At 31.7% G+C, this 57671-nt stretch carries 56 protein-coding genes (2 of these 56 cut by a window edge); 14 read left to right on the plus strand and 42 right to left on the minus strand.

The window, feature by feature from the left end; translation table 11 throughout:
• The 15 genes from rpoN to CLVI_RS00630 form a co-directional block, all read right to left on the minus strand.
• On the minus strand, positions 1–73 hold the 5' portion of the coding sequence (gene rpoN, locus CLVI_RS00560) for an RNA polymerase factor sigma-54 (protein WP_106058166.1). 1307 nt of this gene lie to the left of the window's left edge; only the first 73 of its 1380 coding nucleotides appear in the window; the start codon lies at positions 71–73; its stop codon lies off the left edge, out of view.
• Between the two features lie 128 nt (positions 74–201).
• Positions 202–1050: a DegV family protein gene (locus CLVI_RS00565; protein ID WP_106058167.1), complete on the minus strand. Its 849-nt coding sequence runs from the start codon at positions 1048–1050 to the stop codon at positions 202–204.
• Positions 1051–1071: 21 nt separating this feature from the next.
• Complete coding sequence (locus tag CLVI_RS00570) at positions 1072–1533, minus strand: tRNA (cytidine(34)-2'-O)-methyltransferase (RefSeq protein ID WP_106058168.1); 462 nt, start codon at positions 1531–1533, stop codon at positions 1072–1074.
• A gap of 14 nt (positions 1534–1547) precedes the next feature.
• The gene (locus tag CLVI_RS00575) at positions 1548–2381 is read right to left on the minus strand and encodes a Cof-type HAD-IIB family hydrolase (RefSeq protein WP_170065559.1); all 834 of its coding nucleotides are present in this window, start codon (positions 2379–2381) and stop codon (positions 1548–1550) included.
• A gap of 22 nt (positions 2382–2403) precedes the next feature.
• Positions 2404–3690 carry a VanW family protein gene (locus CLVI_RS00580; protein WP_106058170.1) on the minus strand — a complete coding sequence of 429 codons (1287 nt, stop codon included), beginning with the start codon at positions 3688–3690 and terminating at the stop codon, positions 2404–2406.
• 112 nt (positions 3691–3802) lie between these two features.
• On the minus strand, positions 3803–4744 hold the full coding sequence (locus CLVI_RS00585) for a glycoside hydrolase family 25 protein (protein ID WP_106058171.1): 942 nt from the start codon (positions 4742–4744) through the stop codon (positions 3803–3805).
• A gap of 66 nt (positions 4745–4810) precedes the next feature.
• On the minus strand, positions 4811–6334 hold the full coding sequence (locus tag CLVI_RS00590) for a sensor histidine kinase (protein WP_106058172.1): 1524 nt from the start codon (positions 6332–6334) through the stop codon (positions 4811–4813).
• Positions 6324–7031 carry a response regulator transcription factor gene (locus CLVI_RS00595; RefSeq protein ID WP_106058173.1) on the minus strand — a complete coding sequence of 236 codons (708 nt, stop codon included), beginning with the start codon at positions 7029–7031 and terminating at the stop codon, positions 6324–6326. The genes CLVI_RS00590 and CLVI_RS00595 overlap by 11 nt, the downstream gene beginning before the upstream one ends.
• Positions 7032–7246: 215 nt before the next feature.
• The gene (locus CLVI_RS00600; protein ID WP_106058174.1) at positions 7247–7852 is read right to left on the minus strand and encodes an NUDIX hydrolase; all 606 of its coding nucleotides are present in this window, start codon (positions 7850–7852) and stop codon (positions 7247–7249) included.
• Complete coding sequence (locus CLVI_RS00605) at positions 7849–8754, minus strand: D-alanine--D-alanine ligase (protein ID WP_106058175.1); 906 nt, start codon at positions 8752–8754, stop codon at positions 7849–7851. The genes CLVI_RS00600 and CLVI_RS00605 overlap by 4 nt, the downstream gene beginning before the upstream one ends.
• A gap of 41 nt (positions 8755–8795) precedes the next feature.
• The gene (gene nth, locus CLVI_RS00610; RefSeq protein WP_106058176.1) at positions 8796–9437 is read right to left on the minus strand and encodes an endonuclease III; all 642 of its coding nucleotides are present in this window, start codon (positions 9435–9437) and stop codon (positions 8796–8798) included.
• On the minus strand, positions 9437–10144 hold the full coding sequence (locus CLVI_RS00615) for a lysophospholipid acyltransferase family protein (RefSeq protein ID WP_106058177.1): 708 nt from the start codon (positions 10142–10144) through the stop codon (positions 9437–9439). The genes nth and CLVI_RS00615 overlap by 1 nt, the downstream gene beginning before the upstream one ends.
• A 243-nt stretch (positions 10145–10387) precedes the next feature.
• Positions 10388–10915, minus strand: a complete 528-nt coding sequence (gene epsC, locus CLVI_RS00620; protein WP_106058232.1) for a serine O-acetyltransferase EpsC — start codon at positions 10913–10915, stop codon at positions 10388–10390.
• A gap of 34 nt (positions 10916–10949) precedes the next feature.
• Positions 10950–11858, minus strand: a complete 909-nt coding sequence (cysK, locus tag CLVI_RS00625) for a cysteine synthase A (protein ID WP_106058178.1) — start codon at positions 11856–11858, stop codon at positions 10950–10952.
• Positions 11859–12041: 183 nt separating this feature from the next.
• Positions 12042–13307 carry a magnesium transporter gene (locus CLVI_RS00630; protein WP_106058179.1) on the minus strand — a complete coding sequence of 422 codons (1266 nt, stop codon included), beginning with the start codon at positions 13305–13307 and terminating at the stop codon, positions 12042–12044.
• Positions 13308–13617: 310 nt separating this feature from the next.
• On the opposite strand from CLVI_RS00630, the gene CLVI_RS00635 reads away from it, so the two are divergent.
• Positions 13618–15441 (plus strand): YgiQ family radical SAM protein, encoded by a 1824-nt coding sequence (locus tag CLVI_RS00635; RefSeq protein WP_106058180.1) that lies wholly within the window; start codon positions 13618–13620, stop codon positions 15439–15441.
• 41 nt (positions 15442–15482) lie between these two features.
• Here the strand turns inward: CLVI_RS00635 and CLVI_RS00640 are convergent, their stop codons facing one another.
• A complete protein-coding gene (locus CLVI_RS00640) occupies positions 15483–16142 on the minus strand; it encodes a hypothetical protein (protein ID WP_106058181.1) in 660 nt (219 codons plus the stop codon).
• 53 nt (positions 16143–16195) lie between these two features.
• Positions 16196–17074 carry a YegS/Rv2252/BmrU family lipid kinase gene (locus CLVI_RS00645; protein WP_106058182.1) on the minus strand — a complete coding sequence of 293 codons (879 nt, stop codon included), beginning with the start codon at positions 17072–17074 and terminating at the stop codon, positions 16196–16198.
• Between the two features lie 202 nt (positions 17075–17276).
• Between CLVI_RS00645 and pssA the strand changes: the two genes are divergently transcribed.
• A complete protein-coding gene (gene pssA / locus CLVI_RS00650; protein WP_106058183.1) occupies positions 17277–17798 on the plus strand; it encodes a CDP-diacylglycerol--serine O-phosphatidyltransferase in 522 nt (173 codons plus the stop codon).
• Between the two features lie 57 nt (positions 17799–17855).
• Here the strand turns inward: pssA and CLVI_RS00655 are convergent, their stop codons facing one another.
• The 19 genes from CLVI_RS00655 to CLVI_RS00745 all read right to left on the minus strand — a co-directional run bounded on the left by CLVI_RS00655 (position 17856) and on the right by CLVI_RS00745 (position 39139).
• The gene (locus CLVI_RS00655; RefSeq protein ID WP_106058184.1) at positions 17856–18185 is read right to left on the minus strand and encodes a hypothetical protein; all 330 of its coding nucleotides are present in this window, start codon (positions 18183–18185) and stop codon (positions 17856–17858) included.
• 90 nt (positions 18186–18275) lie between these two features.
• Positions 18276–18512 (minus strand): hypothetical protein, encoded by a 237-nt coding sequence (locus CLVI_RS00660; RefSeq protein ID WP_106058185.1) that lies wholly within the window; start codon positions 18510–18512, stop codon positions 18276–18278.
• Between the two features lie 16 nt (positions 18513–18528).
• Complete coding sequence (locus CLVI_RS00665; RefSeq protein WP_106058186.1) at positions 18529–19065, minus strand: rubrerythrin family protein; 537 nt, start codon at positions 19063–19065, stop codon at positions 18529–18531.
• 37 nt (positions 19066–19102) lie between these two features.
• Positions 19103–20497, minus strand: coding sequence for a SpoVR family protein (locus CLVI_RS00670; protein WP_106058187.1), 1395 nt, complete (start codon positions 20495–20497; stop codon positions 19103–19105).
• A gap of 2 nt (positions 20498–20499) precedes the next feature.
• Positions 20500–21672 (minus strand): sporulation protein YhbH, encoded by a 1173-nt coding sequence (yhbH, locus tag CLVI_RS00675; RefSeq protein ID WP_106058188.1) that lies wholly within the window; start codon positions 21670–21672, stop codon positions 20500–20502.
• Positions 21673–21675: 3 nt separating this feature from the next.
• Positions 21676–23598, minus strand: coding sequence for a PrkA family serine protein kinase (locus CLVI_RS00680; protein ID WP_106058189.1), 1923 nt, complete (start codon positions 23596–23598; stop codon positions 21676–21678).
• Between the two features lie 180 nt (positions 23599–23778).
• Positions 23779–25539, minus strand: a complete 1761-nt coding sequence (recQ, locus tag CLVI_RS00685; RefSeq protein ID WP_106058190.1) for a DNA helicase RecQ — start codon at positions 25537–25539, stop codon at positions 23779–23781.
• A 158-nt stretch (positions 25540–25697) separates the two neighbouring features.
• Positions 25698–26471 carry a beta/alpha barrel domain-containing protein gene (locus CLVI_RS00690; protein WP_106058191.1) on the minus strand — a complete coding sequence of 258 codons (774 nt, stop codon included), beginning with the start codon at positions 26469–26471 and terminating at the stop codon, positions 25698–25700.
• Entirely contained in the window at positions 26464–27387 is a 924-nt protein-coding gene (locus CLVI_RS00695; protein ID WP_106058192.1) for a homocitrate synthase/isopropylmalate synthase family protein, read from the minus strand. Before CLVI_RS00695 ends, CLVI_RS00690 begins: the two co-directional genes overlap by 8 nt.
• Before the next feature lie 45 nt (positions 27388–27432).
• Positions 27433–30117, minus strand: coding sequence for a nitrogenase cofactor biosynthesis protein NifB (gene nifB, locus CLVI_RS00700; protein WP_106058193.1), 2685 nt, complete (start codon positions 30115–30117; stop codon positions 27433–27435).
• Entirely contained in the window at positions 30107–31474 is a 1368-nt protein-coding gene (nifE, locus tag CLVI_RS00705) for a nitrogenase iron-molybdenum cofactor biosynthesis protein NifE (RefSeq protein ID WP_106058194.1), read from the minus strand. Before nifE ends, nifB begins: the two co-directional genes overlap by 11 nt.
• A 91-nt stretch (positions 31475–31565) precedes the next feature.
• On the minus strand, positions 31566–32930 hold the full coding sequence (locus CLVI_RS00710; RefSeq protein WP_106058195.1) for a nitrogenase component 1: 1365 nt from the start codon (positions 32928–32930) through the stop codon (positions 31566–31568).
• On the minus strand, positions 32930–34528 hold the full coding sequence (locus tag CLVI_RS00715; protein WP_423237123.1) for a nitrogenase component I subunit alpha: 1599 nt from the start codon (positions 34526–34528) through the stop codon (positions 32930–32932). The genes CLVI_RS00710 and CLVI_RS00715 overlap by 1 nt, the downstream gene beginning before the upstream one ends.
• Positions 34529–34545: 17 nt before the next feature.
• Complete coding sequence (locus CLVI_RS00720) at positions 34546–34929, minus strand: P-II family nitrogen regulator (protein WP_106058196.1); 384 nt, start codon at positions 34927–34929, stop codon at positions 34546–34548.
• A gap of 25 nt (positions 34930–34954) precedes the next feature.
• Complete coding sequence (locus CLVI_RS00725) at positions 34955–35281, minus strand: P-II family nitrogen regulator (RefSeq protein ID WP_106058197.1); 327 nt, start codon at positions 35279–35281, stop codon at positions 34955–34957.
• Between the two features lie 29 nt (positions 35282–35310).
• Entirely contained in the window at positions 35311–36120 is an 810-nt protein-coding gene (nifH, locus tag CLVI_RS00730) for a nitrogenase iron protein (RefSeq protein WP_106058198.1), read from the minus strand.
• Between the two features lie 377 nt (positions 36121–36497).
• Positions 36498–37421 (minus strand): hypothetical protein, encoded by a 924-nt coding sequence (locus tag CLVI_RS00735; protein ID WP_106058199.1) that lies wholly within the window; start codon positions 37419–37421, stop codon positions 36498–36500.
• A 28-nt stretch (positions 37422–37449) separates the two neighbouring features.
• Positions 37450–38064: a Fe-only nitrogenase accessory AnfO family protein gene (locus CLVI_RS00740; RefSeq protein WP_106058200.1), complete on the minus strand. Its 615-nt coding sequence runs from the start codon at positions 38062–38064 to the stop codon at positions 37450–37452.
• Positions 38065–38185: 121 nt separating this feature from the next.
• Complete coding sequence (locus CLVI_RS00745; protein WP_106058201.1) at positions 38186–39139, minus strand: substrate-binding domain-containing protein; 954 nt, start codon at positions 39137–39139, stop codon at positions 38186–38188.
• A 237-nt stretch (positions 39140–39376) separates the two neighbouring features.
• On the opposite strand from CLVI_RS00745, the gene modA reads away from it, so the two are divergent.
• The 3 genes from modA to CLVI_RS00760 are packed head-to-tail and all read left to right on the plus strand — an operon-like array spanning position 39377 to position 41905.
• A complete protein-coding gene (gene modA / locus CLVI_RS00750; RefSeq protein ID WP_106058202.1) occupies positions 39377–40156 on the plus strand; it encodes a molybdate ABC transporter substrate-binding protein in 780 nt (259 codons plus the stop codon).
• Between the two features lie 29 nt (positions 40157–40185).
• On the plus strand, positions 40186–40869 hold the full coding sequence (modB, locus tag CLVI_RS00755) for a molybdate ABC transporter permease subunit (RefSeq protein ID WP_106058203.1): 684 nt from the start codon (positions 40186–40188) through the stop codon (positions 40867–40869).
• 1 nt (position 40870) lies between these two features.
• Positions 40871–41905 (plus strand): sulfate/molybdate ABC transporter ATP-binding protein, encoded by a 1035-nt coding sequence (locus tag CLVI_RS00760; protein WP_106058204.1) that lies wholly within the window; start codon positions 40871–40873, stop codon positions 41903–41905.
• Here CLVI_RS00760 and thiD read toward each other — a convergent pair.
• The 3 genes from thiD to CLVI_RS00775 are packed head-to-tail and all read right to left on the minus strand — an operon-like array spanning position 41902 to position 44885.
• Positions 41902–42696, minus strand: a complete 795-nt coding sequence (gene thiD, locus CLVI_RS00765; RefSeq protein ID WP_106058205.1) for a bifunctional hydroxymethylpyrimidine kinase/phosphomethylpyrimidine kinase — start codon at positions 42694–42696, stop codon at positions 41902–41904. The two genes, CLVI_RS00760 and thiD, sit on opposite strands and share 4 nt — an antisense overlap.
• Positions 42693–43202 (minus strand): energy coupling factor transporter S component ThiW, encoded by a 510-nt coding sequence (gene thiW / locus CLVI_RS00770; protein ID WP_106058206.1) that lies wholly within the window; start codon positions 43200–43202, stop codon positions 42693–42695. The genes thiD and thiW overlap by 4 nt, the downstream gene beginning before the upstream one ends.
• 30 nt (positions 43203–43232) lie before the next feature.
• On the minus strand, positions 43233–44885 hold the full coding sequence (locus tag CLVI_RS00775) for a nucleoside kinase (RefSeq protein WP_106058207.1): 1653 nt from the start codon (positions 44883–44885) through the stop codon (positions 43233–43235).
• A 144-nt stretch (positions 44886–45029) separates the two neighbouring features.
• Between CLVI_RS00775 and CLVI_RS00780 the strand changes: the two genes are divergently transcribed.
• Both CLVI_RS00780 and CLVI_RS00785 read left to right on the plus strand, forming a co-directional pair.
• Entirely contained in the window at positions 45030–45764 is a 735-nt protein-coding gene (locus CLVI_RS00780; protein WP_106058208.1) for a DUF421 domain-containing protein, read from the plus strand.
• Entirely contained in the window at positions 45761–46141 is a 381-nt protein-coding gene (locus tag CLVI_RS00785) for a DUF4363 family protein (protein WP_106058209.1), read from the plus strand. Before CLVI_RS00780 ends, CLVI_RS00785 begins: the two co-directional genes overlap by 4 nt.
• A gap of 60 nt (positions 46142–46201) precedes the next feature.
• Here the strand turns inward: CLVI_RS00785 and CLVI_RS00790 are convergent, their stop codons facing one another.
• The 3 genes from CLVI_RS00790 to CLVI_RS00800 are packed head-to-tail and all read right to left on the minus strand — an operon-like array spanning position 46202 to position 49556.
• On the minus strand, positions 46202–47518 hold the full coding sequence (locus tag CLVI_RS00790) for an ABC transporter permease (protein ID WP_106058210.1): 1317 nt from the start codon (positions 47516–47518) through the stop codon (positions 46202–46204).
• Between the two features lie 14 nt (positions 47519–47532).
• Entirely contained in the window at positions 47533–48849 is a 1317-nt protein-coding gene (locus tag CLVI_RS00795; protein WP_106058211.1) for an ABC transporter permease, read from the minus strand.
• Between the two features lie 23 nt (positions 48850–48872).
• Entirely contained in the window at positions 48873–49556 is a 684-nt protein-coding gene (locus CLVI_RS00800; protein WP_106058212.1) for an ABC transporter ATP-binding protein, read from the minus strand.
• A gap of 268 nt (positions 49557–49824) precedes the next feature.
• Between CLVI_RS00800 and CLVI_RS00805 the strand changes: the two genes are divergently transcribed.
• The 7 genes in view from CLVI_RS00805 to argF are tightly spaced (at most 28 nt apart) and all read left to right on the plus strand, a layout consistent with a single transcriptional unit that may run on beyond the window.
• Positions 49825–51048 (plus strand): argininosuccinate synthase, encoded by a 1224-nt coding sequence (locus tag CLVI_RS00805; protein WP_106058213.1) that lies wholly within the window; start codon positions 49825–49827, stop codon positions 51046–51048.
• The gene (gene argH / locus CLVI_RS00810) at positions 51049–52437 is read left to right on the plus strand and encodes an argininosuccinate lyase (RefSeq protein WP_106058214.1); all 1389 of its coding nucleotides are present in this window, start codon (positions 51049–51051) and stop codon (positions 52435–52437) included. It abuts the gene before it with no gap.
• Between the two features lies 1 nt (position 52438).
• Positions 52439–53473, plus strand: coding sequence for an N-acetyl-gamma-glutamyl-phosphate reductase (argC, locus tag CLVI_RS00815; protein ID WP_106058215.1), 1035 nt, complete (start codon positions 52439–52441; stop codon positions 53471–53473).
• Positions 53474–53500: 27 nt separating this feature from the next.
• Positions 53501–54724, plus strand: coding sequence for a bifunctional glutamate N-acetyltransferase/amino-acid acetyltransferase ArgJ (argJ, locus tag CLVI_RS00820; RefSeq protein ID WP_106058216.1), 1224 nt, complete (start codon positions 53501–53503; stop codon positions 54722–54724).
• A gap of 28 nt (positions 54725–54752) precedes the next feature.
• Complete coding sequence (gene argB, locus CLVI_RS00825; protein WP_106058217.1) at positions 54753–55607, plus strand: acetylglutamate kinase; 855 nt, start codon at positions 54753–54755, stop codon at positions 55605–55607.
• Between the two features lie 11 nt (positions 55608–55618).
• Positions 55619–56770 (plus strand): aspartate aminotransferase family protein, encoded by a 1152-nt coding sequence (locus tag CLVI_RS00830; protein ID WP_106058218.1) that lies wholly within the window; start codon positions 55619–55621, stop codon positions 56768–56770.
• A 14-nt stretch (positions 56771–56784) separates the two neighbouring features.
• Positions 56785–57671: the 5' portion of an ornithine carbamoyltransferase gene (argF, locus tag CLVI_RS00835; RefSeq protein ID WP_106058219.1), read on the plus strand. 40 nt of this gene lie beyond the right edge of the window; the window shows 887 of its 927 coding nt (coding positions 1–887); it begins with the start codon at positions 56785–56787; its stop codon lies off the right edge, out of view.

Below are 57671 nucleotides of genomic sequence, written 5' to 3' on the forward strand. Positions count from 1 at the left end.
TTGAAAGTTTCATCTCTTGAGTTAAAGCTAATTTTTGATCCTGGGATAAATTATACTCATACTCCATTTTCATATTTTCGCCCTCCTTTATTGCATATTAATATCTTTATCTATAGTTTGTATTTCTATTAAAATAATTTTAATTTTTATGTATACATTTTCATGTTTTATATAAGATAAGAAGCTCGTAAGCTCCTTATCTTAATTTGGATTTTTCTTTGCAAAGAAAAACACTCCAGTTACATTGTCACCTGAATGGATACCAACAGTACATCCAACTTCTGCTGCTATATAATTAATCTTTTTTTCATCAAAATCATTTTTTATAGAATTATATACTTCCTCATTGTTCACATTTAAAAGAACTATTGGCATGCCCTCTAAGCACTCGAATTCTTCAACATCCCTAAGTATTCTTTTTACAGCTCTCTTGCTGCCTCTAACCTTATCCTTAATAGACATTAGCCCAGCCTTAACCTCTAGTATCAATTTAATACCTAGAACTCCTGTAACTACGCTTACAGCTCTAGGTATCCTCCCTCCCTTAACTAGATTATCTAGAGACTCGAAACATAAAGATGAGCAAATATAAGATTTTTTTTCTTCTAAATCATTAATTATTTCATTAATGCTTTTACCTTGATCTCTTAATATAGCAGCTCTATATGCTAATAATCCTAGTCCTGATGTAACAGTTTGAGAATCTATAACATGAATATCATCACTTTCTATCATCTTTTTAGCTAGACATGCAGAGTGATAAGTTCCACTCATGCCAGACGAAAGATGTATGGAAATAATCTTATACCCTTCTTCTAAATACCCCCTATATGCTTCTTCAAATCTATTTGGAGTTACCTGAGAAGTATTCGGAAAAATATCTCCCTCTTCTATTTTTGCAAATAATTCATCGATAGTTATCTCTACTCCATCTCTGTAACTTTCTTCCCCGAAATTAATAAGTAAAGGTAATACTTCAATAGCTAGTTTATCAAATATTTCCTTAGGCAAATCTGCAGAGCTATCTGTAATTATTTTTATTTTATCCATTTACCTTAGTCTCCTCTATATTTATTTCATATTAGGAAATCCAATTTGTCTTAGCGCTTCATAAGCAACTATGGCGACTGTATTTGATAGATTTAAGCTTCTTGTACTACTCTTAATCATTGGAATTCTAATATTCTCATGAGCTACATGAACCTCTTCAGGAGTTCCCGCAGATTCTTTTCCAAACATTATGAAATCTCCTGTCTTAAAGGAAACTTCATCATAATGCTCTCCACCGTGAGTTGAGGCCAAAAATATTTTTTCATTTCCATATTTATTCATAAAATCTTCATAACTCTCATGAACCTCTAAATTTAAGTCCTTCCAATAATCTAAACCTGCTCTTCTTAAGTGTTTTTCATCTAATTCAAAACCAAGTGGTTTGATTAAATGCAACTTTGAATCTGTTAATACGCATGTCCTTGCAATGTTCCCTGTATTTTGTGGTATTTCCGGCTGATATAAAACTATATTAAAATTCAAAATATTCTCCTCCATTATAAAACAAATTTTTTAATTGCCTTTGCTACTCCATCATTATAATTTGTATCTGTGATATAATCCGCTACTTCCTTAAGCTTAGGTACTGCATTTCCCATAGCCACACCAATACCTGCATATTGAATCATGAAAATATCATTTTCATTATCTCCTATGCATAATATCTCTTCACGCTTAACACCTAAGTAATTAGCAAGTATTTCAACGGCCTTGCCCTTAGAAACTCCTGTAGAATTAACTTCGAGGGAGTATCTTCCAGCTCCGCAAATAGTTAGTTCTTCATCTCTATAAGCATCTTCTCTAAAAGCTTGCACCCTTTCAGAGTCATTGGAATAAACAACACATTTAGCTATTCTATTATCATATTTCTTAAATCTTTTAACTAAGGTTTTGTAAGAGATGCAACTATCAACTATTATTCCATATTTTGCATGTCTACTAGCGATTTTATATATCAAAGCTCCTATAAACCCTCTTAAATCATTTGATATAACCCTATCAGTAGTATAAAAATGAGTTGTAATTTTATGTTTTTTAGCTAATTCCATAATTTTTCTACACTGATTTTCACTTAGGGCCCCATAATATATTTCTTTTTTTAAATCTCTATCCATGATTACTGCACCATTTGCAGCTATTATAGGAGATTTAGATCCAATTTTTTCTGCTACTTGAACAGCATTATTATATATTCTTCCTGTAGCTACTACAATTTCTACACCTTTTTTAACAGCTTCTTGTATAGCTTGTATAGATTTCTCTGAAATAAATTGATTTCTTCCTGAAAACAAAGTTCCATCAAGATCAATACAAATTATTTTTATACTCATAAATTTACCTATCTCCTCATTTTTAATGTTCAGTATAAGGAGCATACGAGTCCGTTGATATAAGTTCCCTATTTATCTCTACTCCATTTTTGTAAGTTACTTGATATGCTTTTGCTTTAGTGTTTCCTTTGGTGTCAGTTCCAAGATTTTCAGACTTTAATTCATAAGTATTACCACTTAAAGCTGTTAGATCACCGTAAATATTAAATGTTACAGTTCCTCCGCCGCCTATTCCCTCAATATATATTGGAAAATCATAGGTATTCTTAAATTTATAATCTAAATATCCCCAAGCTACAGTTGCATCAAGTCCCGGTTCAGAATAACCTACTGGCAATCCATGATTATGTCTTTCTACTGACCTTATATTAGCCTTCATTACAGTCCTATACAAAGCAGTAGAAACTTGACATATGCCTCCGGCTTCAACCTGTTCTACCTTATTATTTACATAGCCACCTGCAGTGGTATAGCTACCTCTGCCCTTCTGTGATACTTCATCATAACTAAATTCCTCTCCTGGCATTAATAAAGTTGCATTCACCAAAGATGTTGCTATTTCAAGATTAGTACCTCTATCATTTACATCATAACTAGTTGAAAAAGTAGACATTTTTCCAGTTATCTTTGATAGAGCTTCCTTTGACTTGGCTACTTTTATCTCTGTTAAAGTAAAAGTCAAATTAGTATCCTCACCTAACGTGTCATTTATAGATTCCTTCATAGTAGTCACGAATTCTTCTTTATTAAGTTCATATCCAACCACATCTGGAGTTATTGAAACTTTACCTCCAACTATAGTCATACTTGCATCTTTAGACTGAACGTTAACTTCAGCCGCTATATTTTCTTCTAGCTCATTTATCTTATCTTCATCATAACCAAAGACTAACTCAATCTCATGAGTTTCATTATCCTTGTTCTTAATTAAAGATCTTTTTGTAAACATATTTTGATCTTTACCAAAACTCATAGCTTCATCTACAGTTTCTTCTATTTCATACCCAGCTGACAAATCAGCATAAGTGTAGTTAAACATCTTGTCCTCAATTTTAATATTGATTTTTTTATCTAATAGTTTTTTAGAAAATGATTCTTCTATTGAGTCTATAGCCTCTTCCTTTGTCTTACCACTTAAATCAAAGCCTTGAACAATAACTCCTGAGTATATTTTTTCATTCCATTTATCAACTGATATCTTTATTGAAAGAGCATACACCGACAAAGCTGAAACAACAATAATAATAATCGCTATAATCTTAATGTGTTTATTGTTCCTAACAGACCTCTTCTCTTGTTTCTTTTCCACTATGTAATCCCCTTCCTAGCCATTTTATAATAATAAATATAATATCAATGTCTATTATATAGTAACATAAAAAAAAATGAAAGAAGCTGTCACTTCTTTCATTGATATTTTTTTATAAATCAACCTTTGCTCTTTTTGCAGAAGTCTCCCCATCGTAATCAAAAGCTTCTATAGTAATAGAAATTGATGGTGCTTTTACAATTGGGAATTCATTTCCTTTTATAATAAACTCCGTATCATTTTCATCAACTGTTCCAACCCAATAATTATTTGCGAATATATTATATCCTAATAAGTCCACATCCGGTACCTTGTTCCATGCGACAACAATATTATTCTCTTCGCGTCTAGCCTTTAGTCCACTTACATAACTTGGTTGAATTAACAATGCGATATTATTAGGTCCCCAGTTTGCATCTACTGGATTTCCAATACCCTCTACAATTGCATCTTCGCTAAATTGCCATATTCTCCATCTAGTCCATCCTCCTTGATCCTTTGGGAAAGGTGGATTTCCCGGTATTTTGGTGTACAAAGCTATCCAAAGAGGCATATTCTTTAATGGGTATCCTCTACCTGGAACCTGAAAATTATCATACAAGTCTATAAAGAAAGCACCTGTGTACAGCATAAGCCTTCTCCTAGTTTTCTTTTCAAATCTCTTTCTAAACCTATCAATCCAGTTAACTAATACAGTAGTTGTAATGGATTTGTTTGTTGGGGTTTCAATATCTAATACCGGAAAAAGATCTCCATAATTCTTTGTACCAAAACCTTCTTCTAATATATTAATGAAATCATCACACTGCCTATCCGCATCCGTTAAATCATTAGAAGGAATTCCAAAATGATAAGCCCCTACAGGTATTCCATAATTCCTTGAGTCCTTTGCAAAGGCTAAAAACTTCTTATCAACTCTAAATCGGCCTGTTCCTGACCCTGATGACCGTAAGTACAAGAAATCTATCTTCGTTCCTAGAACTTGAAAATCGACATTTTGTGTAAATTCATTAATATCTACCCCAAATAAACTATTCGGATTTTTATTTTGCATATATCCTCCAATAAAAAAAATTTGTTTCTCTATTAGAATATTTATTTACCCTTAAAATAGTTACATTTATTTTGAATTTTTTAGACTTATTAATTTAACATAGAAGCTAATGTCTTCCCCATAACATTCAGCCCATATTTGTCCCTGATGCAACTCTACTATGTTCTTTGATATTGCTAAACCTAACCCTGAACCTCCAGATTGTGCATTCCTAGACTCATCAACTCTATAAAATCTCTCAAAGAGTTTAGAAATCTTCTCAGGAGGAAGATTCTTGCCTTTATTTCTAATAGCAATTGTTACAAAGCCCATACTTTCATATATACCTACAACAATTTTTCCTGGCTTAAAGGAATATTTTATTGCATTAGTTAAAAGATTTTCAAATACCCTTACCATCTTATCAGAATCAACATTAACTATAACCTTATCCTCTGAGGCACTTTTTATAATAGAAAGCCCATTTTCCTCAAATAACGGAGTTAATTCTTCAGTTAATTGAAATATAAACTCTGATATATTAACTTCACTTTTATTGAGCTTTATTCCCTCATTATTTAGCTTTGTATACTCAAATAAATCTTCAATTAATATTCTAAGCTTTTCTGATTTATTAAAGGCAATATTTAAATATTCCTTCATAGTTATTTCATCTTCATATCTACCCTCTCGCACTAGACCTATATAACCCATAATTGATGTGAGCGGAGTTCTTAGGTCATGAGATACATTAGTAATAAGATCTGTTTTTGTTTTCTCTGCTCTCCTTTGAGCTATTATCTTTCTATTTATCTCCTTTGACATATAATTTATATTTGCTGCAATATTTCTTATTTCATCAGTACCACTTTCTTCTATATGATAATCCAAATCTCCATTGGCTATGTTTTTAAGTCCAAGAGCTATTTCATCTAGATACTTCATTTTTTTATTAGTTATTATAATAAATAATACTATAAATACTATACAAGTAAGTATTTGTGCAAAGAAAGAATTTGTTACAGAATAATTTGTATATTCTATATGTGCAGTTGGAGTATCAGAATATATAAAGTAACATTTAGTGTCTCCAACAGTTACTGGATAAACATATTTCACTTCCTTACCCATATTAGTTTCCTGTTCAAAATTTGATGTATTTGCCATCACTGAGAAGATATCTATTTTATCTTCCACTACACTCGAAGATTTTTTAACTACCTGTCCATCTAAATCAGTTAAGTATGCCTTTTCACTATTTCCCATATTGATAAATAAATCAGTGAAAAATTCATCATTTTCTAATGTAATATTTTCCTCTTCTGATTTAATTCTTTCTACATAGTTTTTAGCTGCATTCTTTATAGCACTATAATTGTAAGTAATCTCTGATTGACTTACTTCTTTACTCATTACTCTATTAGAAAATCCATAAAACATAGATGATATTAAAAAGCATATGGCTACAACAACCATTAATTCAAACCTTATGCTTTTTTCTATTCTTATCCTTAATTTTTCAAGATGTTTTCTTATTGGATTAAAAATTCTGCTTCTATATATTCTTATTATTATCCTTCTTATAAATCCTTCTTTGTTTTTATTTGTCAATTTTATATCCAACTCCCCATACAGTTTTTATGAATCTAGGTTTCCTTGGATTTTCCTCCGTCTTTTCCCTCACTTTTCTTATATGAACCATTACTGTATTATCCGATTCCATAAACTCTTGATTCCAAACACTTTCATATATATTTGTTATTGAAAAAACCTTACCTCTACTCTTTGATAATAGGACTAAAATATCAAATTCTGTGGGTGTAAGTTTTATTTCTCTTTCATCAATAAAAATTTCATGAGTTTCAAGATTTATTTCTAAATCATCTATTATTATTATATTTTCCTCAACCTCTTCTCCTTTAGTCCTTGCCCTTGGATTTAATTTGTAGAACCTTCTTAGCTGAGACTTCACCCGAGCCACAAGTTCTAAAGGATTAAATGGCTTTGTTAAATAATCATCCGCTCCCATGTTTAATCCAAGTATTTTATCCATATCTTCTGATTTTGCAGATAACATTATAATTGGAAGTTCCCTCTCTTTTCTTATCTTTAAGCATACCTCTATACCACTTATTTTTGGCATCATAATATCTAAAACTATTAAATCTATATCCTTATCTCTCTCAATAATTTCTAATGCTTCTTCTCCATCACTAGCCTTTATAGTATTGTAACCTTCACTCTTTAAATAAATCTCTACTAAATCTCGTATTTCCTTTTCATCATCAACTATTAATATCTTTTCCATAGGTTATTCTCCTCCATCTCAAAGCTTCTCTTATCACAAATATTATCAGATTCTATATTTTTATTCTACTTTTCAATTCTTAATTTAAAAGTTTATAACTTCTTAAATGTTTCTTAAATTAAAAATTCAAACTTTTATATTCCACTGTAGACGAAAAAAAATTAGGGGTGCATTAAAGTAATCTTTATTACACTCCTAATTTTTTTGATTGTTCTTTATACTATCTTATTAAAAAAGCTCTTCAGCATTTTAGCCGTAATTCCCCAAATAACATGACCTTCGAAATTGTAAAATAAAACTTTTTCTTCACCATCTTTAAATTTGTAATCTTTTCCACTGAAAATTAATTCATAAGGAAAATCATCACTTCTTTTTAATTCTACCTTACTAATAACCTCTATAGGTTTTTGGTTTATCAAATAATCAAGAGGGACATAAAAAACATGATCTACTTCATCGCGACTTATATTTAGGTTTTCTATATTCTGTATAATTCCTAAAAAAGGATGAATTATAATTCCATCATGACGGATTAAAGTATCTAATTCATTTACTATTTCAATATTACTTAAATTAAGTTCTTCATATATTTCTCTTAAGGCCGCTTCCTTTGGAGTTTCTAATAAATCAATCTTCCCACCTGGAAAACATATATCCCCAGGTTGACTTTTCATCTTTTTAGCTCTAACTTCAAATAATATATTTGTTTTTCCCTGTATTTCTACAAGAGGAATAATGACCGCAGCTCTTTTCATTTCTTCAAACCCATTAATATAAGGCTCTACATTTTTTATTTTACTTTTAATTAATTCTATATTCATCTCTTCTCTTTTAGAGATCCCTCAATTATTAAATCTATAAGTTCACTAAACTTAAGATTCTTTCCTGCTGCACTTTTTGGAAAAAGACTGTTTTTAGTCATGCCTGGCAATGTATTCACCTCAAGAACATATAGGCTTTTATCTTCAGTTATTATTATATCTACTCTTGAATAAACTGAACATTTTAAAGCTGCATAAGATTCCAATGCCATTTCTTCTATTTCCTTCTGAAGTTTTTCCTCAAATTCTATTACAAATTCATCAGCTCCACCATCTTCATACTTTGATGCAAAATCAAAAAATTCTGCGCTTGGTTTTATTATAACTATAGGGAACACTTCTCCTGACATTACAGGACATGTTATTTCATCACCTTTGATAAATTTTTCTATCATTACTTCATTATCCCACTTAAAAGCCTCTTTAACAGAATTTTTTATGTCCTTTTCTTCCTTAACAATAAAGGTAGCAACACTAGATCCTCCATGAGTTGGCTTAACTACTACAGGATAGCCTAAACTTCCAATATCATCATAATTAATCTCCTGTCCTACCTTTAGGTTTATCCAAGGGGCAGTTCTAATTCCTGCAGTCTTTAATAAATTCTTAGTCATATCCTTATCCATACAAACTGCACTACTTAAAGGACCACAACCTGAATATGGAATATCCAAAGTTTGTAATACTGATTGCACTGTTCCATCTTCTCCAAATTGTCCATGTAATGCTAGTAATGCAAAATCAATCCCCTTAACCTTATTAATTATATCTTCTTTTTTATCTATAATTACAGGAATTACATCATATTTATCCTTATTTATATTCTCCATCATTGATTTTCCACTTTTTAATGAAATCTCTCTTTCCGATGAAACTCCACCCATAATAACTCCAACTTTCATAATTTTCCTCCTCCTTATTTATATAGTTCTTTCGATTGTTCCTAAAAGCCCTTCTTAAGAATTTCTTTTCTATATTTGCAAAGTTGTTCTACTGGACATTCTTGACATCTTGGATTTCTTGCTATACAGCATCGTCTACCATGAAAAATTAATAAATGATGAGCCCTAGACCATTCTCTTTTTGGTAATTCCCTTTGTAATTGAAGCTCAACCTCTAAAACATTTTTTGAATCTGCAAGTCCTAATCTATTTGAAACTCTAAAAACGTGAGTATCAACAGCAATCGATGGAACATTAAAGGCATTAGACAACACAACATTTGCAGTTTTTCTTCCTGCACCAGCTAAAGAAGTTAATTCCTCCATAGTCCTGGGAACTTCACCATTAAATTTTTCTTTTAATTGGTTACACATTAAAATTATATTTTTTGATTTGTTCCTATAAAGTCCAATCTGTTTTATTCTTTTCTCAAGTTCATCATTCTCTAATTTTAAAAATGTTTCTAAATCAGGATAATCCCTAAATAAAGTTTCGGTGATCTCATTAACTTTTTTATCTGTAGTTTGTGCAGATAAAATTGTAGCTACCAATAATTGAAAGGGACTTTCATGATTTAATTCACATTCAGCATCAGGATATGTTTCTTTTAAAATATCCAATATTTTCTTTATCCTTGGTTTCATTACTTATATACTCCTCTATATTTTTCTGGCAAAAGTTCTGCAATAGATTTCATCATTGTATTTAAGCACCTATCATCATAAACATGTTTTTCTTCGTTTTCTTTATCTCTTTTTGAAATAACAACAGGATTACCAAACTTAATATTCACATCAGATATATTCCATTTCTCAGTTCCCATATCACCTGTTTCACTTATAGGTAACAGTCTATCAGTTCCACTCATTCCTATTGGAATAATTTTAGCTTTTGTTAATCTTGCAATTAACAGTACACCTTTTTTGCCTTCAATCATTCCACCAGTTCTACTCCTTGTCCCCTCTGGAAACATCATAAGACTTTCTCCGCCCTTAACTGTTTTAACCATACTTGTTATGGCTTCTTTATCTGCAGTATTAGGCTTCACCTGAATGTTTTTAACTATTTTTGTTCCTAAATTAGTTATAGCATCATCTGAAAGCTTAGCTCCTGCAACAAAGAACGGATCATATTTTTCTTTTAATATATAGTCTAAAATCAATCCATCGGAATTACTTAGATGATTACAAATAAATATAAATGGACCCTCTAGATTTTGTAATTTTTCAGTGCCCTCTATGTTTAATGTTGCATATTTTCTTATATATCTTTTAACAATTGTTTGAGTAAATTTTACTACTAAACTTTCAGGTAATATTTTAATTAGCTTCATTGCTAATGGTGATAACATTCCTTCACGCACCTTCTTTTTTTAATAACTATTATTATATTATACTTGTATATAAAAGTCTATTCCACGAGCAATTTTCTACCTTGATATTTTAAATTCTCCTCCTATTAACAATTTCTTTTGTTAATAAAAAAAGAAGCCTACCATTATAAATAAGCTTCTAATAATCTATTCATATTTTTTTGTTTTATCTATTTTTTACTGAAATTCATCAAACAAATTTCTATCCTCTTGATGTAGTTATCAAATTACTGACTTAGTCCTAATAATATTTCTTGCAGGAGAACCTACTGCCGTAGCATTTGGGGGCACGTCCCTTAACACTACTGCATTTGCGCCTATTTTGGCTCCCTCTCCTATTACAATTGGGCCTAGAATTTTGGCCCCTGAGCCTATAAGAACATTATTTTTCACTGTAGGGTGTCTTTTCCCGGTATCCTTACCGGTTCCCCCTAAAGTTACACCATGGTATAAAACAACATCCTCACCAATTTCTGCCGTCTCACCGATTACTACGCCCATACCATGATCTATAAATAACCCTTTTCCAATCGTAGCGCCAGGGTGAATTTCTATACCTGTAAAGAATCTAGATAATTGGGAAATCATTCTAGCTAATAGGAACACTCTATACTTATACAAAAAGTGTGAAATTCTATATGCAATTAAAGCATGAACACATGGATATAAAAGAAAAACTTCAAATTTATTTCTTGCTGCAGGGTCATTTTCTAAAACCCTGCTTAAATCGTAATTTAAATGCTTAAACAACAAAATCTACACCTCCTCTGCATTATTAATTTTCCTAGTCAAATAACCCCATTGATATATATTTTTCTCCTCCATCTGGAGCTATTGCTAATACTTTTTTACCTTTACCAATTTTTTTAGCTATTTTAAGAGCAGCATAAATTGCAGCCCCTGAAGATATTCCAACTAAAATTCCTTCTGATTGTACAAATTCCTTAGCAGTTTTAAATGCTTTCGAATCCTCAACTGTCATTACTTCATCAATAAATTCCTTATCATATACTCCTGGAATAAAACCTGCTCCTATACCTTGTATTCTATGGGCTCCTGGTTTTCCTCCAGATAAAACTGGCGATGCAGTGGGTTCAACTGCTACAGCTTTAATTCCTGGTATCTTTAATTTCAATTTTTTAGAAACCCCTGTAATAGTTCCCCCACTCCCTACTCCAGCGACTATATAATCTAAATCCTTAATATCTTCAAATATTTCGTCTGCAGTAGTCTCATAGTGTTTTTGTGAATTTGCTAGATTTTCAAATTGTTGTGGGATAAAATATCCCGGCTTATTATTATATTCCAAAGCTTTTTCTATTGCACCTTTCATTCCCCTAATTCCTTCTGTTAATACTAATTCTGCTCCATATGCCTTAATTATATCTCTTCTTTCTCTACTCATAGTCTCAGGCATAATTACAATAACCTTATATCCCTTCATTTTTCCTATAAAAGCCAATCCAATTCCTGTATTACCACTAGTTGGCTCCACTAATGTATCTCCTTGTTTTAAAAGACCTTCTCTTTCAGCTGCTTCTATCATTCCCAGCGCTGCCCTATCCTTTACACTTCCTGCAGGATTATTTTTTTCCAACTTCACATAGACATCTGCACTATTTTCATCTACTAAGTTAGTTATCTTTAATATTGGTGTGTTCCCAACAAGCTCTAAGGCATTATTATATATCATTTTAATTCCTCCCATATTTCTTGAACAAAAAAAATCCGCCCCTATAATAATTATAGAAGCGAAGTATATTACTATATTTTATTAGTAATTATATTACTTATTATTCAAATGTCAATACTTTCAGTATGCTTTTTAACAATATTTAACTCTTAAAAAAGAATGTATTTTCTTAATTTTATAAATCTATTGGTTTCTTGTTCTATTTTTCTTCTTCCATAAAGGATATAAAACTTCGTCAATTATATCATGAATTTTTACTATTCCAACCAATCTATCTTCTTTATCCACAACTGCAGTAGATAACAAATCATATTTAGCTGCCTGTTCTATAGCATCACCAATAGGATCGTCATGATTAACCCTTGTTATATTTTGTTCCATAATATCCTTAAGCATAGTGCTTCCATCACTTAAAATTAAATCTCTTAGAATAACAAGCCCTTCTATCCTACCTTCCTCGTCTACTACATATATATAGAACATGACATCTTCATCAGGTTCCATCTCCTTTAAAATATCAATAGTTTCTTCTACTGTTACATTTAATCTAAAGGCTATAAAATCTTTTGACATCATACTTCCTACAGATTCATTTTCATACTTTAAAAGTTCCTTAACTTGTTGTGCATCTTCCTTTTCTAAGTTAAATAATACCTTTTCTCTTTCTTCTCCTTCTAGTTCATCTAATAAATCTACTATTTCATCATTATCCATATTCTCCAAAAGCTCTGCAGTCTTTGTTTCAGATAAATCCTTAATTATGCTTCCTTTATATTCACCTTCAATCTCCTCAAAGGTATCGGCAGCTAAATCCTCATCTAGAGCTTCAAATACTCTTTTTCTAGACATTTCATCTAGCTCTTCTAGTATATCTGCAAGGTCAGCTGGATGGAGAGTAGATAGTTTTTGATACGGCACTGCTAATTGAAGATTATTATTAATCATTTCAACTGACTCTACATTATCCCACATTAATACCCTATCTTGAAAATCTTTTCTCAAAACTTTATAGATAAATTTACCAAATCTTGGTATTCCTGCTCTTCTGAACCTAGCTGGTGCGCCTGTTTCTACAGCTACAACCTTATATTCACCTACGATTTCTGCAATTCTAAGATCATCAACTCTAACTACTTTTTTACCATTAATATCTACAATTTTCCTATCTAATAGATGCTGTGATAATAGATAAGAATAGGTCCTTGGAAGTATCTCTCTGCTTCCTATAGTTTTGATTACCACGTCACCATCGTTATCATAAAAATTAATATTCTTAAATTCATAGTGGAAGGTGACACCAGTCTTTTTCACCTTATATCCTATAATTCTTGGATACCCATCCTCAGTTGTTACATAAACGTCTTTAAGTTCGCCTAAATCATCACCGAACTCGTCATAAATTTTTTTACCTAAAATCTGAGTGTATAAAAAAACTAATAATCTTTTCATTAAAGCTCTCTCCTCCTCATCTCTAGAGGAAAGTAAGTATTATACTAACAATGTATGAGTTCCTCTAAAGATCATGATATTTTGTTTTTCAGATTCAACTTCTTGAGGACCAACCTCCATTGTTTACACCACCTTTTAATTTAGACATTTGCCCATAAAATAGGCAGACTATCAGTCTGCCTATTTCATATACTTCTATTATATGATAACTACTAGAAAAGGCAACGCCTTTTTTAGTTTGAATAAGTTATTTCAGTATGCTAATATTAAATGACACTTTTAGACTAATATTATTGAATGGAGTAATGATATGAACTTAGCAAATAATTTTTTACCAATATGCAAAGAAGATTTAAAAAATAGAAATATAGATGTCTTAGATTTTATTATAGTAACTGGAGATGCTTATGTTGACCATCCTTCCTTTGGTACTGCCATAATAGGTAGAACCTTGGAATCCCAAGGTTTTACTGTAGGCATAATTGCCCAACCTAATTGGAAGGATGCAGAGGATTTCAAAAAGCTTGGACTTCCAAAATATGCTTTCTTAGTTAACTCTGGAAATATAGACTCTATGGTTAATCACTATACTGCTGCAAAGAAAAAAAGACATGATGACCTTTATTCCCCTGGAGGAGAAGGTGGATACAGACCTGATAGGGCAGTTATTGTTTACTGTAATAGGATTAGGGAAGCCTATAAGGATGTCCCAATAGTTCTAGGAGGTATAGAAGCTAGTCTTAGAAGATTTGCTCACTATGACTATTGGAGCGACAAAGTAAGAAGAAGTATCTTGTTGGATTCAAAGGCAGACCTTTTAATCTATGGTATGGGAGAAAAAACAATAATTCAAGTTGCAGAAATGTTTAGGTATGGCTCTAAAGTATCAAACTTAACTTCTATAAGGGGTACCTGTTACATAACCCGTGACATAGAAAAGCTTTCAAATTATATAGAAGCTCCTTCCTTTGAAGAAGTCTCTACAGACAAAAAGTCTTATGGTGATTCCTATAAGATAGAACATTATGAGCAGGATGCCATAACAGGTAAAGGTATAATACAAAAGCATGGAGATAGGTACCTAATCCAAAATCCGCCTCAAGTCCCATTAACTAATGACGAAATGGATTTTACATATGATTTACCTTTTATGAGAACTTACCATCCTATATATGAAGCAAAAGGTGGAATACCTGCAATTAAAGAAGTTAAGTTTTCAATAACTAGTCACAGAGGGTGCTTTGGTTCCTGTTCTTTTTGTGCTCTAACCTTTCATCAAGGGAGAGTTATACAAACTAGAAACGGAGATTCTGTTGTAAATGAAGCTAAACTTTTAACTACACTACCTGACTTTAAAGGATATATCCATGATGTGGGAGGTCCTACTGCTAACTTTAGACATAGGGCATGCAAAACTCAAGCCGAGAATGGAACCTGCAGAAATAAACAATGTATGTTTCCAAAACCTTGCAAAAACCTAATTATAGATCACAGTGAATATCTTTCAGTTCTAAAAAGAATTAGAGGTATTAATGGAATAAAAAAAGTCTTTATACGTTCAGGTATAAGATATGACTACTTAATTTACGATAAAGATGATACCTTCTTTAAAGAACTATGTGAACATCATATAAGTGGACAATTAAAAGTTGCTCCTGAACATGTTTCTCCAAAGGTTTTAAAGCAAATGGGTAAACCAACCAGAGAGGTATACGATAAATTTGTTAACAAGTATCACGAAGTGAATAAGAAGCTAGATAAAAAACAATTTTTAGTTCCTTATTTAATGTCTTCTCATCCTGGATCTGACCTTAACGCAGCTATTGAGCTTGCACAATATGTAAAGGAAATGGGCTATATTCCAGAACAGGTTCAAGATTTTTATCCAACACCTGGAAGTCTTTCTACAACTATTTATTATATTGGATATAACCCTTTAACTGGAGAAGAAGTCTATATTCCTAAAACCCAATCTGAGAAGGATATGCAAAGAGCTCTAATACAATTTGCTGTTCCCAAAAATTATGAGAAAGTTAAAAAAGCTTTAATAATGGCTGGAAGAGAAGATTTAATAGGAAATGGAAATAAATGTTTAATAAAGGCTACCGCGCCTCGAATTAAAGCAAAAAGATAATAATAAAAAAGTGTCTGAATTAATTCAGACACTTTTTTTATTTATGCAATTTCTCTTATATTCTTTTTAAATGTATTAATGGCAAAGTTCATAATTAATATGAATATTCCATCTCCAAAGATAGGATAGGGAAATAATTTAATGCCTCCGATATATATGATATTTTCTACTATAACAATAACCAATGCTATAACTAAATATATCATTCCCCACCTATTATTATTAGGTTTATCAAGAAAATAAAAACAAAAGCATAATAAAGTTCCAACTAGCAATAAAAATATTATATTTATTGCTTTTTCATTATATATATTAATTACATAACCATAACTTGGATTAAAAATAACCTTTCCAGATATAAAATTAATCCCAACACAATAAACTCCAAAAAGAATGGCTGAAATTATATAAATAACATTAAAACTAAGTCGATCCCATCTTAAATACACATAAGATAATCCTAACACCATAAATGGAATTGCAAGAAGATTTAAAAATAATAAAGGTTTTAATAAATACACAAGACTTCCATTTTTAAGAATACATAATAAAAATAATCCTATGTACCTTAAAATAAATAAGAAACTAACTGCTGTAATATATATTTTTATTTTTTTAGGTGATAACTTTATATTCTTATTTATAAGTAAAATTAGTAAAAAAATAATAAGTAGTAAAAATACATAATAGGCTAAATTCATTATGAATCCTCCAAACCCATACTTACTGTTACTTATTCTTATTATTTTTAAGTTTACTTTATTCCTAAAATTTTTATTCCGCCTTTTATACATTGTATATGAAGAGGAAATTCCGGACCCTTTTCTCCATCAATATCTGTTACTATATCCTCATTAGATTCTATGATAATATCCTCTGTTTTAAAGTAAATAACCTTATCAGAATCTAAATGTTCACCCCTAAGTATTTTTATGAATAAAGGAAGCATCTCATATATTTGCACTGCCTTTATCATTATAACATCAAGATGTCCATCCCTAGTATCCGCTCTATTGGCTAGCTTAAATCCACCTGCTGTTTGCCCATTAAAAACTAGAATTAGGTACATTTCTCCTTCATATTCCAGTTCCTTTGCCTTAAGCTTAACCTTTAACTTCCTGAACTTAGGTATCTCTTCAAAGCCCTTTATATAGTAAGCAAGTTTACCTATAGTATTCTTTAGATTTAAGTCTGTTTTTTGTGATACATCAGTAAAAAGTCCTGAACTTGCAACATTTATAAAATATTTATCATTAATTTTCCCTATATCGATAGCAGTAGGTTTTGTAGATAATATTGCCTTACAAGCTTTTTTTACATCTCTTGGCATTTTTAAAAATGTAGCAAAATCATTCGCAGTACCTACTGGCAAAATAGCTATAGGTAAATCTATATTTCTGGCTTTCATTGCATTCACGACAGAGTCCACCGTGCCATCTCCCCCTGCAATTAATATATATCTATAATACTCATCCATTACATCAAATGCCTCTTCTAAGCTTTTATTCTTTTGTATTCTATATGGAACAATTTGATATCCCTTATCTTGATGCAATTTTGTAATCATATCCAATTCATGTAGAATAGCATTTTCTCCTGAATATGGATTATATATGAATCTAACCTTATTCATATTTCCCCTCCGTTTAGTAATTCTAAAAAGAATTATACCATCTGTACCAAATATTGTCGATATAATATCCTATTATATATATAATAGCAGGTCATTCTATATATAACATTAAGTTTACATTAAATAAATTATAACTCTTATATTATAGTGATTTTCATGCTATAATTATACATTATACTATAAGAATTTTAGGAGTGATTATATGAAAAAAAGCTGTCTTCCTAATATTTTTACCTTTATCAATTTAGGATGTGGTGTTTTATCATTATTAGCAACCCATGAAGGTAATTATATTAAGGCGAGTATTTTTATACTTATAGCCGGATTAGTTGATAGATATGATGGAGTAATTGCCCGATATCTTGATGTATCTAGTGAACTTGGAAAAGAATTGGATTCTTTAGCTGATTTAGTATCCTTTGGAGTAGCGCCTTCAATATTACTATATATTAGCTTTAACCTTAAGGAGTTAGATCCTTATGGCATATTAGGTATTATATTACTGATTTCATTGCCGATATGTGGGTCATTTAGACTTGCAAGATATAATGTATCAACCTTTGATGGAATGTTTACTGGTGTTCCAATAACTATAGTAGGTTGTTTCTTGGCATTATTTGCTTTAATATCCCAATTTGTAGTTGCGCCAGTATTTTTAGTGATTATTTTGATGGTATTAGGAGCTTACTTAATGGTAAGTTCATTACGTTTAAAGAAACTTTAATTTAAAAAGGCTGCTGCCATGAATGATTTTTAAATCATTCATGGTAACAGCCTTTTTTTAATTATGATAGTCTAAATCATCATGGATTTCTGTCATTATACTATCCTTCTGGGTATTTTCTGTAATAACTTCATTTTTTAAATAGCAATACTTAATATAGGAACCTTCACATTTTTCAATTACTTTGAGTAAATCGTCTATTAAATCACCAATGCTATTGATTCTATCAAGAGCATGTTTTACCTCATTTTTTTTAGCCAAGTTAATTGTATTTAATTCTGCTGTACTGCTTATTAACAGTCTATATATTTCAATATAATTTTTAAGTAAGCTACTAAGATTATTTAAGTCATTATAATGTCCATGTATAACCTTATCATATCCCAAAACTTAACCACCTCTTATAATAATACACAGCACATTTTTGTATAGTAAAAAATCCTACTATGATATTAAGCATGATTTTTTAGTTTAAACCTATTTTATATTACTATTAATCTCTAAATAATATTCATCTTCTTCTAAATTATATTTATATTTTTCCCAATAACCCCCTTGAATTTCAGTTTCTATATACTCTCTATCTGCTGCTTCTAATGCTTCTTTTTCCACTAAATCTTCTTTAAATAGTCTTTGTCCACCCTGAATATATTCTTCAGTAATATCGCCTATAATAACAGGGATGAAAAACTCCTTTGGTATTCTATAATACATAATTCCCCTCCTGTTATTACTTTACTTTGCAATAGGGTTTAAAATAATCTATGGGATATTTACATAAAGGACATTCCTTAGGTGCTTCTTTACCTTCATGAATATATCCACAATTCATACATTGCCATAAGCCTTCATCTTCACTACAAAACATATCTCCATCTTTAATTTTGCCAGCTAACATTAAGAACGTTTTGCCATGTATTTCTTCAACTTCTTGAAGTTCCTTATAAAAATCAGCGATTTCTTCGAAACCCTCCTTTCTTGCCATAATTTCAAATTCCTTGTATATTTTCTCACTTTCCTCTGACTCTCCCACAGCTGCTTGTACAAGATTTTGCTCAGTATCCTTATTTTTCTTCAGGAATCTATTGAAAGTTTCTCGTGCATGAGCTTTTTCATTGTCAGAAGTCTCATCAAATATTTGAGCCACCCATCTGTATCCTTCACATCTAGCTTTTTCAGCATATAATGAGTATTTATTTCTTGCTCGTGACTCCCCTGCAAATGTTTTATAAAGATTTTTTTCCGTTTTACTTCCTTTTATATTCATCTTAATCTCCTAGGTATTCTTTCCCTTTATAATTTATTCACAGAGCAGTTGTTTTGTTACCATCCTTAACTGTTATTTTACCTGTGTCATCACAATTTATTAGAAGTTCTTTTTCTTCCTTAGTCTTTGTAACAAGTGTTATTTTATGTCCCCAAAGTTTTTGAAGATGTTTTATAGTCTCCTTTGCATACATAAGTTCAAGCTCACGACCATCAAAAACATGCTCAAGTGTTAATGTGTAATCTTTTTTATTTAAATCTATAACTCTAATATACGGGATAGATCCAATACCACAGGTAAATGCAAGATTATCTCTAATCTCTTTCCATCCAGCCTTGTCGGCAACTTCTTCAACTACAAAATCAAAACTTTTTTTTGTATATTCGAATAAATTTAATTCTTCACAAAGTTCCCTAGTTAAATATCTTCTAATAAAAGAAGCATCTCTCTCTAATGCTCTGACTTCAAATATTTTATCTCTTCCATACCTCTTATCTAAATCCTCAAATATTTTAAAGCCTATATAATAAGGATTAAGCCCCCCTAGCATAGGTGCAACTACATCATTATGCCTTTTCAAAAATTCAACATGTAATCCTTGTGGTAAATCTAGCTCTTTTAAAATTGTATAATGCCAATAGCTAGCCCAACCCTCATTCATTATCTTTGTATCTATCTGTGGCAGAAAATATTCTGTTTCTCTTTTAACGATTTTTACTATGTCCTTTTCCCATTCCTCTAAACTTCCATGTGCCAAGATAAATCCCATAACATCATCATAAGGTTCTAATGGAATCTTATCTAAATTAGGCATATCAATCACCTTTTCTGAATCTAAAATCCCCCTATTATCTTTCTGTCTTTCATAGTCCTCCATAAGATTCTTTCTTATTTCATCATCTGTTCTATCTTTTTGTCCAACAACTCTAGAAATATTAAGTTTTATAGCATGAGCAGCATCTAAAATTCGCTCTACCTTCGCATATCCAATTCCAGGAGAATTAATATAGGATCGTATGGTATCTGCATCTAACTTAAATAATTCTAATGAATACTTTGCTTTTGTTCCTGCCTTAAATAATCTATTATTTTTAAAGAAATCATTATGTCCATATACATGAGCCATAGTTAAAATCTGCAATAATAAAGTGTTTTCCCTCATTAAATATGCTAAACATGGATCTGAATTTATTACCATCTCATAGGGTAACCCCGTTAAATTAAAGGAATATAACATTTTATTTTTCTCATAAGACTTACCAAAACTCCAATGGGGATATCTAGAAGGCATACCTAAGTATGCCTCATATCCTAGCATTTCATTAAATCCTATAATTTCAAATTCTTGAGGGTAAAAATCTAATCCTAACTCTCTTACTTTAGATTCTATCTTTTCATTCCATTTTTCTAAATCCTTAAGGTTATAATCCACCCTTACTCCTCCTTTAATTCCTTACTTAACATAAGCTTTAATGCATCCCATAAATCTTTTTTTTCCTTCACTATTACAGGTACAAAATTCTTATTTTTTATTTCTTTTTGAAATCTATAATACATTGTAGTGGAATAAGTTGATGGCAATAGTTCTGCATAGCCAAACATATTACTTACACTGCTTAATTCACTCACTGCCTTTATAGCTTTTTCATTATCTTCTGTCCAATTATCTCCATCAGATGCATACACAGGATAAATATTCCACATACTTGGGGAATATTTTTCATTTATTAAATCTAAAGCTAGATTTAAACCACTAGATATATAAGTTCCACCAGATTCAGCCTTATGAAAAAATTCATCTTCATTTACTAATTTAGCAACGGTTGTATGAGAAATAAATTCAAAAGCTATATTATTATATTTTCTTCTGAGAAATTTTGATAAAACAAAAAAGTATGACCTAGCCAAAAACTTTTTAGAGCTATCCATAGATCCAGATACATCCATTATAAATATCATAACAGCATTACTTTCCCTTTTTGGTTTTGATTTCACTCTATAATATCTTACATCCTCCTGCTTAAATGGAAATCTTTCAATAGGTACTTCAATATTTTCATCTTGAAGTGCCCTCTTTTTGCCTTGCTTTCTTGCTATCTTTGACATAACTGTTTTCTTTTTTGCAAGCCTAGGATTTATACCATACTTTTGATAACCCTTCTTCTTTCCATAACTTTCAGTTAATACTTCAGAATATTTTTTTCTATCTAAATTAGGCAAATCTAAGTCTTCAGTTATATACTCAAGAAGTTCCTCTAGGGTTATTTCAGTTTCATATATATCTTCACCTTCATTATTTCCTGCTCCTTGATTTCCATTACCACCTTTAGAATTCCCTGATGTAATTTTATCTCCTCTTTTTTCCTCTCCAGTACCGTTTGCTACTCCCTTAGAATTTTTACCATAAACAAACTGATACTCCTTTATCCCCCTTATTGGAATTTTGAATTTTTTATTGTTCCCTTCACCCATAATACTTTCTTCTGATAAAATATCTCCTAAATTTTCTTTTATTGATTTATCAACAAGCTGCCTATGTCTTCTTCTATCCTCAATGGATCTGTCATGATCAACTAGATTCTCAGCATTATCTCTAAAGATAGCCATCCTTTAATCCTTCCATAAATTATTAGCAGCATATTTTAGGATGACATCACAACAATGTGAACAATAACCCTGACTTTTCATTTCTTCTACCATGACATTATATTTTTCAGTTTGTTCTTTATCTCGAACTCTAGTTTTAGTTATTATACGAGAAATATCCTTAACTGAAGCAATTAATTTCTTTTCAATAGCTTCCTTTAAAGGTTCATAGGAAGTATACTTTATTGTTCCGCCATTTCTAATAAGATAGAACATATAAGAGGTGACATCTGCTCTAAACCCTTTACTTGAGGCATCTGAAACTCCAATTTGTTCCTCAATATTTCTCATAAATTCTTCATCAGGATTTAATTCTTCTCCTGTTGAAGTGTCTTTTATCCTACACTTATTTACATAAGCTTCTGCATTATCTATATAATTGTTAAAAAGACTTTCAGCCTGCTCCCTAAAAGAATTTATAAAAGCCTTTGTTATTTCTTTTTCAAGAACTTTATTGTATTCCTTCCTAATAGTATCTTGTATAAATCCCAAATATTTCTTTTTATCTTCTCCACCAATATCCATTTCCTTAACTGATTTTATAATACTCTCCATTATACTTAGTGGATTAATACAATCACATTCAGAATTTGAAAGAGCATTATCTATAGATTTAATTATAAATCTTGTTGATATTCCCTTCATACCTTCATATGGGCCTGCTTCTTCTCTAAGCTCCATAATATCAATTCTCTTTGTAGTTCCCTTTTCAACAATTTCTTCACCATTATATATTTTAAGTTTAGTCATTGGATCAGCCTTTGCCGAAGGAGAAAGCCTTGAAAGTATAGCAAACATAGCTGCAAATTCAATAGTATGTGGTGATATATGCGCCTTAAAATTACTCTTTTTAAGTATTTTATCGTAAATCTTTTTCTCTTCTTCAAGCTCCAAGCAATAAGGAACCTCAATCTTAACAATTCTATCTAATATAGCTTCATTAGTATGATCTGATTTAAATTTGTCCCACTCTGCTTCATTTGAATGAGCTACTATAACGCCATCAAAATAAATCATCGATCCTTTTCCAGGTGAGGGAACAGACTTCTCTTGAGTTGCAGTAATAATTGTATGAAGATACTCAACATCATTTTTAAATACTTCTATAAATTCTACAAGTCCTCTATTTCCAACATTGAATGCTCCATTTAAAGAAAATATTCTTGGGTCATCCTCTGGATACAAATCCATTTTTGAAATATCAACTGAACCTGTAAGTATTGATGTATCCTGATTATTAGGATCCACAGGCGGTACTACCCCAATACCCTTTCTTGATCGAATAGAGAACCCACTTTTAACTACGCCAAACTCCTCATATTTCCCCTTTAATTCATGCTTTAACTTATATCTACAAGCAGGGCATAAATCACCTTCAATTTGAACTCCTAGCTTTTCTTCAAATTGTGGTCTTAAATGCTTAGGAATAAGATGCAGTGGTTCTTCATGCATTGGACATCCCTCTAAGGCATAAATTGGTTTACAATCCTCTAAAGCCTTTTTCAAGCTTTCGACTAAGGACGATTTACCTGCGCCCACCGGCCCTACTAGATATAGCACTTGTCTAGCTTCTTCGCCTTTCATAGCAGCAGAATTGAAATAACTACCAAGTTTCATTATTATCCTATCAATTCCAAAAAAATCATCCTTGAAGAATCCATATTTTCGTATTATATCATTCCCATAAATTTTTCTAATTCTAGGGTTCTCGTCTGATCTTAATATCTCCACACCTTTTCCCATAATCATGTCATGGAGTCTCTTATGTGCTAGTTTTGCTATATCAGGATTTGCCTTAATAATTTCTAAATAATCTAGAAAAGTGCCCTCAAATTTCTCCTTGCTTCCATTATCTCTATCATTTTCTATGAATTTTTTGAAGTCCATATACATCACTCCCTTTTAATAAAATATATTCATTGAAAGTAGTACTCTATGACTTTAAATAACAACTTTCTTTAACAAAATTATATATAAGGATATTATGTAAAGTACCCCTTTACTTTTAAATGAATTCGTATAACAAAAAGAAGGCTAGAGATTTAATCTCTAGCCTTCAGATTTAACTTAATCTCCATTTATAATTTTTAATACTTCATCTCCATATCTTTCAATTTTTTTCTCTCCAACCCCTCTAATTTCAAATAAATCTTCCATACTCTTTGGCAACTTATTTACAATTTCTATTAAGGTTGCATCCGAAAATATTATATATGGCTTTATGGAGTCCCTATTTGCTCTTTGCTTTCTCCATATCTTTAATATATTATACAACTCAGGATTAAGTGCAGTTTCCTCTTCCTTTATAAGAAGCAATACCTTACGCTCTCCACGAAGAATTTCCACTGCCTTTTGCGTAATCTTAAGCATTGAATAGGTTCCTTCCTTAAGAACAACAAATTCTTGTCTTATCATTTCCTTAATTAATGCCCTTATAAAGGTAGTAGTATACTCCTTCATAATTCCAAAGGTAGTTAAACTTTCTAATTTATCTTTTATTATCTTAGGTCCTTGATAGCCCCTTAATATATCAATAATCACTGAAATTCCATAGGCTTCCTTTGTTCTATACACTGTAGATATAACCATCTGTGCCTCTCTCATATAATCCCTAAGCTCTTCATTTTGTAAACAGTTACTACAGTTTGCACAATAGTCTCTAGTCCACTCTTTATCGAAGTATCTTAAAAGGTTAGTTCTATAGCACTTTGTTTCCTCACAAAACTCTATTAAAGCTTCAAGCTTTCTTAAAGCAATTTCACTTATCTTAATATCACTACTATTATTAATTATAAATTCAACCCTTCTTATATCATCTCTATTATAATAAAGATAACAATCACAAGGAGCTCCATCTCTTCCACCTCTTCCTATTTCTTGATAATAACTTTCCAAACTTTTAGGAATTGTGCAATGAATTACATATCTTACATTAGACTTATCTATCCCCATACCAAAGGCGTTGGTAGCAATCATGGTATTTAGTCTATCATATAAAAAATCCTCTTGATTTTTTTTCTTTTCCTCATCAGAAAGACCGCCATGATACATTGTTACACTATATCCTAATTCCTTTAAATATCCATGAAGATGTTCTACTTCTTTCCTTGTAAGACAATATATAATACCAGATTCCTCTGGATGATTTTGAATTATTCCTTTTATCCCCTCATCCTTATCTTCCTCTTTATATACATTAATAGCTAAATTTTCTCTATTGATATCTCCAATAAATACATAGGGCTTCTTTAAGGATAAAAGATTCATAGAATCATCCTTAACCTCTTCAGTAGCTGTTGCTGTAAATGCTGATACTACTGGTCTATTATCTAAACTCTCTATAAATGGACCAATATACCTGTAGCTCATTCTAAAATCATGACCCCACTCAGATACGCAATGGGCTTCATCTACCGCTACCTGAGATATTTCTAAAGACTTAACTATTCCAAGAAAAATCCTAGACTCCAGTCTTTCTGGAGTTATATAAATTAATTTATATTCTCCTAGAGAAGCATCCTTTAAAATTACACTAATCTCCTCCATGCTTTGTGTACTATTTATATAAGTGGCCTTAATACCGTTATCCTTTAATCCATCTACTTGATCCTTCATTAATGATATAAGAGGTGAAATAACAAGTGTAATTCCATTCATAATAAGTGCTGCTATCTGATAACATATTGATTTACCTGCACCAGTTGGCATTATACAAAATACATCTCTTTTATCTAATATGCTAAGTATTATTTTTAATTGTCCTGATCTAAACTTCTCATATCCATAATACTTTTTTAATCCATATAAAGCTTTTTCCTTATTATCCATTTCCTCACCTCACTTTATCCTTTATTTAACTCTTCTCTATTTTATAATATTTTAAACACAATTTGTTAACTTTTTTGCAAATTATATTTTTTATTATATAAAAAGAAAAAAAATAGCTTTAATTCTATGATAAATCATAGAAAAAGCTATTAATTATTTTAAAAATATTTTGCTCTATCTCTCAAAGTCCTAACATTTTCAAAAATTCCTTCTGTAGACTTTATAAATTCTTGCATATTACAATTCCCTGCCCTTTCACCTATTCCATCTAAGGTGCAATTCACATACTTTGCCCCACTTTTCACGCCCTCAATTGATATAGCTGTAGCCATACCAAAATCGTTATGTGCATGTATTTCTACCTCTATACCAGTATTTTTTATTAAGGTTGTTATGGCTGTTTTAGTAGTAGAAGGACTTAGAATCCCAACTGTATCAGCATATCTTACTCTGTGGACGTCTAATTTTAATAAAATATTACTTAATTGAATTAAATAATTAATATCTGCCCTTGATGCATCTTCAAACCCAATTGTAACTTCATACCCTTTATCCTTAGCATAATAAACACATTCCTTAAGATTGCTCTCTATCCATCCTTTATCCTTCTTTAAATTAGAATAAATTTGAATTTCTGATGTAGGTACACTTATATGGATAATATCTGGTTTACAATCCATGGAATGCTCAATATCTTTTTTATTAAGCCTATTCCATGTGGAAACAAAAGAATTTTCCATTTCAGCTACAATTTCAATAATACAGTCTTTTTCTAAAGACCCCATGGCCGGAGTCCCAGACTCTATTTGATAAATACCATTTAAATCTAAATATTTTGCAATTTCAACCTTTTTCTCTATTGAAAAAGCTTTCCCCGCAGCTTGTTCTCCATCCCTTAATGTTGTATCTACAATATATACTTCTCTATTCATCCTCTGCACCTACACTTTCATATATATGTAGTATTTCTTCATTTAAGAGGCCTCTTCCTAGATTAGAGCTTTTCATTCTAATAATATCCAATGTTAATTGTAATTTCTCTTCCTTATAGGATATTTTCAGCTCTTCGAATTTTATTTTTAAAGCCTTAATCCCCGAATGCTTTCCAATTACTATTTTTCGCTGTCGGCCTATCTTACTAGGGTCATAAGGTTCATAGGTGTTAGAATCTTTAGCTAGACCACTTACATGAATACCTGACTCTACATCAAATATATTTCTTCCGATAAAAGGCATATTAGCAGGTAATTTTTCTTCTGTAATATTCTCATACATTTGAAGTACAGTAGGAAATAGAACGTGATTCCCTCTCAAATTTATTTTATGAAGGAACTCAATTGCCCCAAGGATTTCCTCAAGGGGAGTATATCCCAATATTCCTGCAAAACTTGTTACTACCTTATGTCCACCAAGTTTAATCCACTCTAATGTTATGGCTGTTGAACAGCCATACTTATTTCCAATACAAATCTCCATTCCTTTACCAAAGGCATTCATAAGTTTTAATAATTTTTCTTCATAATCATAGATCATTAAATCATCTAAGCCTAAGATCCTAACATTATTAAGATTACTAATCTCTCTATTCTTCTTTATACTTGCTTCTACAAATTCCCCACTAGATATATATATTTCTTTAATTACATTAACTCTAAATTCTATATCCACTGGAAGAGGATATAATTCCTCATATATCTCTGGGGTAATTTCTATATAATCACTTCCTATTAAATATATTAATTTAATTAGTTCTTTAAGCTCTGGAATTTTCCCCTTTAACTTATCCCCTTGCAGCTCCCAAAGTGCAACTAATGTTTTATCAACAATTTCTATTTGTCTTTCCTTCATAATTCCCCTACCTTTCTGTTGCACAATTTTCACTTGCAAAGTGCCTTAAACTGTTAGTATTCTTTTATTTTTTATTCCGCTTAAAATTTCTTCTGCAGCAGCTACTACAGCAACCTCAACTCTTTCACATGTCATAAATATCCCTACACCTAATTCTTTTAATTTCTTACTTGGTTCTCCACCAATTCTAAGGCATATAACTCCAGTGCAATCTTCAACTGTTTTTGATATTCTATTAAACTTATCCTCTTCCTCTTCACAGACATCTTTACCATTACAATACTTTTCTATATCTCTCTTCTCTAAAAACATTGCAACTCCATCCTTATACTCATAAATATAAAATTCAGAGACATGACCGAAATGTTGATCTACAACCATTCCACTTTTTGTAGCCACTGCAAATTTTAATTGAGTATTATTTTTCTCTTCCTTTATTGCTTCATTACTATATTTTGCAGATTGATCATCTCCAAGTAGTCCAATCGCATCAGCTCTACATTGTTTGCAATGATACATTTGTTTTATATTTTCTTCACATTTTTTTCTTAAACTCATTATCTCTTTATTGCTTGTAAGTGGCATATCTTGGAACACACTACCCTTAACTGGTATCATCTGCATTATATTTGTTATTCCAGCACCAAGCTCTTTAACTTTTTTAGTCACTGCTTCTATATGGTGATCATTAATTCCCTTAAGCATTACGATGTTAACCTTAACCATAATTCCTCTATCAGCTAAATATTTAATACCTGATAATTGATTATTTAAAAGAATTTGAGTTCCTTCTTCTCCAGTATAAGTAACTCCTAAATAATCAATGTATTTATAGACTTTTGCAGTTATTTTAGGATCTATAGCATTCATAGTTACAGTTACATGACTTACACCTAAATCAATTAACTCCTGTGCATAAAATGGAAGCATTAAACCATTTGTTGATAAACAAAATGTAACATCATTATCATATTCTTTTATTAACTTAAGAGTTTTTCTTACTTCATCAAAGTTAGCAAGTGCATCTCCAGGCCCTGCTATTCCAACTACTTTTAAGTTATCCATTTTCCCTTTAACATATTTATACTTTTCGAAGGCTTCTTCTGGGGATAATACATCTGTTGTAACTCCAGGTCTACTTTCATTAACACAATCAAATTTTCTTAAGCAATAATTACAGCTTACATTACACTTTGGTGCTATTGGCAAATGCATTCTTGCATATTTATGAGCTGAGTCACAGCTAAAGCAAGGATGGGTTTTAGTTTTTTCCTCTATACTAATCTCCACATGTTTTGGTTTCTCTATACTAATTTCTACAGTTTTTGCCTCTATTTTCTTTAAATCCATCTTTTTCTCCCCCTTATATAATTCTCTATATAGTGTTTCTCTAAATGTACTCTCTTTAGTTTGTAGAACAACATTAGCTATTTTATCTCCTAAATTTAAGGATCCTTCATATCCAATGGATAATATTCTTTGTCCGCCTACCCTATCATGGATTGGGAAAGAAACTCTAACTAGTGGAATTCCTCTTTTTTCTTCTATTCTTCTACCATCAGAACTACCTATCATTACATTTGCTTTAAATTCTACTGCATAATTTTCTATATCCTTAAAATCAGCTTCGTCCATTATTTTAAAATTATCTACAAAGAGTTGTTTTCCTAATTCTGAAACCTCTTCCTTTAGCAAAGCTTCTAAACTTGGGCACTTCTCTCCAACTGCAATTACAACTGGCATTACTCCATTTTCTAAAGCTAGTCTTACTGTTGAATATACAAAGTCTGGTTCACCAAATATAACGGCTCTGCCTTCACTATTGTATTTATGTGAATCAATCATTGCATCTAAATATCTTCCTCTTTGCAATTTATATTTATCTGGTATAGGTCTTTTGGATACCAATGATAATACATCTAAAAATTTGTCTGTATCTCTAAGTCCTCTAGGTATATTAATTCTATAATTCTTAACGTTATAAGTATCCTGAAGATACTCTCCAACGGAATATTCATCTTTAACAAAGGTAGAAAGTTCTATTGTTGCTTTTGCCCCTGCCATATACTTAATTTCCTCCAGACTTGTACCACCTGATGGCAACTTTTTATAATTACTACTATGAGTACCATCTAAGTTTTCAGATATATCAGGAATTAAAATATAATCTATCCCAAAGCTTTCTAATATTTCTTTTAATTCTCTAGTATCTGCTGGACTAATTTGACTGCATACAACATTTATTTTATTATTTGAGCTATCATTCATTTCAACATTTTCTACTATTGATCTAAGGGCCTTACAAAATCCATCGTACTGCGTGCCACCATACCCTGGTGATGGTATTGGAATTAATTTCACTTTAAAATCCTCATGAGTCTCTTTAAATAGTTTACTAATACGTGCTACATCTTCACCTATTGTCTCCGCTAAGCAAGTTGTTGCAATTGCTATTACCTCTGGATTATATAATTTTATTAAATTTTCTAATCCACTAATTAAATTTCTTTCTCCTCCGTATACTGTTCCTTCTTCTGTTAGTGATGAAGAAGCTATATCTATTGGTTCATTATAATGTGTTGCCATATGTCTTCTAATATATGTACTACAGCCTTGAGAACCATGTAATATTGTCATAGCTCCTTTTATTCCATATACTGCACTTACAACGCCCATGGGCATACACATTTTGCACGGATTTATTGTTAAATTTACATAACTATCTTTCATAATTCTCACCGCCTTCTTTTACATACTTCCATACTGGACTATTAACTGAATCATTTACTTCCTTTGCAAAATTCACAGCTCCTATAAAACCTGCAAGAGGATGTTTCCTTTCATGATTATGATCACAAAACGCTACTCCAAGCTTATATGCAAGAGGTCTTTCCTTTACTCCAGCTGCAAGTATATCTGCTCCCTTTTCCTTCATAAATTTTTCTAATTCTGCTGGATTTGCATCATCTAAAACTATTGTTCCATCATCAACTAAGCTATTTATAACTTCATAGTCTTCTTTTTTACCCGTCTGTGTTCCAACTAAAATTGTTGAAATGCCAAGTTCCTTAAATTGCTTTATTAAAGAAATTGCTTTAAAGCCTCCACCTACATAAATTGCGGCCTTCTTTCCTTTAAGATTTTCTTTATATCTATTTAATGTTGGAAGTATCTTTGCTTCCTCTTCTTTTATAAATTTTTGAGTTCTTTCTATAATTTCCTTATCCTTAAAAAGACTTGCTATCCTAAGTAACGAACTTTTAGTATCCTCCAGGCCTACAAAACTTATTTTTACAAATGGAATATCAAATTCTTCTTCCATTCTCTTTGCAAGATTTGTCATAGAGCCAGCACATTGAACTACATTAAAGCTTGCACTACTAGCCATTTTCAACTCATCGTAGCAGGCATCTCCAGTAATAGCTGAAATAACTTTTACTCCTATAGTCTTTAAATATTCTTTTATAATCCACATTTCTCCAGCTAGATTAAAATCACCTAATATATTAACTCCTGAAACCTTAGGCAAAATATTTCTACTAAATAAATTCATCAGTGCATTCCCTGCAGTTTTGTACCCCATTGATTTATGGCCTGCAAATCCTGGTGCCATAACTGGTATAACTGGAAGTGAGTATTTTTCTTCAGCTGTCTTGCAAATGGCTTTAACATCATCACCTATAACCCCTACAATACAGGTAGCATATACAAATATTAGTTTTGGAGTATACTTCTCCATAATTCCATCTATAGCTGCCACTAATTTTTTTTCTCCTCCAAAAATAATATCTTTCTCCCCTAAATCTGTAGAAAAACTGTTTCTGTATAAGTCATCCCCACTTGAAAGACTTCCTCTTATATCCCAAGTGTAACTAGCACACCCAATAGGTCCATGAACTATATGACAAGCATCAGTAATTGGATTTAAAACAACCCTGGCTCCACAATATACACATGCCCTTTGACTTATTGCCCCAGACAAACTATTGCTGTCACATTTCATTCCTTTATTACTACCATTTTCATGTTTGCAAGATATAAAATCTTCTCTTTCTTTAAGAAGAGTATTTGATCCTTTCTCATCCATAACTTAGGCACCCCCTTTATATAATAAATTGAGCAATTGTGCCCCTCCTTTGGGGCTCAATTGCTCAAAATAATGTTACATTGTTATATTGTTACATTACTAACTCGAAGTCAGTTTCAGCACAATCCCTATCCTGTCTATCCATTAATGCTCCAAGGATTAATTCAAGAAGCCTCATCGCTCCTCTATATCCTACAAGTGGCATATATGAGTGAACATATCTATCAAGTATTGGAAAACCAGCTCTAACGAATGGAATATCCTCAGCTCTCGCTATGTATTTTCCATGAGTTCCACCCATTAACAGATCTACTCCATCATTTTTTATCCATTGATGTAATTCCATTAAGTCGCTTGCTTGTTTTGATATACATCCTTCTACTCCAAACTCCTCAAATAATGCATTCACTTCAGTTTCAAAAGCTTTTCCTGGTGTACCAGTCATTACATATTTTGGAACCATTCCTAGCTCAAGAACAAACTTAGTTAAAGCAATTACTACATCTGGATCTCCAAATATTGCAACTTTTTTACCATCATAGTAAGGATGTGAGTCAACCATTATATCTACTAGTTGTCCTCTCTCTTCTTCTATTTCATATGGCACTTGTTCTTTACTGAATTTACTTAACTCCATTATGAAATCATCAGTAGAACCAACACCAATTGGCATCATTAAAGTTTTATATGGAATCTTAAATGACTTTTCAAGTTGATTAGCTCCAGCATCAGATGCAAAGGAACCTATTGCTAAAGTCTTTTGTGCATCTCCAAGAGCTTTAATATCTTCAATAAGAGTTCCACCCTTAGGGAACATTTCATATTTACCTGTCATTGGAGCGTCTACTACTCCAGTTGTATCAGGTAGCATTGTGAAATCCACACTCATTAGTTTTAATAATCTCTTCATTTCTCTCATGTCTCCTGGATTAACAAACCCTGGTATAACACACATTTTCCCATTAGGTTTTCCCGTTGATTCCGCTAAATATTTAATAAATCCAGTTACCATGTTTGCGAATCCAGTAATATGTGACCCAACATAACTTGGTGTGTTAGCATGAACCATGTACTTACCTTCTGGTATAGCTATTGAATTTATAATTGAAGGAATATCATCACCTATAGTCTCTGAAAGACAAGTAGTGTGTACTGCAATTATTTCTGCATCATATATATCAAATATATTTTTAGCAGCAGTTCTTAAATTACTTCCTCCACCAAATACGCAAGCTCCTTCACTAAATGCTGAAGTAGACGCTATAGCTGGATCTTTAAAATGTCTTGTTAGGAATGTTCTATGATAAGAACAACACCCTTGAGAACCATGACTATGTGGCATACAATTATGAACACCTAATGCTGCATACATTGCTCCAACTGGTTGACAAGTCTTACTTGGATTAGCTTTTAAAGCTTTTCTTTCTGTTATTAATTTTGGTGTTACATCTAACATTATTGTTCACCTCCAAAAGTTCCTTCTAATATAGATTCTTTTTTCCATGGTGCAACTGTAAAACTCCAAGCTGGAGTGTACAATCCCATAGTTAAGTCCCTACCAAAATTGACTGCTCCTCTAAATCCTGCATAAGGACCGCTGTAATCGTAAGAATGTAATTGTCTTGATAAGACTCCACCCTTTTGGATTATAAATTTATCCTTAATTCCTGTGAAAAATACGTCAGGTTTAAGTTTCTTTATAAATTCTTCAGTTTCATAGTGATTTAAATCATCTACTACGATAGCTCCCTTATTCATATCCTTCATCATACCTTCATACTCTTCAAAAGATTTTACTTCACGTCTAAAGGCTTCTATTTCTTCTTGACTCTTAACTATCTTAAATTTATCTTCAATTTTTTCAACTGTTAGTACTTCAATATTCTTTAAATCTGCATCTGAAACTATATTAGGTATAACTACTCTACCTTCATAATCATCTCTATGAGCAAATTCAAAAGCTGCAAGTACAGTTTCAACACCGAAATCATTTAATAACATTTGATAATGATGAGCTCTTGACCCTCCAACATAAAGGGCAGCTTTTTTACCTGTTAGCTTTTCTTTATAACCAGCAATTTCAGGGCTTATATTTTCAAGTTCATCAGCAATTACTTCTTCTGTTCTAGCTGTTAAAGCTGGATCATTAAAGAATTTTGCAACATCTCGTAAAGTGCTTATAGTTGACTCTACCCCAATGAAATTTACCTTCATCCAGCTAGTACCATATTGTATGTTCATCATTTCTGCGATATAATTAATTGAACGGTGACATTGAACCAGATTTAAATCGGCTGTATGGGCTCTTCTTATTTCATCTATACTACCATCACCAGTCATGATTGAGATAATTTCATAGCCTATACTCTTTAAAATTCTTCCGATTTCAAAACCATCACCACCTATGTTATATTCCCCAAGAATATTAACTGAGTGTTGTTTAGGTTTATAGTCACTTGTTCCTATTAAGTTTTTGATTATTGAGTTATTTGCTATATGATGACCTGCTGATTGAGATACACCCTTATAACCTTCGCAGGCAAAGGATAAAACTTCAATTCCATAAAGTGCTTTAGCTTCTAATGCTACTGCTGGAAGATCATCCCCTATTAATCCAACTGGACATGTTGAACAAATAAGTATTGTTTCTGGATGAAAAATCTCTACCGCTTCTTTAATAGCTTGTTTTAATTTTTTCTCTCCACCAAAAACTATATCAGTATCTTGTAAGTCAGTTGAGAAACAATATTCTAAGAAATTTTTTCCGCCCTCAAAAGATTCTCCTTTACTTCTTCTAGTTCCCCATGAATAATATCCACATCCTATTGGCCCATGAGTTATTATTAAAGCATCCTTTAAAGGTCCAAGAACAACTCCCTTACATCCTGCATAGCAACATCCTCTATGAGTTAACATACCCGGAATAGTTCTGCTATTTGCTGCAATTTCTTTTGTCTCATCTTCTACGATTTCCAACATATGTTTTTTTCTATTTTTATATACTTTAGCGCTATATTTGTCTAAAACACCATCAATTGTATTTATCTTGCTCATTTACCTCACCTCCAAAACTAAATTGCGTCCACTCCTGTTTGTCCGTCTCTTACTCTATATACCTCTTCTATTGGTATTATAAATATCTTTCCATCTCCTGGATTTCCAGTTGTATTAACTGCCATTATTGCATCAACAACAGTTTTTACTTCATCATCATTTACTATTAAAGTAATAAATCTTTTAGGAATTAATCTACCCTTTTCTGTTGCGTTTTCTGCAAATGGAGTAGCCTTCATTTCATTAGCATCTATTAAGCCTTGCTCATATACTAAATCTAATGACTTTTTTCCTCTTCCTAGAACCTTCATACAAGTAATTGATGGAAAACCGGCTTCTGCAAGGGATTCTTTTGTCTTATTAACCTTATTCAAACGAATAAAACACATAACTTCTTTCATAAGCTCTTTCTCCTCCTATCTATTTTTATAAGCCTTCTTTACCACTACTTACTGTATAAGCAGTTTCAATTGGTGAAACGAAAATTTTACCATCTCCGAAAGCACCCTTTTCCCCTGTTCTAGAATTTCTCATTATTACTCTTACAACATCATCTTTATCTTCATCTCTCACTGCAACTAATATCATTTCTTTTGGTAATTCATCATAATGAATATCTCCAACTTTTATTCCTTTTTGCTTTCCTCTACCAAAAACACTCATCTTTGTTACTTCAGGAAAACCTGCATCTAACAATTCTGAAAGTACTGAATTTACTCTTTCTGGTCTTAATATTGCACGAACCATATACATAATTATTCACTCCTTCTTAATTTATATTTTTAAAGATCCATTAAACCAAATTCCATTAATCTTTCTTGTGACATTGGTTTTGGAATTACAAACATTTTATTTTGATCTATTGCCTTAGCAAGTGCTCTATATTCATCCGCTTGATTTGCTGTTGGATCAAATTCTATAACTGATTTCTTATGAATTTCTGCCCTCTGAACCATATTATCTCTAGGTACAAAATAAATAAGTTGACTTCCAAGTTCTTCTGCAAAAGCTTGTAATAAATCTATTTCCTTATCAACGTTTCTTGAGTTACAGATGATACCACCTAATCTAACTCCACCTGATGTTGCATATTTCATAATACCTTTAGATATATTATTAGCTGCATATAATGCCATCATTTCTCCACTTGCAACTATATATATTTCTTGTGCTTTACCTTCTCTCATTGGCATTGCGAAACCACCACACACAACATCTCCTAGTACATCATAGAAAACATAATCTAAATCAGGTGTATATGCTCCTAGTTGTTCAAGCATTCCTATAGCTGTTATAATTCCACGGCCTGCACATCCAACTCCTGGTTCTGGTCCGCCTGATTCAACACACATTATTCCGCCATAACCAGGTTTTAAGATAGCATCTAAATCGATGTCGTCTCCTTCTTCTCTTAAAGTATCCAGTACTGTTTTTTGTGCTAGACCTCCAAGTACTAATCTTGTTGAATCTGCTTTAGGATCACACCCAACTATCATTATTTTCTTACCCATTTCAGCTAAAGCTGCTGTTAAGTTTTGTGTAGTTGTAGATTTTCCTATACCACCCTTACCATAAATCGCTATTTGTCTCATATACTTTTCCTTCTTTAAATTAAGAAAATTTATTACAAGTTCTTATTAAGAACTGTATAACCTTTTGAAAATTAAAAGGAGCCACCCACTATATTTTAATAAATATAGTAAATAGACTCCTTTGTCTAACTAATAAAATGTTATTGCACATTTTAATTTCCAAGTCTTAGAAAAAATAAAGAGCCTAAATCTATAACTTTTTAATATGTTTTAGATCTAGACTCCATTGTCTTTTTTTCTTGGACACTTGGTGTATTTAGTTGTTGTCATTATATTAGCATAAACTTTTATATAATAATACGTTTATTTTACTATTTATTACAAAAACATTTGATACCCTATTCATTGATATATTTACAATTTGAAAACGAATTCTTTTATAAATCTCCACTTAACGTTAATGATTTTTCTCCATATGGCATAATAATAAAAGTATTGTTGTTATATTCGTATTCATATTTCTTGTTTATTATTACCTTATTTTCTAAAAACTCCATATCAACTGTATCAAAGGAATCTATATCTCCTGAATATTTTTTTACCCTCTTTGGTGAATACCTATGCTTTTCTCTATTATTATTATTCTGCACTTCAATTACATTTGTGAAAGTTACTATTTCCTTTACCTCACCATTTTTATAAAATTTCAATGAATTGTTTTCTCCATGAATTCCTAGAGTATTTATATCAAAGGCTTCAATTTTTCCTATAGAGGTATTTATTAAAGTTGCTTTAGCTGGCTCGCAAGATTCGATACTTCCATCTTCATATAAGGATATTCCAATACGAATATTTACTTTCTGATCTCCTATATTTAAAAATATCCTCTCCTTAGGCCAAAAAGTAATACTTTTTAAATTTTCATCTTTATAAAAATGAAGAGACATAACCCTAGCTTCAAACTTACCAATTGGCAAATTAAAATGCTGAACTTCAGAAAGCTTATACTCATCATCCTCAGACCAGAACCCTGATAGTTTACCATCTAATAAGAAAAGTCTATTTATCATTCCATTTTCATAAAATACTATTTTCTCTACTTGGAAGTCTCCTATCTTAGTTGATATTTTAGTTGAATCATTTAAAGAAATATTTCTTATATTACCTTTTTTATAAAATCTTATTGCTGGCAATTCCTTTCTTCTAGCATCTTGATATCCATATAAAGGTACTAGATTATAATCTAGTACCTTTAAGTTACTTTTTTCATCCACACTATAATATTCACTTTCGGAAGTTCTATACTTTCCAATAATATGAGCTCCATTTAATATCCCATATTTAGTTTCTACTGCATACATTATATCTTCTCCCCCTTTTTTATATTATCTATCTCTTTATAATAACTTCATAATCTTGATTAGTTATTTTTGCAACCTCAAAGGACAAGTTTTTATTTTCGCTATGACTTCTAAGCCATGGTGGGACATGACAGCAACGAAGTTTCAAAGCCTCAAAAGCTGTATTTTCTATAAATGGTAATAAAGCTTTTTTTGATGAAACTTCTGGATCTTCAAGCTGTACCTTAATTAAATCCAAGTAATATTCTCCATGTTTTACTTCCTCTACATAGCTATTCTTTTTTTCTTCTTCTTCTTTTTCAAGACAATCATGTTCTTTTTCTCTATTTAATACATCATCTAATATTTCTTCTGCCTTTTTTCCTGGTAATTCCCAGACACTAAAGTCCTGAGCATAAAAGACACTGTATGCAATTCCAAATCTTTTTTTTACTACAACTATCTTACAATCATCAAACTGATTTATTAAATCTTGAATTCCATGACGAATTGCACGTATCCCCTTCACCTTTGTCATATCCACAGCTATTAATTTATTTACCTTCCATCCCTCTTTATCTTTTTGAAAAATTTTTACAACAGCTCCATCTAAAAATGAGGATATATTATTATCTTGGTCTAAAAAAACTGCTATTTTTTCCATCTCTATTCCTCCTTATTTTGGTTTATTGCAATAAATTTTTATAACTAAAAGGCGCAGTTTTAAAAAAACTGCGCCTTTGCAATATCTAATCATTATATTTTTCTTTAGTCTATATTATATTTTATGTTTGAGCAAGTATTTTTCCTATATCTTTTAAATCATATCCTCCCAAACCCTCTAAAACATCCTTAAACTCTTGAGATTGTATAATTTTTATTATTCTTTGATATACTGGATAAATAAGATCACTTCTTTTTATAATTAGGTCATATCTTTCTATTTGAAGTGGAATAAATTCAACTCCACTTACTTGGAGAGCTACCTTCTCAATTCCAATTCCTACATCCCCTTCTCCCCTTGCAATGCTACTTGCCACCGAAAGATGAGTTGTCTTCTCAATATTATAGCCCTTAATATATTGTCTTGACGTATTATGAAGTCTCAGCTTCTCATCTAATAGAATTCTTGTACCTGATCCCTTTTCTCTATTAATCATAGAAATATCCTTCTTTAATAAATCAGACCAGGTTTTTATATTCTTAGGATTTCCCTTAGCTACATAAAATCCTTGAGTTCTATAGCACAAATTAATAATATTGCAGGATATTCCAGGTAATAATTTTCTTACATACGCTGTGTTGTATTCATTTGTATCTCCATCCCAAAGATGGGCAGATGCAATTGATACCCTATCATTATATAATTCATATAAACTTAAATAGCTGCCCAACTTAGATTGTAATATCCTTATATCATTTGTTTTACTAGCAAGACTATTAGCTAATATATCTATAATTACATCTTGCCCAGAAATAATTATATCTTTTTCATCTATTTTATTCTCCGGTTCAAAGACATTATCCTTTGTTATTGTCTTTGAATAACTGTTTTGATTATTATTTGTATTTTTTTGATTCGTTATGTATTCCTGAACATCTTTTTTATCTATTCTTAATTTTTTACCAACTTTATACGCTGCTATTTCGCCTCTTTTTACCAATACATAGACTGTATTTTTAGTTATCTTTAATAATTCAGCAACTTCAACTGCCGTTAAAGATGTATCTTCATCCATGATGCATCCTCCTTAATTGATATATATTCAACAATATCGTCTTTATTATTTATAATATCACTATATTTTTTTATTTTCTATAAATTGTAGAAATAATTCATCTTTTTTATTTAAACCTTTACTATAAATTTTATAGTTGTTTTTATTTTTTAATGATGATAGAATAAATAAAAACAAACGAAACGTAACAAAACATAACAGCATTTAATAAAATAACAATGAAATGGGGGCTTAATAATGAAAATTCGTAAAAGTATTCTTTCTTTATCATTAATTATGACATTATCCTTTTTAGTTACAGGTTGTGCAGCAAAGCCAGAAGCTGAGGCAGTAGAACTTAATATTTCTGCCGCAGCTAGTTTAACAGAAGCTATGGCAGATTTAGAAGCAGAATTTAAAACTACCAATCCTAATATAACATTGGTTACTAATTTTGGGGCTTCCGGTTCACTTCAACAGCAAATAGAACAAGGAGCTCCCTGCGATATTTTCATATCTGCTGGTATAAAACAAATGACAACTTTAGATGAAAAAGGGTTGCTTCTTGAATCTACTAATAAGGATTTAGTAAAAAATGAACTTGTTCTTGTGGGACCTAAAGACACTACAATTACTGAAATAAGTGATTTAACAACTGATAAAGTAAAAAAAATTGCTGTTGGCGAAGCAAGCAGTGTTCCTGCAGGGAAATATGCAGATGAAGTCTTAACTAAGTTAAACATTAAAACAGCTATTCAAGATAAACTAGTATCTGCAAAGGATGTTAAGGAAGTTCTTGCTTGGGCTACTTCTGGAAATGCTGATGTTGGATTTGTTTATTTAAGTGATACTATAAATAATGATTCCATTAAGATAATCGAACAGATTTCTAGTGATTTACACTCTCCTATTACCTATCCTGTAGGAATAATAAAGAGTAGTACTAAAGCTGATAGTGCTCAAGCTTTCGAGGATTTTTTATTCACAGATAAAGCTCAAGAAATTCTTAACAAATATGGTTACAGCTCAGTAAACTAAGGCACAATCAACTTTTAGGAGGATTTAATATGGGTTTGGATTTATCACCTTTATGGATATCTATAAGCACAGCATTTTTGGCTACCCTAATTACTTCCTTTTTAGGAATTGTAGTAGCTTATAAGATATCAAATTATAACGGAATTTTCAAAGGTCTTATAGATGGTATTTTAACTCTCCCTCTTATTCTTCCCCCTACTGTTATTGGGTTCTTTTTATTAGTTTTATTCGGTAAAAATGGGCCTATTGGGGATTTATTAGGAATTTTTAATGTATCTATAATTTTTACATGGAGTGCTACAGTAATAGCGGCAACTGTAGTCTCCTTTCCATTAATGTATAGAACAACTAGGTCTGCTTTTGAACAAATTGATAATAATATTATTTCTGCTGCTAGAACTCTAGGCTTAAGTGAAATGAAAATATTTTTAAAAATTGCCATTCCTTTATCTTGGCCAGGTATAATTGGTGGAGTTGTCTTATCCTTTGCAAGGGCTATGGGGGAATTTGGTGCTACTTTAATGATAGCTGGTAACATTCCTGGCAAAACTCAGACCATGCCTTTAGCAATATTCTTTGCTGTTGAAGGTGGCGATATGACTAAAGCTTACCTTTGGGTTGCAATTATTGTTGTAATATCATTAACTATGATTCTACTTTTAAACTACTGGTCAGAAATCCAGTTAAAACTTATGGGAAAGAGAGGTATTTAGCATGGGGTTATGTGTAGATATAGAAAAAAACTTACCTTCCTTTAAACTTAAGGCTAAATTTGATGATTCTTCAGGAGTGTTAGGTTTTCTCGGTGCTTCCGGCTCTGGTAAAAGCATGACTTTAAGATGTATAGCCGGACTAGATACTCCAACTAAAGGGAAAATCATCTTGAATGGTAAAGTTTTATTTGATTCAGCTAATAGAATAAATTTGCCACCCCAACAACGTAATATTGGTTTCCTATTTCAAAATTACGCTCTGTTTCCAAACATGAAAATAACTGAAAATTTAGAAATAGGTCTTAAAAATATGAGTAAAACTCAAAAACATATTTTAAGTGAATCCTACATTGAACGATTAGATTTGAAAGGATTAGAAAATAGATACCCTTGGCAACTTTCTGGTGGCCAGCAGCAAAGAGTGGCTTTAGCTAGAGCTTTAATTACATCTCCAGACATTTTGCTCCTAGATGAGCCTTTTTCAGCTTTAGATCATCATCTTAGAAGTAATATGGAAAAAGAATTGCTCCATGCCTTGACGGAATTTAAAAGCAATGTAATTTTTGTTACCCATAATATAGAAGAAGCCTTTAGGGTTTGTGATGATATAATTGTCTATGATAAGGGCACAACCTATGCAAAACGAGATAAAAAAAGCTTGTTTGAATTTCCTGAATCCCTTTCAGAAGCCAAATTAACTGGTTGTAAAAATATTTCAGTAGCAAAAAAAGTTAATGACTTTACTATTTATGCTGAGGATTGGGGTTATGAAATTCCTGTAAGATATAGAGTTTGTGACGATATCAAACATATTGGTATTCGATCCCATCATCTAGAATTAGTTGAGAGTTCCCCCTTCCCCTTTACAATTGAAAATATTATAGAAAACCCATTTGATTATACTGTCTATGTAAAAAATTACACAAAAATAAAAAGTGAAAGCATTAACCTTACCCTATCTAAAGACAAAATGCTTTTTTCTAAAGGGGATAAAGTTAACCTTCACTTCTCTATTGATAAATTATTTTATTTCTAAGCCTTATTATATAATTCATAAAAATGATTAGTAGGACCTACTCCGTATCCGAGTTCAATTCCATGCTCAATTGCCACTGTTATATATCTCTTACCTTCCTTAACTGCATCTTCCATATTCATTCCCTTTGCAAGATTAGCAGCAATTGCAGAGGATAGGGTACACCCTGTCCCATGGGTGTTTTTAGTGTTTATTCTCGTCTGTCTTAAGTATATATATTTTTCTCCATCATATAAAATATCTGTAGCATCATCTTCTAAATGCCCACCTTTAACTAATACGCACTTAGCGCCTAATTCCTTTAGTTTAACAGCCGCCTTCTTCATATCTTCAAGAGTCTTAATTTCACAACCTATGATTTCTTCAGCCTCTGGTAAATTTGGAGTTATTAATGTAGCTAAAGGAAATAATTCTTTAATTAAAGTCTCCTTAGCATCAACAGACAATAACTTGAAGCCACTTTTGGATATCATTACAGGATCTAAAACTACTGGCGGTAGATTCTTTACAGCTCTTAGAGCTTTCCCTATAGCCTTAATAGATTCAATTTTAGACACCATACCTATCTTAATTGCATCTACCTTTATGTCCTCAAATATTACATTAATTTGAGAGCTTATCATTTCTGGATCTATATCCTGTATACCATAAACCCCTGTTGTATTTTGCGCAGTAATGGCGGTTATAACACTCATGGCAAAAACTCCATTTGCAGATATTGATTTAATATCTGCTTGGATTCCTGCTCCTCCTGAGCAATCAGACCCTGCAATAGTTAATGCTGTATTCATCTTAGTTTCTCCCCTTCTTTACTTAATAGTTTTTTAATAGATGGAACCTTTAAAAACATATAGGCTATAAATGCGCCACCTACGCAGCTTATTGAAAATGGTATAATATATATAAATAAAGCGACTTCCTTTCCTAAAAACAAAGTTGCTACTGGATATGCTACTAAAGCTCCTAACAAACCCGTTCCAATAACTTCTCCAAGCAGTGCAAACTCTACCTTCCTAAATTTTTTATAAGCAATTCCTGCTAGAAATGCACCTATCATACTGCCTGGAAATGCTAACAAACTACCTGTTCCTAGAATATTTCTTAATAAAGATGATACAAAAGCATTTAGAACAGCATAACCAGGTCCTAATAAAACAGCTGTAATCACATTAATAAAATGTTGTATTGGTGACATTTTGGCCCCAAAAATAGGAATAGAAAATGTCCCAAAAATAGTTGCAATAGCAATAAAAACTCCGCTAATAGCTAATTTATACGCTATATTTCTTTTGTTCATAAGTAAACTCCTCCTGGTATTCTTTGACATCTAGTATATATAAAAGCAGCTTCCCCCCATAAATTCTCTTAAAATAGAATTTTCAGGAACACGGCTAAACTCAATCTCCTTAAAGAAACTTAAGAAGCATTTAAGTCTTACCGCTTCATAATATACTGGGCTTTTTGGTTTTATTTTATCTAATTCCTTTAATGCATAGGATTTTAAAACACTAAGCTCATAAACTAATGTAGAATTAAACATAACATCTGCCTCTTCTTGGAATATAAATATATTTTCTTTTTCACCTTTTTTTATAGCTGGCCACATTTTCAAAGTTTCTTCAGCTCCATATCCTCGTGATAGATAGTCCCGAACAATCCTTCTTATCTTTCTAACATCCGTTGTTGCTATTCTATTATGGTCATCAAAGTTTAACTGAGTCAAAGCTGATATATATATTTTAAATTTATTATTACTATCAATTTCAGATGTAAGAATTGGATTTAGTCCATGAATTCCCTCTATTACTAAAACGCCCCTTTCTGGGAGCATAAACTTCTTACCGCTCCATTCCCGCTGGCCAGTTAAAAAATTAAACCCAGGTATTTCTACTTCTTCTCCATTTAATAACTTTTTCAAGTGATTATTAAATAATTTTAAATCTATAGAATAAATAGATTCAAAGTCATAATTTCCATCCTCATCCCTTGGAGTAAACTCTCTACTTAAAAAATAATCATCTAATGATATAGGAATTGGATTCAATCCATTAACCCTTAATTGAATTCCTAGCCTATTTGCAAAAGTAGTTTTCCCAGAGGATGAAGGTCCTGCTATTAAAACCACCTTTATATCCTCTTTACTTGAAATCTCATCTGCTATATACGCTATTTTCTTTTCATGCAATGCCTCAGAGACTAATATTGTATCTTTTAAATCCTTATTTATAATTTTTTCATTTAAGCTTGAAATATTTTCTATCCCAATTATACTAAGCCATTCTTTTGTCTCATAAAATATTTTTGCCAATTTTTTTTCTTCCTTAAAAGGAAGTACAACATTAACATTTCCTTCTGGAGGATTCCTTAAAATAAATCCATGCTCATAAGTAATCAGATCAAAGGCTCTTATTATTCCAGTAGAATAAGCCATTTCTCCATAAAAATAGTCATATATTCCTTCTAGTTCATAAAGTTTTATCTCTTCAGCATCACGCTGTTCAAATAACATAAAGCTTTTTTCCATTTGACCCATATGAATATTCTCTTCAAGGTAATCTTTTTTTATTATTGTCCTTTTTATAGGAACATCTCTTTTTATTAAATCCTTCATTTTTTCTTTTATTTTGAGAATTTCTTCCTCATTAATTAAAGTTTCCTTCATTATTTCTCCAAATATCCCTTTAGAAATAGAATGCTCCATTGTTATTTTTACATCCTTAAACATATCTTTAACCACTTTAATAAAAATGAATTGTAGAGTCCTTGCATAGATTTTCCATCCTATTGAGCTATTAGAATTAATAGTTTTTAACTTTCCACTAGATGGAATCTCTAGAGATAGTTCATAATAAATCCCCTCTAATTCACATAGTAAAATATCCTTATCATCGAAATATTCATCTATTACATTTTTAAAAGTAGTGCCTTCCTTTATTTTTATAATTCTATTGTCTTCAAGTTGTAATTTTATCTCTTCCATAGGCTATACTCTCCTCTTTAATAATTAAAGTAAATACTTTCCTTACATTCTATTATATACTCAAGTGTTCCAATTACCAAAGTTGTATTTAATTAGAATAACTCTATCCTTTTTAGAAATACTATGAATGAGGAGTGTTTAATTATGTTAATAGTTTTTATCAGAACGGCAATTTTATACACATTAGTAGTTGCTGTAATGCGAATTATGGGAAAACGCCAAATAGGTGAACTTCAACCCTATGAATTTGTAATCGCAATGATGATTTCAGATTTAGCTTCCCTCCCTATGCAGGACACAAGATTTCCTTTATTACTTGGAGTAATTCCTATAGTAACATTGTTATTTATGAAAACTATTCTTTCCCAAATTCAATTAAAGAGTCAGTATGCAAGAAAAATAGTCGATGGTGAACCTTGCATAGTAGTATGTAAAGGTAAAATTGATTATGCAGTAATTAAGAAACAACAATTACATATAGATGAGCTTTTAGAAGAACTGCGCTTAGCAGGTTACTTTGATTTAGATGAAATTCAATATGCTATTTTAGAAAATAATGGTCAGCTATCCGTTTTACCTACATCAACAAGTTCTCCTGGTAATAATCAATCTGCTAAGAATTCTAATGATGATTATAATAACACAAAAAATTCTTCTAATAAAAATTCAGAACCTTATCTTCCTAAAATACTAATTACAGATGGCAATATAAATATAAATTCCCTAACTTCCATGAATAAGGATAAAGATTGGGTAAATAACCTCCTTAAAAATCATAATATTGATTCCATAGATAAAGTTTTAATTGCTATGTATGACACTAAGGGTAAGTTCAAATATCAACTTTATGATAAATATGAAAAGGAGTGTAATGAATGAAGAACACACTAATAACAATTATAATCTTTTCTTCTCTAGTATGTTTTGTGTATTACGCGAACTATACCTTATTAAATTTATGTGAAGATGTTGTTACTATTTGTGATGATATAGAAATTTTGATTAATGATGGTGATTTTAATGAAGCCTATGAAAACTCAATTATCCTTATAGATTTAATAGAAAAAAACAGTTTATTAGCTTCAGTATATATTGATCATAATGATTTTGATAACTTACAGGATGAATCTCTGCAACTTTCAATATATACTAGTTGCAGCGACACTACTGAGAGCCTTATATCAGTCGGAACCCTAAAAAATGCAGCCCTTAACCTTATAGGACTGCATAAGACAAATATTAAAAATATTTTCTGACATAATAAATGGACCTCTCTTATAATAATTAATTTATATAAGAAAGGTCCACTTTATAATCTATTCTTCTGCTACAGCTTCAACAACATTTAATCGTGCTGCTTTGCTTGCTGGAATTAATCCTGCAAGAATTGAAATTATTACAGTTATACCTACAGCTATTCCTACATTGCTTGCTGTTAGTGATATTACAAAATTATTTTTCTTTGTTATAAATTCATTTATAAACAATATTCCGCCAGATGATAAAACTGCACCGAGTACTCCACCAGCAGTACCTAACATTATTGATTGAAATATAAATATAATTCTAATATGAGATTTAGATCCACCTACTGACCTCATTACCCCTATCATCTTTCTCTTTTCTTGGATAATCATAGTAACTGTATTTACAAGGCCTAAAGTTGCAACTAAGAGTACTATTATGCCTGCAATAGATAATATACTTTTAACTACAAGTCCAAGCATATCTAACATATCACTAATCATTGAAAGACTGAATGTTTGATATCCATAATCAGCTTTAATTTTGTTACTTAAAGCTCCTATATCTGTCTCCTCTTCACCATATACTGAAAGCCCACTATATCCATTTGACTCAATATAATTTTCATCTTCGCTAAAGTACCCAGCTATAGGATTAGCTTTTGTATCACTCATAACTATTGTGTCTGTATACTCCTTCCTATCTAGAACTCCAACAATAGTTCCCTCAACTTCTTTAGGATCCTTTATTATCATTCCATCCATTGCAGGATACTCAACTTTAACTGTTATCTTCTTTCCAATTAAATCCTCATTACTTTCTACGCCTAACCTTTTAGCAAGATTTTCACCAACTAAAATATCATTATCTCCATTCTCTATAGACTTACCTGCCACTAATTTTTCGGTATAGTCATAATCATATTTAAGACTTACTCCATTTATACTGACGTTTCTATCTACATATTCTCCATTTTCTATCCTTAAGCTAGTAGCTTTTCCTTGGATTGACATCCTAATTTTTTCAACACCATCCATGTTTCCAATCTTCTGAGCATCTTCCATACTAATTTTCTTAGTAAAATCTTCTACTTCTTTCTCTGGGGTAACCTCAGAAACACCCTGCGGAGCTTCTGTTGTTTCCATCACAGTCAAACCGCCCATCGCATCTGGAGATTTACTAGCATCAATAGGCATTACACTGATAAGATTAGTATCTCCAAAACTGCTAACCATGTCCCTCATCTTGTTAATTATTCCATCTCCAAGACCCATCATTATTATTAATAAAAGAGATCCTATAGATACTGCAATAATTGTAAGAATTGATCTACCTTTTCTATTCATCAAATCGCTAAAGGCGATTTTAATTTTATCTGATAATTTCATTTTAATTGCCTCCTCTACCTTCTTAAGGCTTCTATTGGATCTAATTTAGAAGCTCTATTTGCTGGATATATTCCTGAAATCAAGGCAATCACGACAGCAAATCCCAAGATTATAAGAAGCCAATACCAAGGAAGTCCTACTGAAATAGATGTTCCCATGCCCTCTTCAACTATTTTAGAATTCACAATCATCTCAGCTATTGAATTCAAACCACTTCCAAGTCCTATACCAAATAGTCCGCCAATAAATCCAATTAAGGAAGACTGTACTAAAAATATAGATCTTATTGCATTACGATCTGCTCCTAAGGATTTCATAACTCCAATACTTTTAGTTCTTTCAAGAACTGCCATTGACATAGTGTTTACTATACCTATTGCTGCAACTACTAATACGATTCCTCCAAGTACTGCAAATGCTGTATTTATACCACCTAAAGCGTCCTCTACTTCCTTCGCCATATCTATTGATGAATTTGAAGCATAATCTAGCTCTTTTATAGTTTCACTTAATGGCTCTACATCACTTACAGACTTTGCTGCAATTTCAATACTGTTATAGCCCTTATTTGCCATATAATCCTTTTGCAAATTACTATAACCTTGTAACTCTGCAGCATCATTTGCTGATAAGACTAACTTCTGCCCATCAGTAAAATGTTTATCAATAACTCCTACTACCTTAAATTTTTTAGCAATTGGCGTTATTTTTATTCCATTTGCAGTTTTAACTACTAATTCTAATTCATTATTTAATATTTGCTCTTCACTTAGATTTAATTGTCCGAGTAATTCTTTCCCAATTACAACTTCACCTACAGCAGGTTCTATCTTAGCTCCTGCCTTAAGAGGTTTTATGGAGTCATCTTCTTCATCATGTCTAACTCTTTCAATTATATAATCAGGATAAAGATTTGCCCCTTCATTGTAACCTACACATTGAATACTTCCTGAATACTCCTTATCGCTAAACTTCAATGCATCTGGAGAATAGTTTATTGATGCTACTACAGTTTCTGCTCTATCTGTATCCTTTATTTTTTGAATAAGCTCATCATCAATCTTCTTTGAATAATCTTCCTCAAAAGTAGACATATCCATTTCATCTTGGTCTTCCGGTGCAAAATATCTATAAGGCATAACTGTAATACTTCTTGCATTATCCTCATCATTTACAGTTTGAACCATAAAGCTTTGAAGTCCTATACCTAGACCAACCATTGTTACTATAAGTAACGTACCTATTGTAATACCTAAAGACGTAAGAAATGTTCTACCCTTTCTTTTGGATAAATCTCTTAGGGCCATAAGCACATATTCTTTAAATTTCATACCTAGTTCCTCCTTCTAAGGATTTATTCTTCTTCCTTTATAATGTCTGAAGTTATTTGTCCATCCATTATTTTTATAACACGTCTTGCCTTATTTGCCTCCACAGGATTATGAGTTACCATAATTACTGTAAATCCATTTGCATTCATATCCCTAAATAATTGCATTATATTTTCACCACTTTTAGAATCTAAGTTTCCTGTAGGCTCATCTGCAAATATTATTTCTGGATTATTAACTATAGCTCTTGCAACTGAAACCCTTTGTCTTTGCCCACCAGACATTTCATTTGGCTTATGCTTAACAAATTCTGAAAGACCAACTTGTTCTAAAGCTTTAAGAGCTCTCTGTTTTCTTTCCTTCTTAGAAATTCCTGCAAAAATAAGAGGCATCATAACATTTTCCAAAGCAGTTTGTGTATTTTCTAAATTAAATGCTTGGAATACGAAGCCTATTTTTTCATTTCTATATTTTGATAATTGCTTGTCCTTTAATTTACTTATATCCTGACCTTCAATTAATACATTTCCAACTGTTGGTGAGTCTAATCCTCCAATTAGATGCATTAGTGTTGATTTACCTGAACCCGATGGTCCAATAATTGCAACAAATTCGCCCTTTCCTATTTTTAATGAAACATCTTGAAGGGCTACAACCTTTTCCTTTCCCATTCTATATACTTTTGAAATCCCTTTAACTTCTATCATATTAATTCTCCTTTTTTTTGCAAAGTTTATCCGATACTATAATATTAGCCCTTATTATTTAATCCAATGTTTCGCTTGTCTTACAATAACCTTAAAGTTATATTTTTATAAATTTTAGAGCATACTATATTTAATTTGTATTACTAGGTTAGTTTAAAATTTTTATACACATTTTATGAATAATCATTGCATAAATTGCGATTTAACTGTATAATTATAAGTAGTTAATAATTTATTTGATGACAAACACTTAAGGGGGATATATTTTATGAAAAAAATTAACAAGGTAATTTTAGCATATTCAGGCGGATTAGATACATCCATTATAATTTCATGGTTAAAGGAAACTTATGGTTGTGAGGTTATTGCTGTTGTAGGTAATGTTGGTCAAAAGGCTGAACTTGAAGGTTTAGAAGAAAAGGCTATAACATCAGGAGCTTCAAAAATTTACATAGAAGATTTAACAGAGGAATTCGTTTATGATTATGTGTTCCCAACTATTCAAGCTGGAGCAGTATATGAAGGTAAATATCTTTTAGGAACTTCATTTGCAAGACCTTTAATAGGTAAGAGAATGGTAGAAATAGCTAAAGCTGAAGGAGCAGATGCTATTTGTCACGGATGTACTGGTAAAGGAAATGACCAAGTAAGATTCGAACTTGCAATTAAAGCCTTTGCACCTGAGATGCCGATTATAGCTCCTTGGAGAATATGGGATCTAAAATCAAGAGAAGATGAAATAGCTTATGCAGAGGAAAGAAATATTCCTATAAAGATTAATAAAGACACAAACTATAGTAAAGATATGAACTTATGGCATTTAAGTCATGAAGGTTTAGATCTTGAATTTCCAGAAAACGAACCAGATTATGCAAAAATTTTAGAACTTTCTAAAACTTTAGAGGCAGCTCCAGACAAAGCAACTTATATAACTCTTAGTTATGAGAAGGGTAATCCTGTTGCCATAAACGGTGTGAAAATGGGTGGAGTTGAATTAATTGAAGAATTAAATAAAATTGGTGGAGAAAATGCTATCGGTACTACTGATATGGTTGAGAACAGACTTGTTGGTATGAAATCAAGAGGTGTATATGAGACTCCAGGTGGAACTATTTTATACAGTGCTCATAAGGATTTAGAAGAACTTTGTTTAGATAAGGAAACTGCTCATTATAAAGAAATGATTGCTTTAAAATTTGCAGACATAGTTTATAATGGCCTATGGTACACTCCACTTAGAGAAGCTCTTCAAGCTTTTGTTAAAACTACTCAAGAAACAGTTACAGGTGAAGTTAAGCTGAAATTATATAAAGGAAATATTGTTAATGCAGGTATGACTTCTCCTTATTCATTATATAGTGAAGAATATGCAACATTTGGTGAGGATGCAGTTTATGATCAAAAGGATTCTGCTGGATTCATTAACTTATTCGGTCTTCCACTTGTGGTTAAGGCTAAGATGGATGCAGCAACAAAAAGAGAGGCAAAATAAATGAAACTTTGGGGTGGAAGATTTAAACAAGGAACAAATGATTTAGTTAATGACTTTAACTCTTCTATCAGAATAGATAAAATAATGTTTAAAGAAGATATACAAGGAAGTATAGCTCATGGACGTATGCTTGGGAAACAAGGGATAATTCCTGAAAAATCAAGTGAAAAAATTGTGGATGGATTAAATGAAATCCTAATCCGTATGGAAAATGGGGTCATTTCTGTTGACCCTACTTCAGAGGATATTCACAGCTTTACTGAAGGAACCCTTACCCATTATATAGGACCTTGTGGAAAGATGCTTCACACAGGTAGAAGTAGAAATGACCAAGTTACCCTTGACTTAAGAATGTACTTAAAGAAAGCTCAAAAGGAAACTATAGGATATATCCTTGACCTTGAAACTGTTATTCATAACAAAGCAGAGGAAAATATTTCTACTATAATGCCTGGTTATACTCATCTTCAAAAAGCTCAACCAATTACTTTAGCGCATCACCTATTAGCTTATGCTGAAATGCTTAAAAGAGATATTGGAAGAATACAAGATGCTTATAAAAGAACTGATGAAATGCCACTTGGATCAGGGGCCTTAGCAACTTCTACTTATCCAATTGATAGAGAGTTTGTTGCAAAGGAACTTGGATTTGCGAAGGTAACTTTAAATAGTTTAGATTCAGTATCAGATAGAGATTATGTTATAGAAACTTTATCAGCTATATCAATGATAATGATGCACTTATCAAGATTTTCTGAGGAAATTATACTTTGGTGTACTAATGAATTTAACTTTGTAGAGCTTTCTGATGAGTATAGTACTGGAAGTTCTATAATGCCTCAAAAGAAAAACCCTGATGTTGCTGAACTTATTCGTGGTAAAACCGGTAGAGTTTATGGCGATTTAATGGCTCTTTTAACTGTAATGAAAGGACTTCCTCTAGCTTATAATAAAGATATGCAAGAGGATAAAGAAGGTCTTTTCGATGCCTTAGATACAGTTAATTTAGCCCTTAGAACCTTCGCTGGAATGATTAATACCATGAAGGTTAATAAAGAAAATATGCGACGAGGTGCTGCTGGTGGATTTACTAATGCTACAGATCTTGCAGATTATTTAGTAAAACATGGCGAAGCCTTTAGAACTGCTCATGGAATAGTTGGAGAAGTAGTTTTATACTGCATACAGGAAAATAAATGTATTGAAGATCTTTCCTTAGAAAAGCTTAAGGAATTCTCTCCTATTTTTGAAGAGGATGTATATGAAGCAATTAACTTACTTACATGTGTTGAAGAAAGAAAAGTCTTTGGAGGTCCTTCTTCTCAATCTGTAAAAATTCAATTAGATGCTTTAGAAAAGTTTATCGAGGAAACTGAAGGAGGATTATAATATGAAAACAGTAGGTATTATTGGAGCTACTGGTTATGTTGGCGCTGAGCTTTTAAGAATACTATTAAATCATAGGGAGGTTAAGGTTACTGCCTTAAGCTCCGTATCCTTTAAAGGCCAAGATATTAATTCTATATACAGAAACTTTATAGATAAAACTGATTTAGTTTGCGACACTATAGATGATGTTTTAGAAAAGGCTGAAGTTATTTTTACTGCTCTTCCCCATGGCTTAAGTGAAGGAATTGCTGCAAAGTGTATTGCAGCAGGAAAGATTTGCATAGACTTAGGAGCAGATTTCAGATTATCCAGTGAGGATGAATATAAATTCTGGTATGAAAGAGGTTTTTCTCATCCAGAATTACATAAAGAAAGTGTGTACGGTTTACCAGAATTAAATAAAGAAAAGATTAAAAAGTCTAAGCTTATTGCAAATCCGGGTTGTTTTCCAACCTCAATAGAGCTTGGACTTATGCCTTTATTGAAAAATTCTATTATAGATACTAAAGGGATTATTTGTGATTCTAAATCCGGCGCTACTGGTGTTGGACGTGGTTTAGGCCTTTCCAGTCATTTCCCAGAACTTAATGAAAATTTTGCACCTTATAAGATTGGAGCTCATAGACATACTCCTGAAATAGAAGAAACTCTTGGAGCTATGGCTGATGATAAGGTAACTGTAACCTTTACTCCTCACCTACTTCCAATTAGTAGAGGAATTCTTTCAACAATTTATTGCAACCCTAAAGAGGCTGTAGATTTAGAAAATCTTTATAAACTTTATAAAGATTTCTATAAGGATCAACCTTTTGTAAATATACTTCCACTTGGAGAAACTGCATGTACTAAAAATGTAAGATACTCTAACTACTGTCATATATCCCTACATTTAAATCATAGAAAAGATCAAATTATAGTAGTTAGCACAATAGATAATATGCTTAAAGGTGCTGCTGGTCAGGCAGTACAAAATATGAACATTGTTTTAGGACTTGATGAAACTGAAGGACTAACCTTTATTTCACCAGCGTTTTAGGTTAGTTGAAAAAAGGGGGTTATTAATTTGAATATAAAAACTATACTTGGCGGTATCACCGCTCCGAAGGGTTTTTTAGCCTCAGGTATTTATTGTGGTTTAAAGAAAAATAAAGAAATGAAGGATTTAGCATTAATATACTCTGAAACTCCTTGTTCTGCATCTGGAGTTTTTACTAGTAATATGGTAAAGGGTGCTCCTATATATATATCAAAGGAACATTTATCTAATAAAAAAGCTCAAGCAGTAATTATAAATAGTGGTAATGCAAACACTTGCAATGGTGATGATGGTTTAGGTAAAGCCAAAAGAATGACTATATCAACAGCTAAAGCCTTGAATATAGCTACAGAGGATGTACTAGTTGCATCTACTGGTGTTATTGGTGTTCCTCTTAATATAGACATTATTGAATCTCATATTCCAGCTTTAGCAAAGGGACTTTCCAAGGAAGGAAGCTCCAATGCTTCTTCTGCTATTATGACTACTGATACCTTTAAGAAAGAGCTCGCTATTGAAATAACTATAGCTGGTAAAACTGTCACATTAGGCTCAATGTCAAAAGGTTCTGGAATGATAGAACCTAACATGTGCACTATGCTTGCTTTTGTAACTACAGATATTAATATATCTTCTGAACTTTTAGAAGAAGCTTTAACTAAAACTGCAAAGGTAAGCTATAACAGAGTAAGTGTTGATGGAGACACAAGCACTAACGACACATTATTGATCTTAGCTAATGGCTTAGCAGAAAATCCTATTATAGATACTAAAAATGATGATTATTATACTTTTGTAGAAGCATTAGAATATTTAAATGTATATCTTGCTAAGAAAATAGCTCAAGATGGTGAAGGTGCAACAAAACTTATAGAATGTAAGATATTAGGTGCAACTAGTGAAGAAAATGCTCTTCTATTATCAAAAAGTGTTATTAATTCACCTCTAGTTAAAACTGCTATATTTGGCTGTGATGCTAACTGGGGACGAATTCTTTGCGCTTTAGGTTATGCTAAAGTTGATTTTAATCCTGAAAAAGTTAATGTCTATTTTGAAAGCCATGCTGGATCAATTTTAGTATGTGAAAATGGATCTTCAGTAAACTTTAATGAAGATATTGCTCTTACAATCCTAAAGGAAAAAGAGATTTTAATAAAAGTTGAACTTTCCATGGGTGATTATGAAGTATCTACTTGGGGCTGTGATCTAAGCTATGATTATGTGAAAATAAACGGAGACTATAGAAGCTAAAAGCTTCATCCTTAGGAGGAAATATAAAATGAATCTTAACGATCGTGCTAGTATACTGGTTCAATCTCTGCCCTATATTCAACAATATAACGGTAAGATAATCGTTGTTAAATATGGTGGAAACGCTATGATTAGCAAAGAACTTAGAGAAACTGTAATAAATGATATTGTACTTATGAAATGTGTTGGATTTAAACCAATAGTTGTTCATGGGGGTGGTCCTGATATTTCAAACCTTCTTGAACGTTTAGGTGAAAAAAGTCAATTTATTAATGGCTTACGATATACTGATGAAAACGCTATAGATGTTGTACAAATGGTACTTGGAGGTAAGGTTAATAAGGACCTTGTTTCTTTAATAGAAAAAGCAGGTGGAAAAGCTATAGGTCTATGTGGTATGGATGGGTCCCTTTTAAAGGCTAAGAAGCTAAAGGGTGCTGTAGATCTAGGTTATGTAGGAGAAATAACTAAGGTAAATACTGATATTTTAGAAATGGCATTATCTTCAGGATATATTCCTGTCGTAGGAAGTGTGGCTTTAGGCGAGGATGATGACTGCTTATATAATATAAATGCTGATCTTTGTGCTGCTAAAATAGCTGCTGCCTTAAAGGCCGAAAAGCTAGTATTATTAACCGATGTGCCAGGTGTTATGAAAGACCCTAGCGATATTGATTCATTGATTTCTATCTTAAGGTTACACAATGTACCAAAGCTTGCCTTTGAAGGAATAATTAAAGGTGGTATGATCCCTAAAATTGATTGCTGTGTAGAGGCAATTCGTATGGGAGTTGAAAGAGCACACATTATCGATGGAAGAATACCACACTCGTTACTTTTAGAACTATTTTCCCATGAGGGTATTGGAACCATGATTTATTAGGAGATGATTGTATGAAAAATTCATTAATGAGTACCTACGCATTCCTAGATGTTGTTATTGCTAAGGGTGATGGGGTTTACTTATATGATACTAAAGGCAATAAATATTTAGATTTTACAAGCGGTATTGGAGTTAATTCATTAGGATATAATAATTCTAAATGGACTGAGGCTATTATTAACCAAGTTACTCGCCTTCAACATTGCTCTAACATTTTTTTAAATCCAGTTACTGTAGATCTTAGCAATAAGTTAACTTCTCTAGCTAAAATGGATAAAGTTTTCTTTGCTAATTCTGGTGCTGAAGCAAATGAAGGAGCACTTAAAATTGCAAGAAAGTATAGCTTTGATAAAAATGGTCCTGGAAAGAATAAAATCTTATCCTTAAAGCAATCTTTCCATGGCAGAACTCTAGCAACCTTAACTGCAAATGGACAAGAAAAATTTCATCAATACTTCTTCCCTTTCCCAGAGGGTTTTGATTATGTTGAAGCAAATGACCTTGAAGATTTTAAAAATAAGGCAACAGATGATGTTTGTGCAATAATTATGGAATCTATCCAAGGTGAAGGCGGAATACATCCTTTAACTAAAGAGTTTGTGCAAGGCGTAGCTAAAATTTGTAAAGAAAAAGACATAGTTCTTATCTTTGATGAAGTACAAAGTGGACTTGCTAGAACTGGTAAATTATTTGGCTATAATCATTTTGATGTAGAAGCAGATATTGTAACTGTAGCTAAGGGTCTAGGCGCAGGTCTTCCAATTGGTGCAGTACTAGCTAATAAGAACCTATCCTCAGTATTTACACCTGGAGATCATGGTACTACCTTTGGTGGTAATCCTGTGGTTTGTGCTGGCTCTTTAGTAGTTCTAGATGAAATTTGTAACGAAGAATCATATAAAAGAATTACTAAAATTAACGATATAATTAAGAAGAAAATAGCTGAGGCTAATCTTAATGAGGTTGTTGAAGTTCGCGGCATGGGTTTAATGATAGGTATAGAAATTAAAGGAAATTCATCTGATATTCAAAAGAAAGCTATATCTAAAGGACTTTTACTATTAACTGCTGGACCTAATGTTGTTAGACTTCTTCCTCCACTTGTCATTAGTGAAAAAGAAATTTTAGAAGGAATAGATATACTAATTAATGTATTAAAATAAGGGGGCTTTTATAAATGAAAAAGGATTTATTGAAAATGGATGATCTCTCAAAAGAAGATATTTTAGACATTTTAAATCTTGCAGATCAATTAAAATATGAACATAAGCATAACATTCCTCATGAGCATTTAAAGGGACAAAGTCTTGGAATGATATTTGAAAAAAGCTCTACAAGGACAAGAGTTTCCTTCGAGGTTGGAATGTATCAATTAGGTGGTAACGGACTGTTCTTAAGCAGCAGAGACCTTCAAATAGGACGTGGAGAGCCTATTGAGGACACTGCAAGAGTCTTATCAAGGTTCATCCAAGGTATTATGATTAGAACATTTTCTCAAAAGGAAGTAGAAACTTTAGCAAAATATTCATCAATACCTATAATAAATGGATTAACTGATGACGAGCATCCTTGTCAGGTTCTTGCTGACCTAATGACAATTCGCGAATATAAAAATATTCTTGAAGGTTTAAAAGTCGTTTATATTGGGGATGGTAATAACATGGCCCACTCTTTAATCGTAGGTTGTCTTAAGACTGGAATGAATTTTTCAATTGCTTGTCCAAAAGATTATATGCCAAAAGAAGAATATATCGAAAGAGGTAGAGAGCTTGCTGCTTTAGAGGGGACAGAGTTTGTTGTAACTCACTCGCCTTTAGAAGCAGTTGTTGATGCAGATGTAGTAATTACTGATGTATGGGCAAGTATGGGCCAAGAAGAAGAAGCTAAAATAAGACAAAAAGCCTTTACTGGATTTCAAATCAGCAAGGATCTTATGACATTAGCTAAGCAAAATGCCCTTGTTCTTCATTGCTTACCTGCCCATAGAGGAGAAGAGATTACCACTCAAATCTTCGATGAGCATTCTAATGAAATTTTCGACGAAGCAGAGAATAGACTACATGC

Source organism: Clostridium vincentii, assembly GCF_002995745.1.
Taxonomy (GTDB): domain Bacteria; phylum Bacillota; class Clostridia; order Clostridiales; family Clostridiaceae; genus Clostridium; species Clostridium vincentii.

What these genes read in the sequence shown, in the direction of transcription:
- CLVI_RS00565 (WP_106058167.1), bottom strand. Translation starts at nt 1,050, where the DNA reads ATGGATAAAATAAAAATAATTACAGATAGCTCTGCAGATTTGCCTAAG.
- CLVI_RS00575 (WP_170065559.1), bottom strand. Translation starts at nt 2,381, where the DNA reads ATGAGTATAAAAATAATTTGTATTGATCTTGATGGAACTTTGTTTTCA.
- CLVI_RS00585 (WP_106058171.1), bottom strand. Translation starts at nt 4,744, where the DNA reads ATGCAAAATAAAAATCCGAATAGTTTATTTGGGGTAGATATTAATGAA.
- CLVI_RS00595 (WP_106058173.1), bottom strand. Translation starts at nt 7,031, where the DNA reads ATGGAAAAGATATTAATAGTTGATGATGAAAAGGAAATACGAGATTTA.
- CLVI_RS00600 (WP_106058174.1), bottom strand. Translation starts at nt 7,852, where the DNA reads ATGAATATAGAATTAATTAAAAGTAAAATAAAAAATGTAGAGCCTTAT.
- CLVI_RS00605 (WP_106058175.1), bottom strand. Translation starts at nt 8,754, where the DNA reads ATGAAAGTTGGAGTTATTATGGGTGGAGTTTCATCGGAAAGAGAGATT.
- nth (WP_106058176.1), bottom strand. Translation starts at nt 9,437, where the DNA reads ATGAAACCAAGGATAAAGAAAATATTGGATATTTTAAAAGAAACATAT.
- CLVI_RS00615 (WP_106058177.1), bottom strand. Translation starts at nt 10,144, where the DNA reads ATGTTATCACCATTAGCAATGAAGCTAATTAAAATATTACCTGAAAGT.
- cysK (WP_106058178.1), bottom strand. Translation starts at nt 11,858, where the DNA reads ATGATATATAATAATGCCTTAGAGCTTGTTGGGAACACACCAATATTA.
- CLVI_RS00630 (WP_106058179.1), bottom strand. Translation starts at nt 13,307, where the DNA reads ATGAAAAGATTATTAGTTTTTTTATACACTCAGATTTTAGGTAAAAAA.
- CLVI_RS00635 (WP_106058180.1), top strand. Translation starts at nt 13,618, where the DNA reads ATGAACTTAGCAAATAATTTTTTACCAATATGCAAAGAAGATTTAAAA.
- CLVI_RS00640 (WP_106058181.1), bottom strand. Translation starts at nt 16,142, where the DNA reads ATGAATTTAGCCTATTATGTATTTTTACTACTTATTATTTTTTTACTA.
- CLVI_RS00645 (WP_106058182.1), bottom strand. Translation starts at nt 17,074, where the DNA reads ATGAATAAGGTTAGATTCATATATAATCCATATTCAGGAGAAAATGCT.
- pssA (WP_106058183.1), top strand. Translation starts at nt 17,277, where the DNA reads ATGAAAAAAAGCTGTCTTCCTAATATTTTTACCTTTATCAATTTAGGA.
- CLVI_RS00660 (WP_106058185.1), bottom strand. Translation starts at nt 18,512, where the DNA reads ATGTATTATAGAATACCAAAGGAGTTTTTCATCCCTGTTATTATAGGC.
- CLVI_RS00665 (WP_106058186.1), bottom strand. Translation starts at nt 19,065, where the DNA reads ATGAATATAAAAGGAAGTAAAACGGAAAAAAATCTTTATAAAACATTT.
- yhbH (WP_106058188.1), bottom strand. Translation starts at nt 21,672, where the DNA reads ATGGCTATCTTTAGAGATAATGCTGAGAATCTAGTTGATCATGACAGA.
- CLVI_RS00680 (WP_106058189.1), bottom strand. Translation starts at nt 23,598, where the DNA reads ATGGACTTCAAAAAATTCATAGAAAATGATAGAGATAATGGAAGCAAG.
- recQ (WP_106058190.1), bottom strand. Translation starts at nt 25,539, where the DNA reads ATGGATAATAAGGAAAAAGCTTTATATGGATTAAAAAAGTATTATGGA.
- CLVI_RS00690 (WP_106058191.1), bottom strand. Translation starts at nt 26,471, where the DNA reads ATGAATAGAGAAGTATATATTGTAGATACAACATTAAGGGATGGAGAA.
- CLVI_RS00695 (WP_106058192.1), bottom strand. Translation starts at nt 27,387, where the DNA reads ATGAAGGAAAGACAAATAGAAATTGTTGATAAAACATTAGTTGCACTT.
- nifB (WP_106058193.1), bottom strand. Translation starts at nt 30,117, where the DNA reads ATGAAAGATAGTTATGTAAATTTAACAATAAATCCGTGCAAAATGTGT.
- nifE (WP_106058194.1), bottom strand. Translation starts at nt 31,474, where the DNA reads ATGGATGAGAAAGGATCAAATACTCTTCTTAAAGAAAGAGAAGATTTT.
- CLVI_RS00710 (WP_106058195.1), bottom strand. Translation starts at nt 32,930, where the DNA reads ATGTTAGATGTAACACCAAAATTAATAACAGAAAGAAAAGCTTTAAAA.
- CLVI_RS00715 (WP_423237123.1), bottom strand. Translation starts at nt 34,528, where the DNA reads ATGAGCAAGATAAATACAATTGATGGTGTTTTAGACAAATATAGCGCT.
- CLVI_RS00720 (WP_106058196.1), bottom strand. Translation starts at nt 34,929, where the DNA reads ATGAAAGAAGTTATGTGTTTTATTCGTTTGAATAAGGTTAATAAGACA.
- CLVI_RS00725 (WP_106058197.1), bottom strand. Translation starts at nt 35,281, where the DNA reads ATGTATATGGTTCGTGCAATATTAAGACCAGAAAGAGTAAATTCAGTA.
- nifH (WP_106058198.1), bottom strand. Translation starts at nt 36,120, where the DNA reads ATGAGACAAATAGCGATTTATGGTAAGGGTGGTATAGGAAAATCTACA.
- CLVI_RS00735 (WP_106058199.1), bottom strand. Translation starts at nt 37,421, where the DNA reads ATGTATGCAGTAGAAACTAAATATGGGATATTAAATGGAGCTCATATT.
- CLVI_RS00740 (WP_106058200.1), bottom strand. Translation starts at nt 38,064, where the DNA reads ATGGAAAAAATAGCAGTTTTTTTAGACCAAGATAATAATATATCCTCA.
- CLVI_RS00745 (WP_106058201.1), bottom strand. Translation starts at nt 39,139, where the DNA reads ATGGATGAAGATACATCTTTAACGGCAGTTGAAGTTGCTGAATTATTA.
- modA (WP_106058202.1), top strand. Translation starts at nt 39,377, where the DNA reads ATGAAAATTCGTAAAAGTATTCTTTCTTTATCATTAATTATGACATTA.
- modB (WP_106058203.1), top strand. Translation starts at nt 40,186, where the DNA reads ATGGGTTTGGATTTATCACCTTTATGGATATCTATAAGCACAGCATTT.
- CLVI_RS00760 (WP_106058204.1), top strand. Translation starts at nt 40,871, where the DNA reads ATGGGGTTATGTGTAGATATAGAAAAAAACTTACCTTCCTTTAAACTT.
- thiD (WP_106058205.1), bottom strand. Translation starts at nt 42,696, where the DNA reads ATGAATACAGCATTAACTATTGCAGGGTCTGATTGCTCAGGAGGAGCA.
- thiW (WP_106058206.1), bottom strand. Translation starts at nt 43,202, where the DNA reads ATGAACAAAAGAAATATAGCGTATAAATTAGCTATTAGCGGAGTTTTT.
- CLVI_RS00775 (WP_106058207.1), bottom strand. Translation starts at nt 44,885, where the DNA reads ATGGAAGAGATAAAATTACAACTTGAAGACAATAGAATTATAAAAATA.
- CLVI_RS00780 (WP_106058208.1), top strand. Translation starts at nt 45,030, where the DNA reads ATGTTAATAGTTTTTATCAGAACGGCAATTTTATACACATTAGTAGTT.
- CLVI_RS00785 (WP_106058209.1), top strand. Translation starts at nt 45,761, where the DNA reads ATGAAGAACACACTAATAACAATTATAATCTTTTCTTCTCTAGTATGT.
- CLVI_RS00790 (WP_106058210.1), bottom strand. Translation starts at nt 47,518, where the DNA reads ATGAAATTATCAGATAAAATTAAAATCGCCTTTAGCGATTTGATGAAT.
- CLVI_RS00795 (WP_106058211.1), bottom strand. Translation starts at nt 48,849, where the DNA reads ATGAAATTTAAAGAATATGTGCTTATGGCCCTAAGAGATTTATCCAAA.
- CLVI_RS00800 (WP_106058212.1), bottom strand. Translation starts at nt 49,556, where the DNA reads ATGATAGAAGTTAAAGGGATTTCAAAAGTATATAGAATGGGAAAGGAA.
- CLVI_RS00805 (WP_106058213.1), top strand. Translation starts at nt 49,825, where the DNA reads ATGAAAAAAATTAACAAGGTAATTTTAGCATATTCAGGCGGATTAGAT.
- argH (WP_106058214.1), top strand. Translation starts at nt 51,049, where the DNA reads ATGAAACTTTGGGGTGGAAGATTTAAACAAGGAACAAATGATTTAGTT.
- argC (WP_106058215.1), top strand. Translation starts at nt 52,439, where the DNA reads ATGAAAACAGTAGGTATTATTGGAGCTACTGGTTATGTTGGCGCTGAG.
- argB (WP_106058217.1), top strand. Translation starts at nt 54,753, where the DNA reads ATGAATCTTAACGATCGTGCTAGTATACTGGTTCAATCTCTGCCCTAT.
- CLVI_RS00830 (WP_106058218.1), top strand. Translation starts at nt 55,619, where the DNA reads ATGAAAAATTCATTAATGAGTACCTACGCATTCCTAGATGTTGTTATT.